38 protein-coding genes (1 of these 38 running past the window's edge) are annotated in these 57,671 nt (G+C 71.8%); 22 read left to right on the forward strand and 16 right to left on the reverse strand.

Annotation, left to right across the window (positions count from 1 at the left end; genetic code table 11):
- Positions 1-245: 245 nt before the first annotated feature.
- Positions 246-1,298 carry an LLM class flavin-dependent oxidoreductase gene (locus AB0637_RS18395; protein ID WP_366174082.1) on the reverse strand — a complete coding sequence of 351 codons (1,053 nt, stop codon included), beginning with the start codon at positions 1,296-1,298 and terminating at the stop codon, positions 246-248.
- Between the two features lie 169 nt (positions 1,299-1,467).
- On the opposite strand from AB0637_RS18395, the gene AB0637_RS18400 reads away from it, so the two are divergent.
- The 3 genes from AB0637_RS18400 to AB0637_RS18410 all read left to right on the forward strand — a co-directional run bounded on the left by AB0637_RS18400 (position 1,468) and on the right by AB0637_RS18410 (position 4,365).
- Entirely contained in the window at positions 1,468-1,749 is a 282-nt protein-coding gene (locus AB0637_RS18400; protein WP_366174084.1) for a hypothetical protein, read from the forward strand.
- 77 nt (positions 1,750-1,826) lie between these two features.
- On the forward strand, positions 1,827-2,852 hold the full coding sequence (locus tag AB0637_RS18405; RefSeq protein ID WP_366174086.1) for an ADP-ribosylglycohydrolase family protein: 1,026 nt from the start codon (positions 1,827-1,829) through the stop codon (positions 2,850-2,852).
- Positions 2,853-2,922: 70 nt separating this feature from the next.
- Entirely contained in the window at positions 2,923-4,365 is a 1,443-nt protein-coding gene (locus AB0637_RS18410; protein ID WP_366174088.1) for a M81 family metallopeptidase, read from the forward strand.
- 118 nt (positions 4,366-4,483) lie between these two features.
- Here AB0637_RS18410 and AB0637_RS18415 read toward each other — a convergent pair whose 3' ends face one another.
- Genes AB0637_RS18415 through AB0637_RS18425 form a run of 3 tightly spaced genes read right to left on the reverse strand, consistent with a single transcriptional unit; the run spans position 4,484 to position 7,352 of the window.
- Entirely contained in the window at positions 4,484-5,509 is a 1,026-nt protein-coding gene (locus AB0637_RS18415; RefSeq protein ID WP_366174140.1) for an NAD(P)-dependent alcohol dehydrogenase, read from the reverse strand.
- A 5-nt stretch (positions 5,510-5,514) separates the two neighbouring features.
- Entirely contained in the window at positions 5,515-6,327 is an 813-nt protein-coding gene (locus tag AB0637_RS18420; protein ID WP_366174089.1) for an iron-sulfur cluster assembly protein, read from the reverse strand.
- A complete protein-coding gene (locus AB0637_RS18425) occupies positions 6,327-7,352 on the reverse strand; it encodes an amidohydrolase family protein (RefSeq protein WP_366174090.1) in 1,026 nt (341 codons plus the stop codon). The genes AB0637_RS18420 and AB0637_RS18425 overlap by 1 nt, the downstream gene beginning before the upstream one ends.
- 149 nt (positions 7,353-7,501) lie before the next feature.
- Here AB0637_RS18425 and AB0637_RS18430 point away from each other — a divergent pair, with 149 nt between their 5' ends.
- The 6 genes from AB0637_RS18430 to AB0637_RS18455 all read left to right on the forward strand — a co-directional run bounded on the left by AB0637_RS18430 (position 7,502) and on the right by AB0637_RS18455 (position 14,568).
- Positions 7,502-8,998 carry a helix-turn-helix domain-containing protein gene (locus AB0637_RS18430; RefSeq protein WP_366174091.1) on the forward strand — a complete coding sequence of 499 codons (1,497 nt, stop codon included), beginning with the start codon at positions 7,502-7,504 and terminating at the stop codon, positions 8,996-8,998.
- 72 nt (positions 8,999-9,070) lie between these two features.
- A complete protein-coding gene (locus AB0637_RS18435) occupies positions 9,071-10,003 on the forward strand; it encodes a DUF808 domain-containing protein (protein WP_366174093.1) in 933 nt (310 codons plus the stop codon).
- Positions 10,004-10,026: 23 nt separating this feature from the next.
- Entirely contained in the window at positions 10,027-11,169 is a 1,143-nt protein-coding gene (locus AB0637_RS18440; RefSeq protein WP_366174094.1) for a helix-turn-helix domain-containing protein, read from the forward strand.
- A 117-nt stretch (positions 11,170-11,286) separates the two neighbouring features.
- The gene (locus AB0637_RS18445) at positions 11,287-12,603 is read left to right on the forward strand and encodes an MFS transporter (RefSeq protein WP_366174095.1); all 1,317 of its coding nucleotides are present in this window, start codon (positions 11,287-11,289) and stop codon (positions 12,601-12,603) included.
- Between the two features lie 14 nt (positions 12,604-12,617).
- Complete coding sequence (gene solA / locus AB0637_RS18450) at positions 12,618-13,778, forward strand: N-methyl-L-tryptophan oxidase (protein ID WP_366174097.1); 1,161 nt, start codon at positions 12,618-12,620, stop codon at positions 13,776-13,778.
- Between the two features lie 106 nt (positions 13,779-13,884).
- Positions 13,885-14,568, forward strand: a complete 684-nt coding sequence (locus AB0637_RS18455) for an exonuclease domain-containing protein (RefSeq protein WP_366174099.1) — start codon at positions 13,885-13,887, stop codon at positions 14,566-14,568.
- Here the strand turns inward: AB0637_RS18455 and AB0637_RS18460 are convergent.
- From AB0637_RS18460 to AB0637_RS18475, 4 genes are all read right to left on the reverse strand, one after another.
- Positions 14,504-15,316 carry a nuclease-related domain-containing protein gene (locus AB0637_RS18460; RefSeq protein WP_366174101.1) on the reverse strand — a complete coding sequence of 271 codons (813 nt, stop codon included), beginning with the start codon at positions 15,314-15,316 and terminating at the stop codon, positions 14,504-14,506. The two genes, AB0637_RS18455 and AB0637_RS18460, sit on opposite strands and share 65 nt — an antisense overlap.
- Before the next feature lie 81 nt (positions 15,317-15,397).
- A complete protein-coding gene (locus tag AB0637_RS18465) occupies positions 15,398-16,864 on the reverse strand; it encodes a plasmid pRiA4b ORF-3 family protein (RefSeq protein WP_366174103.1) in 1,467 nt (488 codons plus the stop codon).
- Between the two features lie 18 nt (positions 16,865-16,882).
- On the reverse strand, positions 16,883-17,938 hold the full coding sequence (locus AB0637_RS18470; protein ID WP_366174105.1) for an HNH endonuclease: 1,056 nt from the start codon (positions 17,936-17,938) through the stop codon (positions 16,883-16,885).
- The gene (locus AB0637_RS18475; RefSeq protein ID WP_366174107.1) at positions 17,939-19,327 is read right to left on the reverse strand and encodes an ADP-ribosylglycohydrolase family protein; all 1,389 of its coding nucleotides are present in this window, start codon (positions 19,325-19,327) and stop codon (positions 17,939-17,941) included. It abuts the gene before it with no gap.
- 254 nt (positions 19,328-19,581) lie between these two features.
- Between AB0637_RS18475 and vsr the strand changes: the two genes are divergently transcribed.
- Positions 19,582-19,992 (forward strand): DNA mismatch endonuclease Vsr, encoded by a 411-nt coding sequence (gene vsr, locus AB0637_RS18480; RefSeq protein WP_366174142.1) that lies wholly within the window; start codon positions 19,582-19,584, stop codon positions 19,990-19,992.
- Positions 19,993-20,360: 368 nt separating this feature from the next.
- Complete coding sequence (locus AB0637_RS18485; protein ID WP_366174109.1) at positions 20,361-20,534, forward strand: hypothetical protein; 174 nt, start codon at positions 20,361-20,363, stop codon at positions 20,532-20,534.
- Positions 20,535-20,658: 124 nt separating this feature from the next.
- Here the strand turns inward: AB0637_RS18485 and AB0637_RS18490 are convergent, their stop codons facing one another.
- From AB0637_RS18490 to AB0637_RS18500, 3 genes are all read right to left on the reverse strand, one after another.
- Positions 20,659-20,865, reverse strand: a complete 207-nt coding sequence (locus tag AB0637_RS18490) for a hypothetical protein (RefSeq protein WP_366174111.1) — start codon at positions 20,863-20,865, stop codon at positions 20,659-20,661.
- Between the two features lie 403 nt (positions 20,866-21,268).
- Positions 21,269-21,709 carry a macro domain-containing protein gene (locus AB0637_RS18495; protein ID WP_366174112.1) on the reverse strand — a complete coding sequence of 147 codons (441 nt, stop codon included), beginning with the start codon at positions 21,707-21,709 and terminating at the stop codon, positions 21,269-21,271.
- The gene (locus AB0637_RS18500) at positions 21,684-22,574 is read right to left on the reverse strand and encodes a hypothetical protein (protein WP_366174113.1); all 891 of its coding nucleotides are present in this window, start codon (positions 22,572-22,574) and stop codon (positions 21,684-21,686) included. The genes AB0637_RS18495 and AB0637_RS18500 overlap by 26 nt, the downstream gene beginning before the upstream one ends.
- 124 nt (positions 22,575-22,698) lie before the next feature.
- On the opposite strand from AB0637_RS18500, the gene AB0637_RS18505 reads away from it, so the two are divergent.
- Both AB0637_RS18505 and AB0637_RS18510 read left to right on the forward strand, forming a co-directional pair.
- Positions 22,699-23,163 carry a hypothetical protein gene (locus tag AB0637_RS18505; protein WP_366174114.1) on the forward strand — a complete coding sequence of 155 codons (465 nt, stop codon included), beginning with the start codon at positions 22,699-22,701 and terminating at the stop codon, positions 23,161-23,163.
- 50 nt (positions 23,164-23,213) lie between these two features.
- The gene (locus AB0637_RS18510) at positions 23,214-25,307 is read left to right on the forward strand and encodes a 3'-5' exonuclease (protein WP_366174116.1); all 2,094 of its coding nucleotides are present in this window, start codon (positions 23,214-23,216) and stop codon (positions 25,305-25,307) included.
- Between the two features lie 98 nt (positions 25,308-25,405).
- On the opposite strand, the gene AB0637_RS18515 is transcribed toward AB0637_RS18510, so the two are convergent.
- On the reverse strand, positions 25,406-28,492 hold the full coding sequence (locus tag AB0637_RS18515; protein WP_366174144.1) for a DUF3427 domain-containing protein: 3,087 nt from the start codon (positions 28,490-28,492) through the stop codon (positions 25,406-25,408).
- A gap of 264 nt (positions 28,493-28,756) precedes the next feature.
- Here AB0637_RS18515 and AB0637_RS18520 point away from each other — a divergent pair, with 264 nt between their 5' ends.
- From AB0637_RS18520 to AB0637_RS18535, 4 genes are all read left to right on the forward strand, one after another.
- The gene (locus AB0637_RS18520) at positions 28,757-31,018 is read left to right on the forward strand and encodes an ATP-binding domain-containing protein (protein ID WP_366174118.1); all 2,262 of its coding nucleotides are present in this window, start codon (positions 28,757-28,759) and stop codon (positions 31,016-31,018) included.
- Positions 31,015-36,426 carry a DUF3320 domain-containing protein gene (locus AB0637_RS18525; protein WP_366174119.1) on the forward strand — a complete coding sequence of 1,804 codons (5,412 nt, stop codon included), beginning with the start codon at positions 31,015-31,017 and terminating at the stop codon, positions 36,424-36,426. The genes AB0637_RS18520 and AB0637_RS18525 overlap by 4 nt, the downstream gene beginning before the upstream one ends.
- 89 nt (positions 36,427-36,515) lie before the next feature.
- Complete coding sequence (locus AB0637_RS18530) at positions 36,516-36,902, forward strand: exonuclease domain-containing protein (protein ID WP_366174120.1); 387 nt, start codon at positions 36,516-36,518, stop codon at positions 36,900-36,902.
- Positions 36,903-36,944: 42 nt separating this feature from the next.
- The gene (locus tag AB0637_RS18535) at positions 36,945-38,243 is read left to right on the forward strand and encodes a TerD family protein (protein WP_366174122.1); all 1,299 of its coding nucleotides are present in this window, start codon (positions 36,945-36,947) and stop codon (positions 38,241-38,243) included.
- Positions 38,244-38,301: 58 nt separating this feature from the next.
- Here AB0637_RS18535 and AB0637_RS18540 read toward each other — a convergent pair whose 3' ends face one another.
- Positions 38,302-39,009: a DUF6011 domain-containing protein gene (locus AB0637_RS18540; protein ID WP_366174123.1), complete on the reverse strand. Its 708-nt coding sequence runs from the start codon at positions 39,007-39,009 to the stop codon at positions 38,302-38,304.
- A gap of 169 nt (positions 39,010-39,178) precedes the next feature.
- Between AB0637_RS18540 and drmD the strand changes: the two genes are divergently transcribed.
- The gene (drmD, locus tag AB0637_RS18545) at positions 39,179-42,298 is read left to right on the forward strand and encodes a DISARM system SNF2-like helicase DrmD (RefSeq protein WP_366174124.1); all 3,120 of its coding nucleotides are present in this window, start codon (positions 39,179-39,181) and stop codon (positions 42,296-42,298) included.
- Positions 42,298-46,386 carry a DNA methyltransferase gene (locus AB0637_RS18550; RefSeq protein WP_366174125.1) on the forward strand — a complete coding sequence of 1,363 codons (4,089 nt, stop codon included), beginning with the start codon at positions 42,298-42,300 and terminating at the stop codon, positions 46,384-46,386. Before drmD ends, AB0637_RS18550 begins: the two co-directional genes overlap by 1 nt.
- A 39-nt stretch (positions 46,387-46,425) precedes the next feature.
- On the opposite strand, the gene AB0637_RS18555 is transcribed toward AB0637_RS18550, so the two are convergent.
- From AB0637_RS18555 to AB0637_RS18565, 3 genes are all read right to left on the reverse strand, one after another.
- The gene (locus tag AB0637_RS18555; RefSeq protein ID WP_366174127.1) at positions 46,426-47,532 is read right to left on the reverse strand and encodes a hypothetical protein; all 1,107 of its coding nucleotides are present in this window, start codon (positions 47,530-47,532) and stop codon (positions 46,426-46,428) included.
- 47 nt (positions 47,533-47,579) lie between these two features.
- Positions 47,580-49,544, reverse strand: coding sequence for an AAA family ATPase (locus tag AB0637_RS18560; RefSeq protein WP_366174128.1), 1,965 nt, complete (start codon positions 49,542-49,544; stop codon positions 47,580-47,582).
- A gap of 140 nt (positions 49,545-49,684) precedes the next feature.
- A complete protein-coding gene (locus tag AB0637_RS18565; protein ID WP_366174130.1) occupies positions 49,685-51,751 on the reverse strand; it encodes a DUF262 domain-containing protein in 2,067 nt (688 codons plus the stop codon).
- 110 nt (positions 51,752-51,861) lie between these two features.
- On the opposite strand from AB0637_RS18565, the gene drmA reads away from it, so the two are divergent.
- The 3 genes in view from drmA to drmC are tightly spaced (each overlapping or abutting the next) and all read left to right on the forward strand, a layout consistent with a single transcriptional unit that may run on beyond the window.
- Positions 51,862-55,467, forward strand: coding sequence for a DISARM system helicase DrmA (gene drmA, locus AB0637_RS18570; RefSeq protein ID WP_366174131.1), 3,606 nt, complete (start codon positions 51,862-51,864; stop codon positions 55,465-55,467).
- A complete protein-coding gene (locus tag AB0637_RS18575) occupies positions 55,464-57,329 on the forward strand; it encodes a DUF1998 domain-containing protein (protein WP_366174132.1) in 1,866 nt (621 codons plus the stop codon). Before drmA ends, AB0637_RS18575 begins: the two co-directional genes overlap by 4 nt.
- A protein-coding gene (drmC, locus tag AB0637_RS18580; protein ID WP_366174134.1) for a DISARM system phospholipase D-like protein DrmC crosses the window boundary here: on the forward strand, positions 57,319-57,671 show its start. The gene runs 391 nt beyond the window's last position; 353 of the gene's 744 nt are visible here — the first part of the coding sequence; it begins with the start codon at positions 57,319-57,321; its stop codon lies beyond the right edge, outside the window. Before AB0637_RS18575 ends, drmC begins: the two co-directional genes overlap by 11 nt.

Here is a 57,671-nt window from a genome sequence, read left to right on the forward strand (position 1 = left end):
ACCCGGAAGCTAAGCCCACCAGCGCCGATGGTACTGCTCGGGAGACTGGGTGGGAGAGTAGGTCACCGCCGGCCACTCACTCTTTTGCAGTGAGATTGTGGTTGAGGGGAGTGGCACCGCTACGGCGGTGCTGCTCCCCTCTTCTGCGTTTACGACCGGCTTCTCCGGTGGCGGGAACGGCCACGGGACCGGTCGTCGACGACGATCGACCAGTCCCGTGAGCGACCGTCCACCCAGCGGTGGGTTCAGACGGCGGGGGTCCAGCCCAGGTGCGGCGCCACGTGCTCGGCGACGGCGGACAGGACGCGACGGTGAGCGTCGAGGGATCCCTCCGCGGGGAGGACGACGACGAGGCCGTCCGTCTCCTCGACCACCTCGTCCGCGAGCAGGCGCTCGACGATGCCGTCGGGGTTCCCGCTCAGGGCGGCGCTGTACCGCACGGGGAAGGGCGAGTCGCCCTTCGGGCGGCCGTCCGACGTCATGCCGGAGGCGTACCCCTCCAGGAAGGGCCGGTGGTCCTCGGCGTCCTGCGCCGTCAGGAACGGCAGCAGGATCCGCCCGGCGGAGACGCGCGCTTCCCGGCGCCCGGCGTGACCGGCGTCGGCGAAGGCCTTGCGGTAGCTGCGGATCTGGCGGGCTTGGACGACGTCGAACGCCTCGCCCGTCTCCTCGGTGTTGAGGGTGGAAACCTGCAGGTCGAAACCCTGCTGCCCGGTGCGGATCGCCGTCGCCTCGCTGCCGGCGCCGTACCAAAGCCGGTCGACCAGGCCGGGGGAGTGCGGGGTGACGGTCAGGTCGCCTCCCGCGGGCACGCCCATGTACTGCGCTGCGGCCTGGGTGACGGGTTCCCCGGCGATGGCTCGCCGGAGGACCTCGATGCGGTGCTGCGCCTCACCGGCGAACCCGCGGGGCGACGCGCCGTGCAGGGGGTCCAAGGCGGCGGCGAGGGGGGCGATCCCGTTGCTGAGACCGAGCTCGAGACGGCCACCGGACAGGAGGTCCACGGTGGCCGCGTCCTCGGCGAGACGCAGCGGGTCCTCGTAGCGCATGGGGATGACCCCGGTCCCGAGGGCGATGCGCTGCGTCACCTGGGAGGCGGCCGCGAAGAACGTCATGGGGGACGACAGGTAGGGCTCGTGATGACGGACCCGGACCCAGGCGGAGTCGAACCCCAGCTCCTCCGCGTGCCGCACCAGCGCCAGACCGTCGCGCAGAGCCTGACCGGCCCCGCCCGAGCCTTCGTCCGCGACGAACGTGAGGAACCCCAGCTCGAGTCGCCGTCCGTGTGCCCGCGCCATGCCGTCCCCAAGTGTTCCTAGCTTCAAGTACCGACTCTTGAAGGTACTACCACTTGTCATCGACTGGCAACGCCGAGTTCGTAGGAGTCGGGCCCTGTGGACGAGCTCACCTCGCCCCTGGCTGACGACCCCTACCGTCGGTGCCGGCGCCGAGGGGGAGGGACACGACGTGCGGTACGGAGTCGAGACGGAGGGACTGAGCGCCGTGGCGTCGGCGGTGCGGGCCCAGGCCGACCAGGCCGCTGCCTTCGCACCGCAGCTGAGCGCGTCCGCCGAGGGAGCCGCCGGCTGGGCCGTCGGCCGGGCGAGGACTGCGGTCCAGGCGCTCTTCGACACCCTGGACCAGGCGGCGTCGGAAGCCGAAGCCGGTCTGCGCCGGGTGGCCGACCAGGTGGCCGCCGCGGGCGGTGCCTACGACGCGGCGGAGCAGCAGCTGCTGCGACCCCGCTGACGGCGGGCCGGGTCCATCCGGGTGGTTCCGTGCCCCCGCTCCTCCTCCGTCGCCTGTCGAGAGCCGACCACAGGAGGGTGAGCACCGGAGTCCCGAGCCCTGCGCGCAGCCCGCTGCGTGCTCGTCGTGTCCGGGGCCTCCTCCACGGCCTGGCCGTCGGTGAGGTCCTCGAGAGCACCTGCGGCAGTGCGGGCGTCGTCCAGCACGGGGTCGCCACCCAGCTGGCCTGCTTCACGGCGGCCGCCGGCATCCGGACCTCCCTGCGGGTCGGCCGGGGAACGTCCGCGGACCCGCGGGCGGACCTGCTGGACGCCTACCGCCGTTGGGCGCAGGTCCGCCACGGCGCGCGGGTGCCGTCGCCCCGGACCGCCTGGCTCGACGACGTACCCCTGCTGACGCGAGCCGCCGGCGATCCGCGCGACACGGTCCGCGCGCTCGTCGCCGGCGGTGCCGGGACGCGCAGGGACCCGGTCTCCACGGCCGACGGTTGGCACGCCCTCGCCCGGGCGCTGCCGCTCGCCGCCCACGTCGTGCGTGACCCGCAGGCCGCGGTCACGGCGGCCGTCGACTCGGTGGCGCTCACCCACGGCCCCCGGGCGTTCGCCCCGACGGCCGTCGCCGTCCTGCTCGCCGCCGCCGCCTTCCGGACGGGGGACCCCGTCGAGGCCGTCGCGGTCGGCCTGCGGGACGCAGTCCTGCTCGGGGTGGACTTCGCAGCCGTGGCCGTCGTCGACGACGCCGTCCGCGCTGCACGGGAGGCACCGGCCTCGACCGTCGTCCTGCGCGGCGGTGCAGCCGACGGCAGTGCCGCAGCCGCGCTGTGGGGGGCCACGTACTGCGTCCTGAGCCACCCCACGACGGTGGACGCCGGGCTGGCGCTGGCCCGCACGGCACCGCACCCCGACGCCGTCGGAGCCGTCACGGGGGCGCTGCTCGGGGCCGCCCACGGGGCCGACGCCCTGCCGCAGTCGGTCCTCACGCGCATCGACCTCGCGTACGTCATCGACCGGCTCGCGCGCGACCTCGCGGTCGTCGACGGGCTGGGCGTGGACGGGGCGGACGGCGCCGACGCCGGCTGGCGCGAGCGGTACGGCCTGGCCTGACCCGTCCCTCCCCGACGTCCGCGGGCGTGCTGGACTGTCCCGGACGGCGGTCTCGAGGTCAGGAGGGGACGTGGCGGAGCGCCTGCGCATCGCGATCGGCGGCATCGCCCTGGAGGCGAGCACCTTCTGCCCGCACCGGACGACCCTGGAGGAGTTCCGCGTCGTCCGCGGTGAGGAGCTGCTCGCCCGCTACGACTGGTTGCAGCGCGACTGGGCGGCCGCCGTCGAGTGGGTCCCGGTGGTCCACGCGTACGCGACGCCCGGCGGTCCGGCTCTCCCCGAGGCGTACGACGTGCTGGAGCAGGAACTGCTGGCCGGGCTCTCCGGTGACCTCGACGGGGTGTTCCTCGACCTGCACGGTGCCCTCTCCGTCCTCGGACGGCGCGACGCCGAGGGCGCACTGGCCCGCCGGGTGCGGGGACGCGTCGGCGCCGGGACGCTCGTGTCCGCGTCGATGGACCTGCACGGCAACGTCTCCCGCGAGCTCGCCGACGCTGTGGACCTCATCACCTGCTACCGGACGGCCCCACACGAGGACGAGTGGGAGTCGCGCGAGCGGGCGGCGCGCCACCTCGTCGCCCGCCTGCACGACGGCGGCCGGCCGCTCAAGGCGTGGGTGCAGGTGCCGGTGCTCCTGCCGGGGGAGCGCACGAGTACCCGCGACGAACCCGCCCGCGGCATCTACGCGCAGGTGCCCCAGGTCGAAGCGCTCGACGGAGTCCTCGACGCCGCGGTGTGGGTCGGCTACGTGTGGGCCGACGAACCCCGCTGCCGCGCAGCGGTCGTCGTCACGGGGGACGACCCGGTCGTGCTGAGGCGGGAGGCGGAGCGCCTGGCGCGCAGCTACTGGGACGCCCGCCACGCGTTCGCGCTCGTGGCGCCGTCGGGTTCGTTCGCCGAGGTCCTCGACGAGGCCGTGGCCAGCGGTTCCCGACCGTTCGTCCTCAGCGACTCCGGTGACAACCCCACCGCGGGGGGAGCCGGCGACTCGACGGTCACCCTGCACGCGCTGCTCGCGGACGACCGTCTCGCCGCGAGTGGCCTGGACGTCGTGCTGTCCAACGTCACCGACCCCGCCGCCGCCCGTGCGTGCGCCGCGGCCGGGGTGGGCGCGCAGGTGTCGCTCGACCTCGGCGGTCACGTCGACACCACCGCACCGCCCGTCCCGCTGACCGGCGTCGTCACTGCGCTCGACACCTCGGCCGGTGTCCGGGCCGTCGTGCGGACGGGGCCGGTGTCCGTCGTCGTCACCGAACGCCGGGCCCCGCTGCACCGCGTGTCGGAGTTCCAGGCCCTCGGGCTCGACCTGCGGTCCGCCGACGTCGTGGTGGTGAAGATCGGCTACCTCGAACCCGACCTCTTCGCGGTCGCCGCCGACTGGCGGCTCGCCCTCACCCCGGGCGGGGTCGACCAGGACCTGATGCGCCTGGGCCACCGGAACCTCGGCGGCCCGGTCTTCCCGTTCGACCCCGACCCGCCGACCCCCGACCTCACTCCCGTCCTCATCCCCTGAGGAACCACTCGAAATCACCGCGCGTGGCCCGGGGGGTGGGGTCGTTGTGACGACGCGCCGGACCTACCGGCGCGATGCGTCAACGACCCCCACCCCGGCCGGCGGCGACCACGCAGCGTCAGGGGACGAGGATCGCCCGCCCGCGCACGCGGCCGCCGTCGAGGTCGTCGACCGCCGTCTGGAAGTCGTCGAGCGCGTACTTCACGGTGTGCAGCTTCACGAGGCCGCGCGCGGCGAGCGCCATGAGTTCCGTGAGGTCGTTGTAGGAGCCGACGAGGTTCCCGATGATGTTGATCTCCGCGGAGATGACGTCGATCGTCGGGACGTCGATGTTCTCGCCGTACCCGACGACGTGGTAGTCGCCGGCTTCGCGCAGCATCTTCAGCCCCTGGGCCGTCGACCCGCCTTCACCGACGAAGTCGATGACGACCTCGGCGCCGTGGCCGCCCGTCAGGTCAAGGACCTGCTCGACGTGCGAACCGTCCGCGACCACCCCGTGGTGGGCGCCGATCGACCGGGCGAGCTCCACGGCGTCGGGGTTGCGGTCGACGACGACGATCTCGGCCGCCGTCATGGCTGCGAGCACCTGGATGCCGATGTGACCGAGACCGCCCGCGCCGATGACGACGACGCGGTCGACGGGCCGCAGGCGCCGGGCCGCCTTCGCCGCCGCGTGGTAGGCGGTGAGGCCGGCGTCGGCCAGGGCGGCGACGTCGGACGGTTCGAGGGAGTCGTCGATCTTCACGACGCTGCGCGCGGAGGTCTTGAGGAACTCGGCGTACCCGCCGTCGCTGTCGATGCCGGGGAACACCTTGTTCGCGCAGTGCACGTCGTCGCCGGAACGGCACGCGCGGCACAGACCGCACGTGATGTTCGGGTGCAGGATCACCTTGTCGCCTTCGGCGACGTTCGTGACGGCGGACCCGACGGCCGCCACCCAACCCGCGTTCTCGTGCCCGATCGTGTACGGCAACGCCACACCGGACTTCTCGGCCCACTGCCCTTCGAGGATGTGCAGGTCGGTCCGGCAGACGCCTGCGCCGCCGACCTTGACGATGACGTCCAGCGGCCCGGTCACCTCCGGGGCGGCGGCGTCGTGCATCTCGAGCTTCTGGTGGTACCCGGTGACGCGGACGGCTCGCATGGTGCTCACGCGGTCTCCCTGGAACTGGTGCTGGTGACGGTCAGGGGCAGGAGGGGGTGCCTGTCCCGCAGGTCGGCGGGTTCGGAACCCTCCGGTCGGAAGGCCTGGTCGGCCTCGGACCCGGGGTAGCGGGTGGCGAGCAGACCGCGGCAGAAGTGCGCGTTCCCGTCGATCGAGATGCGCGTCGAGCGGGCACGGCGCAACCGCAGCGGGACCTCCGCGCGCGGGTACGGGGTTCCGTGGTCGTCGACGAGGACCACGGACGCCGGGTCGAGGCTCAGCCCGAGCGCCGCCCGCCGGCGCAGCAGGGCGTCGGTGGTCCGCTCGTCGCGCAGGTCGGCGAGCGTCACCTCCCCGAGGTCCTCCTCGCGCAGGTCCGCGTCCGCGCGCAGCAACGTCGTGAGCGCGCGCTCCACCGCGGCCGTGTGCGCCTTGCGGCGGAACGTCAGGCGCAGTTCGTCGAGGTTCTGCTCGGCCTCGTGCTTGAACGTCCCGCGGTACCCCGCGTCGGCCGCGAGACCGGCGTTGATGAGGTCGGAGTCGTGGTGGTCGTCGAGTTCGACGACCACCCGTCCCGTCCACGGCAGGTCGGTCAGCACGTCCTTGGTGTCCGAGGCCATGAGGTAGGCGAAGTTCGGTGAGCAGAAGGAGGTCGGCAGCCGCAGGTGTGCGACGACCTCGTCGCCCTGGACCGCGAGCGACCGGACGAACCCGAGGTCGGTGATCGGTTCGTCGAGCTCGGGGTCCAGGACGACCGACAACGCCTTGAACGCCTGCTCCCGCAGGTCGCCCTGGGTCTCGGGGAGGACGGCGGTCATCACGCCACCGCCACGGCCTGCGGTTCGGCGAACTGCGGCGGGTTCGCGACCTGCAGTTCCGCCGGGACGGGGATGTCGTAGAGCGCGGCGGCGTTGAGGCCGAGGATCTTCTTCTTCTGGTCCGTCGTCAGCGGCGCGTACTCGCTCATGTCCTCGGGGATCTGTAAGTCCACGAACGTCTCGACGAGCCACTTCGGGGTCCACAGCGCGTAGTCGCTGGAGAAGAAGATCCGGTTCTCGTCGAGCCAGTAGAGGAGTTCGCCGATGATCTGCGCGAAGTAGCGCGGGCGGGTGTGGATGAACGGCAGCGCCACGGCGAGGCCGGCGTAGACGTTCGGCTCCTGCGTCGCGATCCAGCAGAAGTCCTCCAGGCGCGGCAGCCCGCAGTGCTCGACGACGAAGTTGAGGTCGGTGAAGTCGGTCGCGACGTGGTCCACGTCGGCGACGTCGAACGCGTCGCGGTCCAGCGGGCGGATCGTGGGGCCCTTGTGGACGTGGATGTTCTTGATCCCCAGTTCGCGGCACACCTCGAGGTACTTGTACGTCCAGGGGTCGCTGAGCTTGTAACCGCGGGAGTCCCCGTGCCAGTCCGCCGTGTAGAGCTTGACGCCCTTGAGGTGCATCTCCTGGGCGTCCTGGCGGAGCTGGTCGAGGCCGCGTTCACCGTCGCGCGGGTCGAAGTAGTGGTTGTACGTGAGCTTGTCCGGGTTCGCCGAGGCGAGCTCGAAGGCCTCGCGGGTCTGCCCGAACCCGGTCTTGTAGAACTCCCCGAGCCGGGCCGGCTGGAAGATCGCGTGGTCGACGTACCCGTCGGTGAAGAGGTCCTTCATGAGGCGCTCACCGCCCTGGTACAGGTACTCCTCGTAGGGCCACAGCTCCGAGGCCGGGCTGAGGTTGCGGTGGTAGTCGTAGAAGCAGTCGATGAACTGCTTGCCGTGGATGTTGCGCTGGTTCTCGGGCCGGGCGTCCCAGAGCGCGACGTGCGCGTCGAGGATGAAGTACTTCTCGCCGTCCTTGGTGTACATGCTGCTGCTCTCCATCTGCGGTGACGGGGCGGTGCGTTGGGACCACCGTAGGCACGCGGGCAACCCCGCGGGTGTCCCACGTGTCTCACTTTGAGACGCGAGGGACTGCCGCGGCGCAGGGCGCGGACGTACGCTCCTCGCACCCGACGATGGGAGAGGCCGTGAGCGAGGGAGCTCCGGGGCGCAGCGCCGATCCGCACCCCCTGCGGGCCGGCGTGCCCGTGGCCGGCGGGGTGCCCGACCGCGTCGCCGCGTCCTGGCGGCGCAGCAGCGAGTACGGCGTGCAGACGGAGTCCGTCGAGCCCGTCTTCTCCGGCACCTGGGAGCAGGAGTCGCTGTTCTTCGAGTGCGGCCGGGAGGTGCTCACCGACCTGCACCGCACGCTCGTCGACGAACCGCTGAGCCTCATGCTCACCGACGCCGAGGGCCTCGTGCTCAACCGGTTGTCCGGCGACACGTCCCTGCTGCGCAGCCTCGACGCCGTCCACCTCGCCCCCGGGTTCGCGTTCTCCGAGCGGGAGGCCGGCACGAGCGGGCTGGGGCTGGCGCTCGCCGACCGGCTGCCGACCGTCGTCCGGGCCCAGGAGCACTACTCCACGAGCCTGGCCGGGTACACGTGCGCCGCCGTGCCGGTGCTCGACCCCGTGAGCGGGCGCCTGGAGGGCAGCGTCAACATCACGACGTGGGCCGAACAGCCCGGCAAGCTGCTGCTCGCGCTGGCCCAGTCCGCGGCGGGGGCGACGTCGGCCCTCATGCTGGCCCGCTCACGCGGACGCTCCCCCCGACCCGCACCGCGCGGGGAGGTGTTCCACGTGCAGGCGGGCACCCTCGAACCGGGCAGCGGCACGGTGCAGACCCTGTCCGCTGCGTGGCGCGACGCGGTGCAGCGGGCCGAGGACGCCGTCCGGGCCGGTCGCGTCGTCGTCGCCGTGGGGGAACGCGGCACGGGCCGGGCGACCCTGCTCGCGCAGGCCGTGCGGCGCGCGCGTCCCCGCGACCGCATCCTGTCGGCGAGTCCGCCGGCCCCCCAGGACCTCGACGCGTGGCTCGCCCTGTGGGCGCCGGAGCTGAGCAAGGCCGACACGTCGGTCGTCGTCTGCGAGGTCGACTCCCTGCCCGCCCGCGCCGCGGAGGAGCTGCGTGCGCTCGTCGTCGCGGCGCGCGCCGCGCGACCCGGTCTCCCGGTCGTGCTGACGGCCGAGGACCTCGCCGAGGTGCCCACCCCGCTGGCCGGTCTCGTCGACGCGGTCGTCCCCGTCCCGGCCCTGCGCGACCGGCCGGGCGACGTCCTGCCGCTGGCCCACCACGTCGTGCGGCAGACGCGGGGCCGCGACCTCGACATCACCGCGGCCGCCGCCCGGGCCCTGGAGACGTGCCCCTGGCCGGGCAACGTCGACCAGTTGCACCGGGTCGTGCGCCGCGCCGCGCTGCAGGCGGACACCATCGACGCCCGGCACCTGCCCTCGGAGGTCTTCAGCGGTTCCGGTCACCGCCTCTCGCGCATCGAGGCCGTCGAACGCGACGAGATCGTCCGGGTCCTGACGACGCCCGGGACCACCGTGAAGCAGGCGGCCGCCGAACTCGGGATGAGCCGCGCGACGGTGTACCGCAAGGTCGCGCAGTACGACCTGCGCATCCCCCGGTAGCGGCCGGCAGGCGCGGACCGGGCCTCGTGCCACCCTGGGAGGGCACCCGACGCACCCTGGGAGGAACTCGCCGTGGCCGGTGGACTCGTGGCCCTGCTCGACGACGTCGCGCTCATCGCGCGGGCGGCGGCCGCCTCGGTCGACGACATCGGGGCCGCGGCGGCCCGTGCCAGCGCCAAGGCCGCCGGGGTCGTCGTCGACGACGCGGCCGTCACGCCGCAGTACGTGCGCGGTCTGACCCCCGACCGGGAACTGCCGATCATCCGCCGCATCGCCCTCGGATCGCTGCGGAACAAGCTCCTGATCATCCTGCCGGTGATCCTGGTGCTCAGTCAGTTCGCCGACTTCCTCCTCACGCCGATCCTCATGCTCGGCGGGGCCTACCTCGCGTTCGAGGGGGCGGAGAAGGTGTGGGCCAAGGTCTCCGGGCACGCCCACGGCCACGACGACGGCCCCAAGGACGAGCGGACGATCGTCTCCGGCGCGATCCGCACCGACCTCATCCTGTCCGCCGAGATCATGGTCATCTCCCTCAACGAGGTGACCGACCAGCCGTTCTGGTCCCGGCTCGTGATCCTCGTGGTGGTCGGCGTGGCGATCACCGTCCTCGTCTACGGGGCCGTCGGGCTCATCGTGAAGATGGACGACGTCGGGTTGACGCTCGCCGAACGCCCCTCGGCCGGCGTCGCGCGGTTCGGCCGCGGGCTGGTGAACGCCATGCCGAAGCTGCTGACCGTCCTCACCGTCGTCGGCACGGCCGCGATGCTCTGGGTCGGCGGGCACATCCTGCTCGTCGGCACCGACGAGCTCGGGTTCCACGGCCTCTACGGGGTCGTGCACCACCTCGAGGAGGCCGTCCACGGTGTCGCCGGGATCGGCGGGGTGCTCGGCTGGTTCGTCAACACGCTGTGCAGCGCGGTCGTCGGGCTCGTGGTCGGCGCCGTCGTCGTCCTCGTCGTGACGTTCGTCCGGAACCGCCGCACCACGACGCGTTCCGGGCACTGACGCCGCGCGGCACCATGTCCCGCGTGAGGAGAGCGCTGCTCGACGACGTCCACCGCATCGTCGACGACCTGGCCGAGACGCTCGGCCGCTCCGTCATGCTCGACGACCCCGACCTCGCCCTCCTCGCGGGCAGCCGCCACTTCGGCGACGAGGACCCCTACCGCGTGAGCGTCGTCCTGGCCCGGGGCGCGAGCCCAGAGGCCGTCGCCTGGTTCCGCCGGTTCGACCTCGCCACCGCCGGGGGACCGGTCCGCGTGCCGGGCAACGAGGCGCTCGGGCTGCGGCCCCGCCTGTGCTACCCGGTGCGGGCCCACGGGACGCACCTCGGGGCGCTGTGGCTCATGGACGACGGCCGGCCCGTCGACGAGGACCGCGTCCGCGACGCCTGCCTGCGCCTGGGACGGATCCTCGCCGACCGCGGGCACACCGGGACCCTCGACGGACCCCTCGTCGACGCTCTCCTCGTCCAGCTCGTCCGGGGCGTGGACCCAGGGCACGTGCTCGACCTCCTGCGCGCCGAACGGTTCGTCGACGCCGGCCGTCGTCACGTCGTGGCCGTCGCGCACCCCGGAGGCGGTGCCCGGACGTCGTTGGAGGAGCTCGCGCACCGCGCGGCCCGGGCCGACCAGGTCGTGGACCACCGGATCGTCGCGGTCGAGGAGTTCGCCGTCCTCGTCGCCGCCGTCCGCCGCTCGAGTCCCACGCCCGAGCTGGCCGACGTCCCCGGAGCGGTGGGGGTCAGCGACGTCGGCGAGGTCGAGGACCTGCGCGAGCTGTTCGTCCAGGCGGCGCTCGCGGCCTTCGCGGGGCACCACCTGCACTCCGGGGGCGTGACGCGCTGGGGTGACCTCGGCCCGCTCACCGCCTTCCTTCGGGCGGCCACCGAACCCGTGCGGACCCCCTCGCTCGCCCGCTTCGAGGAACTCCTCGACGCCGACCGCGCGGGCACGGCGGGGGCGACCGTCGCCGCGTACCTGCGCCACGCCGGGGACACGACCGCCACGGCGGCCGAGCTCGTCGTGCACCGGACGACCCTGCGGTACCGCCTCGAACAGGTCGAGGCGCGCACCGGCCTGGACCTCGCCGACGGCCGCGTCCGCGCCGCCGTCCAGCTCGTGTTGCTCGCGCGTGACGTCCGCGTGTCCGGGCTCGTCCCGTTCCTCTGAGGTGAGGAACGTCGGTGGGCAACGTCCTCGTGCGGGCGGATGAACCGGTTCCGCCGCCTGCCGAGACTGGTGGGCACCACCCGGCAGGCGGGTGGCCGCCGACCCCGCGAGGTGCCCGTGACAGCGCAGCCCGAACCCGCCGCGACGACGACTCGTGCCACGCGCCCGACCCTCGACGACGCTCCCTTCAACCGCCTCCACCTCCTCGCCACCGTGTGCGTGCTGGGAGGCGCGGCCCTCGACGGGTACGTCCTGGGGGTCATCGGGCACGCCGTCGAACCCGCCTCGGCCCAGCTCGGGCTGAGCGCCCTCGGGTCGGGGTTGCTGGCCGCCAGCGCACTCATCGGCGTCTTCGTCGGCGGGTTGTTCTTCGGCGGCGTCGCCGACCGGTTCGGTCGCCGTCGGGTGTTCCTGTGGAACCTGCTCGCGTTCGTCGTCCTGTCGCTGGCCCAGCTCGTCGTGGACGGCGCCTGGCAGCTCGTGGCCGTGCGGATCCTGCTCGGCCTCGCCATCGGGGTCGAGTACGCCGTGGGCGCCGCGCTGCTCGCGGAGTTCGTCCCCCGCCGACCGCGCGGGGCGCTGCTCGGATCGATCCAGGCGATGTGGATCGTCGGGTTCGTCGCCGCGTTCCTCATCGGATCCGCGGTGAGCCCGGACGCGTGGCGCTGGTTGCTCGCCTCCAGCGCCGTCCCCGCGGCCGTCGTCCTCGCGCTGCGCACCGGTCTGCCGGAGTCTCCCCGCTGGTTGCACGCCCAGGGCCGCACGGCCGAGGCCGAGACGATCGTGCGCGAGCGCATCGGCGACTTCGCGATCCCCGACGTCGCACCCGCCGCCGCCCGGGCCGGCCTCGCGGAGCTGTTCACCGCCGACCGCTGGCGCCAGTCGCTGTACGCGGGCCTGTTCTGGTTCTGCCAGGTCGCGCCGTTCTTCGCCATCTTCACGTTCGTCGGCCCGATCCTCGCCCTGCTCGACGTGCAGGAGGGTTTCACGGGCGACCTCCTCATGAACCTGCTGCAGCTCGTCGGCGCCGGCCTCGGTGTCTGGGTGCTGCACCTGCTGTCGCGCAGGGCCTTCGTCGTCTCCAGCTTCGCGGTGATGGTCGTCGGTCTGCTCGTCATCGGCCTGTTCCCCGACGCGCCCGGTGTGCTCGTCATCGCGGCGTTCGGCCTCTTCACCCTCGTCATCTCCGGTGCCTCGAACATCCAGTTCGTCTACCCCAGCGAGATGTTCGAGACGCGGCTGCGCACCACCGGCGTCGGTTTCGCGGCCGCGTTCAGCCGGATCGGCGCGGCGCTCGCGACGTACCTCCTGCCGGTGTCCCTGGACTCCCTCGGCGCCCACGGCACGTTGCTCGTGGCCGCCGTCTTCCCGCTCGTCGGTCTCCTCGCCTCGCTCGCCTGGGCGCCCGAGACCCGCCGTTCCGCCCTCTCCTGATCCCGAGGACCCCTGTGACGAACCCCGCTCCCCTCCAGACCGACGTCGTCGTCGTGGGCCTCGGCGCCTTCGGGTCCGCCGCCCTCTGGCGGCTCGCCGCCCGTGGTGTCCGCGTCACCGGTGTCGAGCGGTTCGGCGTCGGTCACGCCCTCGGCTCCTCCCACGGCGCCACCCGGTTGTTCCGCGTCGCCTGCTACGAGCACCCCGCGCTCGCCCCCCTCGCGCTGAAGTCCCTGGCCTTGTGGACCGAACTGGGCGAGAGCACCGGCGACGTCCTCGTGCGCCAGACCGGCTGCCTCAACACCGGGTCGCCGACGAGCGCGCCCGTCGCCGGAACCCTCGCCGCGGCCGAGGCGGCCGGTGTCCCGGTGAAGACGCTCAACGCCGAGGAGGTCCGGCAGACGTACCCCGGGTACGCCTGGCTCGACGACGACGACCTCGGTGTCCTCGACCCGTGGGCCGGCATCTGCTACCCGGAGCAGAACGTCCGGGCGCACGTGGCGCAGGCCCGCCGACTCGGGGCGGAGGTGTTCGAGCACACGACGGTCACCGCGGTGGAGACGACGGAAGACGGGGTGCTCGTCCGGACGCCGACGGCGACGATCGCGGCGCGGCAGGTCGTCGTCGCGACGGGGGCGTGGCTCGGGACGCTCGTGCCGCAGCTGCCGCTCGACCCGCGGCGGATGCCGATGTTCTTCTTCCGCGCCCGTCCCGGCCACGAGCAGGACTACACGCTCGACGCGTTCCCGGCCTTCACCCGGGCGCTCCCGGACGGCACCGAGGTCTGGGGCCACGGGTCGGCCGACGACTACGGCATCAAGCTCGGGTTGCTGCCGAACGGGGAGAACTTCGCACCCACGCAGGCCGAGACCCTCGACCGGTTCGTGCACGCGAGCGACAGCGCCGAGCTCAGCGCGGCCGTGGCCCGCGCCTTCCCCGGGGTGGACCCCACGCCGGCCAAGGCCGCGCCGTGCATGGTGAACAACACACCCGACGAGCAGTTCGTCATCGGCCGCCCGCACGGCACCGACCGGGTCGTCGTCGCCGGTGGTGACTCCGCGCACGGGTTCAAGCACGCGGCCGGCGTGGGCGAGCTCGTCGCCCAGCTCGTCGTGGGGGAGGAGCCCTTCCTCGACGCCGGGTTCGTCGACCCGCGGAGGTTCCGCGCGGCCTGACGCAGGTCTCCGAACCTGTTCGGAGAGTTCGAACGTGGACGGGTCCGGCGCTTCGTGTCGGACCCGTCTGCCATGGTCTCCTCGTTCCACCAGCGAGGAGAGACCCATGACTGCGCTCGACCCCGTGCCACCGCTCCCGCGGGCGGTCGCGTGGCGCTACCGGCACCGGTACGCCGTGCTGGACGTCGAGACCACGGGCTTGCGCCCCGAGGCGGGCGACCGGATCGTCCAGGTCGCCGTGTCGCTCGTCGACCCGCGGGGCGTGGTCGAGCGGTCCTGGTCCACCCTCGTCGACCCCCAGCGCGACCCCGGCCCCGTCGACGTCCACGGGATCACCCGCGAACGGCTCGTCGGCGCCCCCCGGTTCGCCGAGGTCGCCCCCACCGTCGCCGAACTGCTCGCCGGCCGCGTGTTCGTCGCCCACAACGCGGGGTTCGACTGGCGGTTCCTGAGTTCGGAGATGTCCGCCGCCGGAGTTCCGCTGCCGAGCCGTCAGCGGCTCTGCACCTGGCGCCTCGCCCAGCGCCTCGACCTGCCCGTCGAGAACCTCAAGCTGTCGACGCTCGCCGCCCACTGGGGGATCGACCAGGTGCGCGCCCACGATGCCGTCGACGACACCCGGGTGCTCGTCGAGGTGCTGCGCGAGGAACTCACCGCCGCCCAGCGCGGGCGCGTGCGGTTGCCCGTGTGGCGGGTGGGTGGGCGGGATCCGCTCGCCCGGGTCCTCAGCCGCTTGCGCCGAGTCGTGCGGCGAGGTCGGCGAGCAGGTGCAGGAGGACCGCGGCGCTGACACCCAGCACGGTGAGGGCCAGGACGAGGGACAGCACCACCTGTCGAGCGGTCCGGGCCGCGGGGCGGCGCGAGGAACGGGCCTGCGGAACCCGACGCGGAGGTGCAGGTGGAGCCGTGCGGGTTCTCGTGCTGCGCCGACGGGGTGTCGGGTCGCCGTCCAGCCGGCCCCGCAGGAACGCCGTGAGATCGGCGACCTGCTGGTCGTCCAGGACGGCGTCCAGGGCGTGGAGGTGGGCGACGAGGTGTGGTCGGCCGACCACCGTGACACCGGACGCCGTTCCCGTCGGGGAGAAGGGCTGGTCCACGAGGCAGAGCACACCGCGCGTGGGCGTCGTGGCCCGAGGGTTCACCAGCGCTGCGACCGCTGCCGCGGCGGCGGCGACGCCGTCCAGTTCGCCGTCCCGCCGGTACCCGTTCTGACGGAGGACTCCGCGGTCCGACGTCACGCGACCGGACCACTTCTTCGCGTCCACCACGACGATCCCGCCCGGGCCGATCGCCAGGTGGTCGATGTTCGCGAACGGCCGGCCGGGCCAGCGGACGTCGTGGAGCACCTGCCAGGAAGGGTGCAGGTTCGCCAGGGTCTGCGCCACGAGGCGCTCGCCCTCGGCTCCCGTCGCCCAGGCGTGCCGCACCCGTTCGGCGGCGGCGAACCGTTCGTGCGAACCCGTGGTGTTCCGCAGCAGGGCAGCCCGTTCCGCGGCCCGTCGAGCCTTCTCATCGGCCCGGCCGCCGGCAACTCCCACGGCGATCCCTCGGAGCGGTGTGGCCGCCGGTTGAGGGGTGCTCACCCGGACGGCGCACCGTGGTCCGTCGGGGCGCGGGGGTCACCGGGACGTGAGGGCCGTCCTCGCGAACGCGACCTGGGCGGAACTCGGCGGCGGTCCCTCCGCCGCGAGGATGCGCGGGAGCGGCAACCCCAGCCGCCGGAGCAGGGTCATCGACGGACCCGCCAGCCTCCACGCGTCGTGGCGGGTCAGAGGGCGATCCGGCCAGCGCCACCCCAGGTCGTCGAGCGCGGTCGCCGCGAGGACCCACACCGCGTTGTCGTCGGGGTGGCGGCCCGACGCGACGGCCAGCAGGGCGAACAACTGCGCCACCCGGTCCGGCTCGTCCTCGCCGCTCGGGATCGACGCGGCCAGGTGCGCGAGCAGGCGTGCCTGGTCGCCGCGCACCTGCTTCCCGAGCTTCGTCAGCAGGAGGCGCCCGCGGTACTTGCGGACGAGGCCGAGCGTGCGCAGCAGTTCCCGGAACCCCAGGACGGGCAGGGTCTGGGACTCGCGGTTCCCCCTGCCGGGCCACTCCTCGCTCAGGTCGAGCGCCTCGTAGGCGGCGCGGACGTCGACGGGCGCGAGGTAGCCGGAACCGGTCAGTTGCAGTCCCTCGTCGCCGACGCGGTCCAGCATCCACACCACGTCGTGCAGCAGCGCCGCCTGGTCGGCGGGCGAGGGGGCGGCGACGAGGTTCCCGTGCGGCAGCGCGGCGCGCACGAGGTCGTGCACCGTGTGGGCCGTCCCTGAGGGCAGGCGCCGCACCAGGTCTGCCAGTTCAGGGGGGAGACCCGCGGTGTCCAGCCCGTGACCGCCGACGCCGGGTTCCGGCAGCGGGGGACCGGCCGCGATCGCCGCGTTCGCCTCCTCGACGGAGAAGTGCTCGGGTTCGAGGTGGGGGTAGGCGTCCAGGAGGTACTGCAGGTCCACCGGGACGGGCCGACCCTCCCGCTGGTCGCGGGCGAGGTCGAGGACCTGCTGGTACCCCCACGGCCCACCGCAGTCCTCCGGCGGGCACGCGCGCGCCCCGTCGGTGCAGACGACCGGGGGTGCGCCCGGGTCGCGCGGGAGTTCCGCGTCGAGCAGGACGGTGTGGTCCCAGCCGTCGCCGAAGTCGTAGGCGTACTCGAGCCGGTCGCCAGGTGCGAACAGCACCTGGTCGAGGCGGACGGTGTCCTCGCCGATCCCGTCCTCACCCTCGGCGATCTCGAAGCCCGTGAGGAACGGGGTGTCGAACTCACCCTTCACCGCGTCGAAGCGGCGGAACGCGTGCAGGTGCGAGTTCGTCCAGCCCATCGCCCGTTGCAGGGCGTCGTGGACGTCGTCGAGCGTCAGGTCCGACGCCACGTCCAGGCGCCGCCAGACGGGCGGTTCGACGTCGTCGAGCGACACGCGCAGGTGGAACGTGACCGTCTCCTCGCGCGGTCCGGCGACCACCGGGTCCGGTCGTACCTGGTCGAAGAACGCGTGCAGGACCACGGGGTCGACGGGGCCGGGCTCGGGGACGTCCGGGCGACGGGGCATGGCGGAAGGGTACGCACGTCACCAGACCAGCCGGCCGTCGAAGAGGTCGTACACGCCCGGCCCCCGCCACAACGGGGCGCCGGCGGCGGCCGCCCGGTACAACCCGGTCGCCGCCGACCGCACCCGGGCCGTGTCGACGGGCCAGCGCAGCGGAGCGGCGAGTGCCTGCAGGTCCGCCTCGGGGCGGGCGAGCAGGTCGCGGACGTGCTCGACGGCCGGCAGGGTCGCGAGCTTGTCACCGTTGCAGCGCGGGTCGACCGCCACGAGGTTGCGGACCCCGTCGAGGGGGACGCGCGACCACGGGAGGACGTGGTCGACGTGGACGCTCGCCCCGGAGGGCTTGGCGCAGTAGAAGCAGCGACCGTCCTGGAACTCCCGCAGCCCCGGTGCGAGACGGGCGACGGCGGCGCGGTCGGCTCCGAAGAGGAACCCGTGCAGGTCGGGGGCTTCGAGCGCGGCGGCGTTGAGGCGCTGGACGTCGTCGACCCACCACTGCTGCAGGACGGGTTGCAGGAGCGGGGAGACGCGGGCCAGGGCGGTCGGGACGCCGGGGAACAGGTCGATGGACCAGTCGTGGGCGTCGAGGTCGACGACGCTGACCTTCTTGTGCAACCAGGAGTCGTCGTAGAGGAAAGCCGTTCCCGGCGATCGCCCTCCGGTCTTCTGCAACGCGAAGAGGGGTTGCTGGGCGAGGGTGTGGGCCACCGAGCGCCGGGTGCGGGCCCAGGTCCCGGGGTCGTTGGTACGCCACTGGGCGACGCTGGCGTTCCGGGTCCCTTCTGCGGCGCGGCGCGCCTGCGCGATCCTCTCGAGGAGCGTCGTGGTCCCAGGCCGTGATTGTTCGTTCTGCCGCAGCACCCCGAGGTCGGCGTAGACCCGGACCTGCGGCCAGTACGCCTCGACGACCCGTTCCGCGAGTTCGGGGATCGACACCCGCAGACCGTCGTCCTCGCCGACCGGGTGCTCCAGGCAGTGCTGCAGCAGCGCGTCGAGCGTGGCCAGCTTGTAGGTCGACACCCGTCGCCCCGTCGCGAGCAGCTGCGCGAGCCGGGCGCCGAGGTCGAGCGCGTCCACCTAGTGCCGCCGCGCGAGGTCGTCCAGGGCGACGGTGAACGAGGGGTTCTGCTCGCTGAGGTGCGGCCAGACGGACCGGACGCGGTCGGTGGCCTCGCGGGCCGACAACCCCTCCTGCCGGACGAGCCACGCGCGCAGGACGAGTCCCGTGCGCGAGGCGCCGCCCTGGCAGTGGACGAGGACGCGCTTGCCGTCCGCGCGCAGTGCCGCGATGTCCTCCAGGACGTCGTCGAGGACCGTGACGATCTCGGTGTTCTGGTCGTCGTCGGTGAGCTGCACCATGCGCTGGACCTCGTGGCCGAAGCGGCCACCCGTGCGGCACAGCGAGACGACGGCGAAGTCGCTGTCGCTGCGGCGGGCGCCGTCGAGGTCGGAGGCCCACACGCCGTCGGAGACCTCGGTGGGTTCGAGCCCGGCGCTCGGCGGCGGTTCGTAGAGGTCCTCGACCCGGCCGTCGAGCTGCAGGGCGAGGCGCTGCAGGTCCCGCAGCTGCCAGACCCGGTCGCCGAAACCGGGGATGCGGCCGTGCACGACCGACGTCCACCGGACCGGGATGCCCGTGATGCCCGCCCGTGCGCCCGCGAGGGCCCCGGTGACGCACGCGACCGTGTCGGTGTCGCCGCCGAGGTCGACGACCAGCCGCAGCGCCTCCTCGAAGGTGTGGGAGTGCCGCAGCGCCCACAGCGCCGAGCCCAGCGTCGGCCAGACCGCGCCGTTCGCCTCCGTCGCGTCCCGCGGCGACCACGTCGGGTCGCAGGTCCGGACCCACTTCTCCCGGTGCGGTTCGGTGACGAGCGGCAGCGCGTCCGCGACCGCCGCGTCGACGTCCCGGTCCTCCAGCAGGGCGCGGAGGGCCTCGTGGAAGAGTGCGCAGCCCTCGCCGGCCGCGGGGTCGCCGTGGGTGAGGGCGCTCTGCCGCCGCGCGGCGTCCATGGTCACGTCTCGGCCGGCGCCCGCGAAGAACAGGGCGGCCGGCGTCGCGCGCATGAGCGAGCCGTTCCCTGCCGCCCGGTGTCCCGCGCGGACGTGCTCGCTCGCCGCCGCGTCCCACGGCAGGCCCGAGAGGAGGACCGCGGACGTCTGGACGCCGATGTCCGGCGGCCCCGCCTGCGCCCACGTGCGGAAGCGGTCGAAGACGTCCGCCTCGTCCAGCCCGCGGTGCGCGACGAGCGACTCCGCCAGCAGCAGCGCCATCTGCGTGTCGTCGGTGAACTCGCCCGGTTCCCAGCCCAGCGAGCCGCCGCCGCACATCTCCGTGTGCGCGCCGCGCGCCGACGTGGGGAAGCGGGCGCTGTAGGCGTCGGGCGGGCCGAACTCGAACGGTGCGCCGAGCGCGTCGCCGACGGTCGAGCCGACGAGGGCGCCCATCACCCGGTGCTGGCGGTCCACGGTGGCCTCCTCGGTGGTCGGGGTTCGACCCTAGCCAGCCGGTGGTGCGAGGCGCGGGACGGGCGTCGCCAGATGGGAGCGTGGGGAGCCGTCAGAGGGAGCACCGGGCCTGTCCGGCGCCGTGTGCCGGCCGGTGACGCCGCCTGTGGACGGCGGTCGATCGCCTCTCCGACTCCCCGTACGGTGCGGCCGTGAGCGCGTGGCAGGAACCCGGCCCAGCCCCACCGGCCTCCGCCACCGCCGTCGCCGGGATCATGCGCCGCACCGGCCGCCGGGACACCCGGCCCGAACTCGCGCTGCGCCGGGAACTGCACCGCCGCGGTCTGCGCTACCTCGTGGACGCCACCCCGCCCGGCACGAACCGGCGCCGCCGCGCCGACCTCGTGTTCCGCGGCGCCCGGGTGGCGGTCTTCGTCGACGGCTGCTTCTGGCACTCCTGCCCCGTGCACGTCCACCACCCGAAGGCGAACGCGGACTGGTGGCGGGTGAAGCTCGCCAGCATCACCGCCCGCGACCGCGATACCGACGCGGCGCTCGCGGCCGCGGGGTGGCACGTGGTGCGGGTGTGGGAGCACGAGGACCCCCGCGCGGCGGCCGACCGCGTCCACGGGGTCGTGCACGTCCGCCGCAAACCCCCGCGCCGGCCGCGGCCGGTCCTGACCTGACGACCCCGTCGCCGACGACGGCCGCACCGGACGGCCCGTCACCGTCGACAACGTGTTCACCGACCCCGCGACGGCGCTCGCCGGCCTCGGTCCCGTCCTCAAGCGCATCGCCGCCGCGCAGGGCGAACCCGTCACCGACCCCTCCGGTCTTGCTCCGGAGCAGGTGAATGGGCGACGTGGCAGTCCGGGCCCGATGGGCTCGCGTTCTCCTCCCAGGACGTCCAGCTCAGCGGGCACGGGGTGCGGCGTTACGTCGTGCCGTGGGCGAGGGTGGAGCCGCTGCTGACAGCGGAGGCGCATAACCTGCTGGCGCCGCGCTGACCGGTGTCGGACCCCCGGGGCAGCATGCGCGCCGGAGGTGGTCGGGCGTGCCGACGTGGGTGTGGATGGTCGTGCAGAACCGGGACCGGGCAGCGGCCTCGCTGCAGCAGGCCGTCGCCCGGGGTGGGGCGGAGGCGGCCGAGTTCGGCCGGATCTGGCTGGCCGAGCGGCAGGCAGTGGTCGACCGGGTCGGGACGTCGTACGGCGTGGACCTGCCGTAGCGCCGCTGCCCCGATCCGGGCGTCCTGGTCCAGCGCGCCCGGTGCGACTGCCGATCCTCTCCACGACGACCCGTCGAGAGGAGCCGCGGTGCAGGTCCAGTACGTCGTCGACTTCGACGTCCGCTCACGCACCGATCCCACCTCGGCCGGGGCGCACGCCGCGCTGCTGCGGCACGTGCAGGAGTGGCTGGAGTTCGCCCACGACGGCGTCCCCGATCTCTCTGCCGTGCCCGCCGACGAGGCTCGCGACGTCGCGCCGGGAGGCGGTGGTCCTCGACTGGGCGGACGCCCCGACCTCACGCCCGACGACGCCGGTCCTCTGCTGGACCACCTCGAACACCGCACCGACGGGCGCCCGCGGTTCACCCAGGTCGTCGACCGCACCTGGCGCAAGTCCGGGTACCTGTACCCCGCGCTGTTGCGGGCCACCCCTCATCACCCGGGGGCGGGCCTCCGTCGAGTTCGCCGCCTCTCAGGGGCGGATCACCACCCGGCTCATCGACTGGTCCCGCGAGGGTTTCGGCCTCGACGTCGCGACCACCGACCTCGCGCTGACGAACTCCGGGCGAGCCGTCTTCGAGTTCGAGGGGCGCCGCCTCAACGGCGTCCCGCACGTCAAGCTCGGGGACGTCAAGCGGCCCGACGAGTGCGGGCGGATCTACTTCGCCCACCAGAGCGACCCGGCGCGGTTCGTGGTGCACCACGTGGGGTTGCACGTCCTGCGACCGCGGGCCTCACGCGCGGGTGACGACGACGAGGTCGACGGGGGAGTCCGCCGCAGCGCTGATCAGGGTGTCGAGGACGTCGGCCCACACCAGCCCACCGATGCCCGCACCCAGCCGCGGAACCCCGAGCGCGTCGATCTCCCGTGTCCCGGCGTCGAGCAGCGTTGAACGGACGCTGCGGTCCACTGCGTCGAGGCAGGCGTCCGCGCCGGAGTCCTGCTGGATGGCGAGGTTGTAGACCACCACGTCGTCGGCCACCCACGGGAACACGTCACCGGGCTGCAGGTCCCCGGCCGCGCACAGGTCCTGGTACGCCGCGTGCATCCGGGGCCAGCGACGACGGAACTCGACGGCGATGCCACCGCGCATCGAGCCGACGCAGTTCACGCCGTGGCCGAGGGCGGGCAGGTCGAGGGTGAACAGGTCACCGACGACGGGTCTCAGCGCCACCGCTCAGGCCGTCACCGAGGTGGCGCCGAGGTGCCGGTGCCCGCCGCGCCCCGGTGCCGGGGTGGACGTGGGCGTAGGCGGCCTGGACGGGAGCAACGAGCCGGTCGATGAACTCCTCGACCTCACCGACCTTCGCCGTGCTCGCCCGCGCCAGGTTGACGAGGTACGGGTGACGCACCCCGCTGTTGCGGAACTTCGCGTCGTCCCCGCTGAGGTGGGTGAGCCCGTAGTCCAGTCCCAGTTCGACGACGATGGGCGCCTCGATCCGACCGTCCCGGAACTGCTGGCGGTCGGCGCGCGCGAGCTGGGTCGGGGCCAGCACGACCAGGTCGAACAGACCTCGACCGCCGCCCTTGTGCGGCTGCGGATGCGTCTCGGGCCACTCCTTGTGGACGAGTTGCGTCGTCAGCCCGTCGCGCAGGGTCTGTCGCGCCGCGAGCAGCTCGTGCTCTTTGAGCAGCGAGAACAGTTCCGCGTGCAGGGAGTGCTCGACGCGGTGCAGGTAGGGGTCCGCGAGGAACCCGTCCACCAACGCGGTGATCGCGCGCTCCACCAGCGGGACGGCGACGGCGATCCACTCCTCGTCCTCCGGCGCGATGCGCACCAGGGGAGGCACTGCGGTCCGGCTCGCGGCCGGGTCGTCCAGCAGCGTTCCGCCCCGCTCGACGAGCCACTCCCGGAGCGCGTCGACCTCGGAGAACTCGGCTAGCCGGTCGACGCTCACCTCGGCCGCGACGGGCAGGCTGTACCCGACCTCGACGCCGGCGCCCGGGTCGACGTGGTGGATGCGGACCGTCTGCGTCTTCTGGCCGACGGCGTGCACGACGGTGCGGCCCGCGACGACCGTCTTCTCCCGATGAGCCACCCGTGGACGGTAGGTCGGTGGAACGCCCGCGGTCCGGGTGCGGCGTGTCGCGGGTGCACCCCTCCGGGTGGCTGTTCCCTCCCCGGTCTTCACCGGGGACCGATCCGATCCGACGAGGAGGAGCGTGACCATCGAGGACGACCTGCGGACCCTCGGCGCCGTCCCCGGGATCACCGGAGCCGTCTTGCGCGCCACGGAGGCCCGCGCGGTCAGCCCCGTGCCGCTCGGCGACCGGATCCGCCTGCACCCCGCGACCGTCGGCGCCACCGCCGCCTTCGTCCGGGCCCGCAGCATCGACATCGCCACCGAACCGCACCTCGCCGCCGCCGCGGCTGCGCGCCTGCCCGGTGCGCAGCTCCACCCCACGTCGCCGGCGACCACGATGGTCCGCGTCGACTCCGCGCTGATCGCCGCCCACCCCGACGAGGTTCACGACCAGCTGCTGCGCGCGCTGGACTGGCGCGCCCACGGGCCGCGGTGGACCCTCCACTCGCAGTCCGGGGCGTCCGCGTCCGCGGCGCTGGCTGTTCCGGCGTGCTGCCCGCTGGGGCACCAGCTCAGCGCCAACGGCACCTGCTTCTGCGACTGACCGTGGACGCTCGGTCGCCGCGTCGGGAGGATGGTGCGGGGGTGGTGAGGATGACGGCGGGAGCGTCGCAGGACGTCGAGGCGCGACGGGCGCGCGCCCTCGCCGAGCAGTACCTCGCCCTGGCCCGGCAGCAGCAGCGCATCGTCCGCCGCCACGAGGCCGGTAGCGCCGGCGAGCGCCGCATCGCCGCGCTGCTGCAGCCGATGTCCGCGTACGGCTGGACGTTGCTCGCGGACCGGCGCTGGCCGGGGACGCGGTCCGCCAACGTCGACCTCCTGCACGTCGGCCCTGGCGGGGTCCTCGTCCTCGACGTGAAGAACTGGCGGGAGGTGCACGTCGAGGACGGTCGGCTGTGGCGCGGGCAGGAGGACGCGCACGACGACGTCGACAAGGTCGCCCGCATCGCCGAGCTCGCCGAGCAGTCCGTCGCCGACGTCGGGCTCGCTCCGCTGGAGGTGGTGCCCGTCCTCGTCTTCGCCGGCGAGTCGTTCGGTCCCCTCACCCTGGGGCGCGTCACGGCGATGGGGGAGGAGCAGCTCGTGCCGTGGATCAACCGCCGGGGCGAACGGCTGAACGCCGAGAAGCTGCCGGAGGTCCTGGCCGTCCTCGAGCGCGACTTCCCGCCCCACGAGGACGCCGGTCCCGTCGAGCTCAGCCCCGTCGTCGTCCCGCCCGTCCTCCCGCTGCTCCAGCCCGCGGAGGTCCCCGAGCAGCAGGCGCTGTTCAGCGCCGCCGAGCTGGAGGACTCCCTCCTGCAGGGCGCGCTCGCCGCACCCATCGAGGACTGGATGACGTTCCTGCACCCCGGCCAGGCCAAGCTGGTCCGTCAGGTGCGCAACGGGCCGGCGCGCGTGCGCGGGCCCGCGGGAACGGGCAAGACCGTCATCGGCCTGCACCGCGCCGCCTACCTGGCCACCACACGCCCGGGGAAGCTGCTCTACGTCTCCTTCGTCCGCACCCTGCCCACCGTCCTCGGCGCGACCTTCGCCCGGCTCGCACCCCAGCACGTCGACCGGGTCGAGTTCTGCGGGGTGCACGCGTGGGCGCGCCGCTTCCTCGACGCGCGTCGAGTGCGTCACCAGGTGGACTTCAAGGCCGCGGACACGTGTTTCTGGCGGTCGTGGGCGAGCGTGGGCCGGTTCTCGGCGCTCGCCGAGGTGCCCGTCCCCGTGACGTACTGGCAGGAGGAGATCGCCTCCGTCATCAAGGGCCGCGGGCTCACCGACTTCTCCGAGTACGCCGACCTCACCCGCGTCGGTCGGTCCACCCCGCTGAACCGCGCGCAGCGCGAGGCGGTCTGGCAGCTCTACACGGCGTACGACGTGCTGCTGCGTTCGCGCGGCCTGCACGACGCCGCCGACCTCCTCGTCCTCGCCCTGGCCGAGGTCCGGTGGCGGCCGCTGGAGGAGCCCTACGCCGCCGTCCTCGTCGACGAGGTGCAGGACCTCAGCCGCGTCGGCGTGCAGCTGCTGCACGCCCTCGGCGGGGACGGCCCTGACGGCCTGCTGCTCATCGGCGACGGCCAGCAGGCCGTCTACCCCGGCGGCTTCACCCTCTCCGAGGCCGGCATCAGCGTCCGCGGGCGCTCCACGGTGCTGGAGACCAACTACCGCAACGCCTCCCGCATCATCGAGACCGCCGTCGCCGTCGTCGCCTCCGACGCCTTCGCCGACCTCGACGACTCCCTCGAGGAGGGCGCCCGCCGGATGGAGGTCGCCCGCGACGGGGGTGTGACGGTGCGCGTCGACGCCCCTGACGCGCGCAGCCTCGACGCGGCGCTCGTCGCCGCCGTCGGCGACCTCGCCGCGGCGGGTACGAGCCTGGGCGACTGCGCCCTGCTCACCGCGACCACGACGGACGCCTCCCGCTACGCCGGCGTCCTGCACCGCGCCGGCCTCCCGCTGGTGCCGCTGGAGGAGTACGCGGGGCGGACGTGCGGACGGGTCAAGGTCGGGACCATCAAGCGCGCCAAGGGCCTGGAGTTCAAGCACGTCTTCCTGCCGGGCCTGCGGGAGGGCGGGACGGCCGCGAAGGCGGGGGAGTCGGAGAGCGCGTGGCGGGAGCGGCTCGAGGTGGAGCGGCGGGAGCTGTACGTGGGGATGACGCGGGCGCGGGACGGCTTGTGGCTGGGGTTCGTGTCCTGATCCTGCTCACCGTGCGGCGCCAGGCTGACTGACGGACCGCAGTCGCGCGAGTGACCTCGAAACGCCACGCCCATCGCGGTCTGCCGGCGTGGTGACCATCAGCTCGCTCGCACGAGCGACGCCTGGGTGAAGAAATCCGTCGGCATGGAGTAGTGCAAGCGCCACGTGATGCCGATGGGTCGCTCACCCTGGTGCGAGACGTAGTCCGCCGGTCCCAGGAACAGGTACGGCTCGGCGCCGAGGTCTCCCTGCTTGCGCTGCCGTGCGAACAGCAGCACGTGGGTGCCCATCGCTCGGTGGTTCAGGTACCGCTGACCGGTGACGGAGGCCACGGTCGTCCGCGACTGCGATTCCCAGTGGAACAGCTGCGGCGTCAACGGGTAGTCCCGGTACATCGTCGACGGCGAGTAATCGGCTTCGGACTTCGCCAAGGTGATGAGCAGCGCGTCGGTCCGGTGCTCGGGCGCCCAAACGACCCCTTCGCGGAAGGACATCGATGGTCGTGAGGCGGTGGCGACACCGAGGGCGCTGACGATCTCGTCGCGGGAGTACCGGGCGTGGACGCTGAGCGGCAGGCCAGCGAGCTCCCCGTCGAGCGCCGTAGTGGGGTGGCGGGCGTCGTCGAAGGCGATGTCGACGAGCTGCGCCAGCTCGTCCCGGGCCGCAGGTTCGTGCCGCAGTACGTCGACGACCGCGGTCAGGTCGCCGGGTGCACCTGACGGCCACAGCGACGCGGTGAGCATCTCCGCGAGGTGCTGTTCGACGGGGGAAAGCGCCTCGGCGGTGACGTCGTCGGCGAGCAGTCGGGAGTACGCGTCGCGGCGCAGCCGGTCGTCGACGTGGGTGACGGCGCGCATCCGCTTCAGCAGCGCGGTTTCCACGGGGCCGGCTGGCCTCGTCTCCGTCCCGGCGCGGCGACGCAAGTCGGTCCACGAGCGGTTGCTCCCGAGCAGTTCCCGCACGCTGAGCCCGCTGGCGGTGAGGAACCCCGCGATGCTGCCGCTCGGGTGCGCCCGCACCTCGTTGACGAGGGCTGGAGTGCGCGGGCTCAACTGGCGTTTGATGCTCGTGACGACGCGGTCCTGCACCACCTCGTCGAGGACGATGGAGCACCCCGCGGGCAGGAAGGGGAACCCCTGCTCGGCCTGGTGCTGCAACGCGCCGCGGCTGACCCCGGTGAGCGCGCGGAACCGGGTGTCGAAGCGGAAGTCGGCGTTCTGGTGGCCCACGAAGTCCAGCGCGGTCAGCACCGCCTTGCCGGGAGAGGTGCGCAGCCCGCGACCGAGCTGCTGGAGGAAGACGGTCGCCGATTCCGTCGGCCGCAGGAACAGGACGGTGTCGACCTGCGGGACGTCCACGCCCTCGTTGTAGAGATCGACGGCGAACAGGACCCGCACGTCACCCTCCTTCAACCGGCGTAGGGCGGCCGTGCGTTCCTCGGGGGTGCTGCCGCCGCTGACGGCGAGCGCGTCGATCCCCGCGTCGCGGAAGACCCGCGCCATGTAGTGCGCGTGCTCGACGCTGACGCAGAACCCGATCGCCCGCATCGCGCCCACGTCGGCCACCCGGCGGCGCAACTCCCGCAGCACCAGGCGTGCTCGGGTGTCGTCCCCGGTGTAGAGGCTCGTCAAGCCCTCGACGTCGTAGCCGCCGCGTCGCCAGGTCAGGTCCCGCAGGTCCGTACCATCGTCCACGGCGAAGTAGTGGAACGGCACGAGCAGGTCGTCGGCCAGCGCGTCCCACAACCGCAACTCCGCGGCGGTGCGCCCCCCGAAGAGCGCCAGGACGTCCCCGCCGTCGCTGCGTTCCGGGGTCGCCGTCAGGCCCAGCAGCTCGATGGGTTCCAGCCGGTCCAGGACGCGCTGGTAGCTGTCGGCCTTGGCGTGGTGGCACTCGTCGAGGACCACGACGTCGTACTGCCGAGGGGCGAGGCCGTCCAGGACGTTCGCGTTCAGCGACTGCACGCTCGCGAAGACGTGCCGCCCCTTGCGCGGACGCTCACCGCCCACGAGCAGCTCCCCGAACGCCCCGTCGCCCAGCACTTCCCGGTAGGTGCGCCGCGCCTGGTCCAGCAGTTCCCGTCGGTGCGCGATGAACAGCAGCGTCAGATCGCGGCCGTGCTGCTCACGCAGCTGCCGGTAGTCGAACGCGGCCAGGACTGTCTTGCCGGTGCCGGTGGCCGCGACGACGAGGTTGCGGTGCCGGTCGTGGAGCTGCCGCTCCCCGCCGAGCTGCTCCAGCATCTCCTGCTGGTGCGGTCGCGGCGTCACCTCCAGCCCGGACAGGTCGACCGGCGTGCCCGGCCCACGCTGCCCGCCGGCTTCGGCGAGCGCGTCGTCCAGCCGGTCACCGTCCCGCGCCGGGACGTACGTCTCGAAGGTGCTGCTCTCCCAGTAGCTCGCGAACGTCGCGTCGAACTTCGTCAGCAGCGCCGGGTTCGCCACCGCGGACAGGCGGACGTTCCACTCCAAGCCGTCCAGCAGCGCCGAGCGGGACAGGTTCGACGATCCGACGTACGCGGTGCTGAACCCGGTGGCGCGGTGCACGACCCACGCCTTCGCGTGCAGCCGGGTGCGGGTCGTCTCGTAGATGACCTTCACCTCGGCGCCGAACTCCTCCACCAGCCGGTCCACGGCCCGGCGTTCCGTCGCGCCCATGTACGTCGTCGTGATGACCCGGAAGGGCACGCCGCGGTCCTTGAGGTCCCGCAGCGCGCTCTCCAGCAGCCGCAGCCCCGACCACTTGACGAACGCGCACAGCAGGTCGACGCGGTCCGCGCTCGCCAGTTCCGCCCGCAGCTCCGCCGCCAGGCTCGGGTCGGTGGTGCTGTTCGTCAGCAGGGCCGCCTCGGACAGCGGCGTCGCCGGTCGGACCGTCGACGGCTGCGCCAGGGCGCGCCGCCGGTGCGCGGCGAGGAGCTGTCGAGGTGCGCCCTTCTCGTCGGGGACGGGCACGGCTCCGTGATCGCCGAGGACACCGAGCAGGTCGCCCACCAAGGCGAGGCGCTCGCTGGGGTCGTTCGTCGCCTCCAGGGCGCGGTGGACCAGGTCGCTGACGTGACGGGCGAGGACGTGGGGAGCATCGACGCTGTCGACGCTGCGCACCACGGTCGTCCAGTCCCCAGCTCGGGTCAGGGACGCGTCCAGGGTGGTGGCGACCAGTGTCTCGTGCAGGCCTTCCTGCAGATCGTGCTCGGCCTCGACGGATCCCGTGCTCACTCAGCCACTGTCGCAGACGCTTTGAAGACCAGTCCTGGCCAGCGCAGAAGTGAGGCACGTGCCCCGGGCGGTGGAGCGGTTCGCGCCGGGCACCCGTACGGGTGCCAACGACTCATGCGGTCACCCGAGACGGCCGACAGGTGGTGGACGGCCGACGGATCGGAGGACTCCTGCATCTCTGTCTCACCGGGCTGACACGATGGTTCGCGGGGACAACGACGGGGGGTCGTCATGACAGCAGTGCATCCGGACCAGCAGGCGGAGCAGGCGTACCTGGACACCGCCTACCGCTGCTTGGACCAGGGCCACGCCCTGGCCGAGCGCACCATCGCCCAGCACCAGGCGGGTGACCTGGCCGCGCACCGGGCGATGCGCCGCGCGCTGGCCATCCTGAAGGACGCGAAGGGCCAGGGGCAGCTCATCCACGGTCGTCTCGACCGCTCGGGTGAAGAACCGTTGTACGTGGGGCGCCGCGTCGTCTTCAACGAGGACCGTGACGTCCTCGTCGTGGGGTGGCACGCGCCTGCGGCTCACGCCTTCTACGAGGCGACGCCCACCGAGCCGGGGTCGGTGCAGCTCAAGCGCACCTTCGTCGAGGAGGAGCGCCGCCTGGTCCAGCTCGTGGACGAGATCGTCCGGGGCAGTGCGAGCGCGGTCACCTCCCTCCCGCCGGGTGACGACCTGGTCAGCGATGCGCTGCTCGCCGAGCTGAACCGCTCCCGCGACGGCGCGATGCGCGACGTCGTGGCCACAATCCAGGCCGAGCAGTACCGGATCATCCGCGCCGCACGTGAGGGTGTCCTCGTCGTCCAGGGTGGGCCGGGGACGGGCAAGACGGTCATCGGTCTGCACCGGGCGGCGTGGCTGGCGCTGAACGACGAGGAGTTGCGCCGTCAGGGGCTGCTGATCGTCTCCCCGAACGCCGCGCTGCTCTCCTACACGAGTGGTGTGCTGCCCACGTTGGGCGTGGGGGACCTTTACCAGACCGACGTGGCCGGCCTGTACCTCGGCGAGGCAGCGGTCCAGGGCGCCGACGACGCCCTCGCCGCCCGCGTCAAGGGGTCCGAGCGGATGGCCGAGGTCCTACGACGCGCTCTCGCCGCCCGTATCGGCTGGACCGGGGAGGACCTGACGCTGACGATCGGTCCGATGCGGGTGGTGGTCGCCCGCGCGGACGTCGAGGCGTTGCTGGCCGACGTGAGGTCCCGCCCCCTGAGCCACGCCGACGGCCGTGTCATGGTCCGCGAACGCCTGTCCCGACTGGCTTTCGCGGCCTACCGGGAGTCGTCGGTGGCCGCCAGCCGTCTCGTCGCCGCCAACGAGGTGGCGATCCGGCGGCTCGCGGCGTTCACCAACGCGGTGGACCGCATGTGGCCGACCTTCACCCCCGAGGAGTTCCTGCGCACGCTCTACGGCACGCAGAGCCTGCTGGTCGCGGCTGCCGACGGCGTGCTGACCGTCGAGGAACGGGCGTCGCTGTTCCGGCCGCAGGCCGGAGCGATCGGCGAGGAGCCCTGGACGGCAGCTGACCTGCTGTGCCTGGACGAGCTCGCGGGCATGTTCAACGGCGACGACACGCGCTACGCCCACGTCGTCGTCGACGAGGCTCAAGACTTGACTCCCATGCAGGCCCGGGCGCTCGCGCGACGTTGCCCCTCCGGGTCGTTCACCATCCTCGGTGACCTGGCGCAGGCCACCGGGCCCTTCATCCGTGACCGCTGGGAGGAGCTGACCCAGCACCTCGGCGGCCCCGACTCCGCACCGACCTCGGTGGAAAACCTGCGCTTCTGCTACCGCGTCCCCGGGTCGGCGTTGGAGCTGGCGGCCGGTCAGCTGCCGCTCATCTCCCCGGACCTCCAGGCGCCCACCGCGGTGCGCCCGGGGCGGGTGGCACCCGTGGCGACGTGGGCTGCGGAGGGGGAGCTGCTCGAGCAGGCCCTGCTGGCTGCTCGCACCGCCGTGGAGGCTGGTGCGACCACCGGCTTGATCGTCACCGACGGCTTGTACGACGAGCTGGTGCAGGTCGCCGAGAGCAGCGGGGGTGGTGTGGGGGACGGGCGCTCCGGCGACTTCTCCGCCGCCCTGTCCGTCGTGCCGGCGACCCTGTCGAAGGGGCTGGAGTTCGACGCGGTGGTTGTTGCGGCGCCGGACCGGATCGTCGCCGACCACGAGCACGGTCGGCGTCTGCTGTACATCGCCTTGACCCGGTGCACCCAGGAGCTGCGGCTCGTGCACAGCGGCGACCTGCCCGAAGGGCTGCAGCACCTCGACCTGCGCGCCGGCGACGTCCCGCAGGACGTCTACCCCGCCTCCCTCGCCGAGCTGGAGGAGTGGAACGCCGAGCCGGCGCCCGGCTCCGTCGACGACCTGACCGCGCTCGTGCAGCGGTTGAGCGAGGAGGACCGTCAGCTGGTGCACGACCTGGTCACCCGGCTGCTCCGCGCCGCACCTGCGGTGGAGGGGTCCCGTCCGGCCAGCAACGAGGAGGCGTGAGCGTGGACACCCGCGTGCAGGAGGCGATGCAGCGTCAGCTGGAGCAGTGGCGCGAACGTCTGCTGGACCTGACGCGCCGCCAACGGCTCCTGTACTTCGCCCACGTGCGCACCGGGTCGCTGGAGATCGGCTCCCCTGCGGCGTCGCAGGTCTTGGCCGTCGTCGACGCGGACCGCGCCACGTTGGTCACCGACGGCGTGGGCCTCACGGTGTCGAACAAGACTGAGGAGGAGATCCCGGGCGCCGGGCGGCGCATCGCGCAGAAGGCTCAGCAGGACTTCGCCGACCGCGGCGTGTGGACGCTCCACCTCGGTCTGGGCATGCTGCACTGGGTCGACCCCTTCGACGGCAAGCCCGTGGACAGCCCGCTCGTCCTCGTTCCCGTTCAGCTCACCCGCTCCGGGTCGAACGCTCCCCACCGGGTGCGTCGCGCCGAGGACGCCGTCGTGGTGAACCCCGCGCTGGCGCTCAAGCTGGAGCGCGACTTCGGCATCGATCTGCCCCCCGTGGACGAGTTCTCCCCGGACGTCTCCAAGTACCTCGCTCAGGTCGAGGCGCTCGTAGCTCGGCACGCCGGCTGGAGCACCTCCGAGCGGACCGTGCTGACGAACTTCACGTTCCAGAAGGAGGCGATCTACCGCGACCTGGAGGAGAACGCCGCCCGGATCGCCGAGCACCCGCTCGTGCAGCTCGTCGCCCTCGGCCCGAACGCGCCTGCAGCGCGTGAACTGCCCTTCGAGCCGATCCGCGACGACGCCGACATCGACGCCGTCGTCGCACCGGAGTCGATGCACACCATCCTCGACGCCGACTCCAGCCAGCGCCGCTGCATCATCGCCGCACGCGAGGGCAAGAGCTTCGTCATGGACGGCCCTCCGGGCACCGGGAAGAGCCAGACCATCGCCAACATCATCGCTGAGCTCATGGCGATGGGACGCAGCGTCCTGTTCGTCAGCGAGAAGGCGGCAGCCCTCGACGTCGTGAACTCTCGCCTCCAAGATCGTGGCCTGGCGAACTTCCTGCTGGAGCTGCACAGCCACACCGCTGGTCGGCGTGAGGTGGCCCAGGCTTTCGCCGCGGAGCTGACTTCGCGGCCCAGGGCACGTTCGGCGTTCGGCGCCACCGACCGCAACGCTCTGGTGCGGGCCCGGCAACGGCTCAGCAGCTACGCCGCGGCGATGAACGAGACCCGCCCGGGCCTGGAGCTGTCCCTGCACACCGTCCTCGGGCAGATCGCCCTGCTCGACGCGTCAGGTCGGTTCGGTTCCGCGGACACCGCGGCTGGGCGCGACCTCACTGCGGCCCGCCGGGCAGAAGCGGTCGCTTCAGCGGCTGCGCTGGCGCGCTCGTGGCGACCGGTGAGCGAGGGCGAGGGGTTCCTGTGGCGGGGTCTGCGGGCGGACGTCGCCGACAGCCGGCTGACGGAGCGGTTGCGGACCACCGCGCAGGCGGCGCAGAGCGCCGCGGAACTGTTGCGTGAGCGCGTGCGCGCCGTCGACGAGGATCTGCCGTTGGGTCTGCCGGTCGACACCGCCGGAGCGCAGCGGCGCGCCGACCTGCTGCACGCCCTCGGAGACGCGCCGTCCGTGCCGACCGCGTGGTTGACCAGCGGGAGCCTCGCCCCCGTCGAAGATCGTGTGCTCCAGCTGCAGTCGCTGACCGACGCCTTCCAGGAAGCCGCGGAGCGCGCTGTCGAACTCACCGGCGAACGGTGGGCTGAGGTTGACGCGGACCAGGCGCCGGTGCTGGACACGGCCATGGCTCCCGGTGCGTGGAGTCCCGTTCCGACGGCGACGGCCGCCGACCTGCACCACCTGCACGAAGTCGCTGCGGCCTGCCCGCAGCGAGCGCTCGACCTGCGTGACGACGCCCGTCGCCTGGCCGCTCTGCTGGGGGTGCCCGCCGAGGGGCTGTCGCTGCACCGCGCCGCGCGCCTCGCGGACCTGGGACGACTTGCCGAGCAGACGGCGTTGCCGGAGTCCGCGTGGCTCAACCCGACCGTGCAGAACGCGCTGCAGGAGAGCCGCCGCGTCCTGGAGCAGCTCGTCGGCGTGGTGCGTCAGCGTCAGGAAGCCGTCGCCGCCGTCTTCACGCCCGCCGTGCTGGAGCTCGACCTCGTCGGGTTGCGCACCCGCTTCCACGAGACCCACACAGGGCTGCGCAAGCTCTCCGGTGCTGCCCGCGCCGACAAGGCGGCGCTGAAGGCCGTCACGGTGGCCCAACGGGTCACCAAGGAGACCATCGCCCAGCTCGACGAGGCCGTGGAATGGCAGAAGGCCGAACGCGCCCTCACGCTCGGTGCCGACGAGCACGCCGACCGGCTCGGCGGCTACTGGCACGGCACCGACACCGACTTCGGGCGCCTGACCAAGGCCGTGGAGACCGCGCTGACCGCCGTGCAGCTCGCCGGCGACGAGGTCGACCCGCGAGCGTTGGCCGGCCAGCTCAGCCGGGGCGCCACCCCCGACCCCCACCTGACCACGGTGGCGCGACGCGTGGCGACCGCCGTCGGCGCGTGGCGCGTGGAGCTCACCGCGGTCGCTCCCGACGTGGTGGACTTCCTCTCGGAGCTGCCGCTGGAGGACCTGGCCGGGGCGGGTTCATCCCTCGCCGAGCGCGTCCGTCCGGCCGTGGACGTCGTCGAGGCGGTCGACGCCGTCGCGGGCCGACCGCTCACCCTGGCCGACTGCCGCCGGGCCTTGGACGCCGTGGGCGCCGCCGCCACCGCGCAGGCGCAGGTGCTGGACACCTACGACCGCGACGCGACGCTCCTCGGCGACCTCTACACCGGCACCGACACGCAGTGGTCCGCTGTCCGGTCGGCGCTCGACTGGTGCACCCGGGTCCGGGAGCTCGTGGGCGGGCCCGTGCCTCCCTCGGTCGCGGAGCACCTGCACCGCCCGGCGCTCGCTGCGCGCGACGTCGAAGATCCGCTGCGCCGGTGGAACGCCGCCGTCGACGCCCTGGTGACCGAGTTCTCCGACGAGCGAGCCCGAGAACTGCACGGTGAGTTGTCGGCTTCCCTGGACGACGCGCACGGGTTGCTCACGGAGATGGCTGCGAGCGTCGATCGGGACGCACCGGAGTGGTGCGACTGGTCGACCCGACGCCACGAGGTGTCGGCCCACGGCGTCAGTGCGGTCGTCGACGCTCTCGTCGTCGCGCACGCGCCGGCGGCCGCCGTGCCGACCGAGGTGGAGCGGGCCCTGCTCGTCGCCTGGGTCGACGGCGTGACCCTCGGCGACGACCGGTTGCGTGACTACCGTGCCGACGACCGGGATGCGCTCGTCGACACCTTTCGCCGCCTCGACGGTGAACTGGTGACCAACGCCCACACCGCCGTCGTGCAGGCGTGCGTGGAACGCAGGCCCCGCACCGTGATCGGTGACGCTGCGGTCATCGTCCGCGAGGCGGAGAAGAAGACCCGCCACATCCCGGTCAGGGATCTGCTGACCCGAGCGGGTGCCGTGGCGCAGCAGTTGAAGCCGTGCTTCATGATGAGCCCGCTCGCGGTCTCGCAGTACCTGCCGTCGACGTTGCACTTCGACGTCGTCATCTTCGACGAGGCGTCGCAGGTGGCTCCGTGGGACGCGGTGAACTGCATCTACCGCGGCGATCAGCTCATCGTGGCCGGTGACGAGAAGCAGCTGCCGCCGACGGCGTTCTTCTCCGCCAGCCAGGAGGACCAGGAGGACGACGACGCCGACGAGATGCTCGAGGACTTCGAGAGCGTCCTCAAGCAGTGCAAGGGGTCCGGGGCCATGACGGCCTTGCCGTTGACGTGGCACTACCGCAGCCGCCACGAGGACCTCATCACCTTCTCGAACGTGCAGTTCTACGACAGCGAGCTGAACACCTTCCCCGGTGCCCGCTTCGACTCGCCGGACCTGGGCGTCGCGTCCTACCTCGTGCCCGGCGTCTACGACCGCGGCGGCCGGCGGGACAACGTCGTCGAGGCGCAGAAGGTCGTCGACCGCGTCGTGCACCACCACCGCGAGCACCCGAACCTCACCGTCGGGGTCGTGGCGTTGTCGACCCCGCAGGCCGAAGCCATCGAGCGGGAGCTCGAACGTCGCGCTGACGATGACCCGAGCCTGGAGCCGCTGCTGGATCGCAGCAACCGCCTGGGCGGGTTCTTCGTGAAGAACCTCGAGAACGTCCAGGGCGACGAGCGCGACATCATCATCTTCAGCGTCGGCTACGGCCCCGACGCCGCCGACAAGGTGACGATGAACTTCGGTCCGCTGACGAAGAAGGGCGGCTGGCGCCGGCTGAACGTGGCCGTCACCCGCGCGCGCCGTCGCGTCGAGGTCGTCACCTCCCTCACCCACGGCCGCATCGATCCGGGCGCCAACGAGAGCCACCGGGCGCTGCAGAAGTACCTGCACTTCGCCGAGAAGGGCCCGCAGGCGCTGCAGATCGATCTCAGCGGCAGCTTCGGCGACGCGGAGAGCCCGTTCGAGGAGGACGTGCTCGCGGCCATCCGGTCCCTCGGGTACGAGGGGGTGCCGCAGGTCGGTACCGCCGGTTACCGCATCGACATCGCGATCAAGCACCCGGAGAAGGCCGGCGAGCACCTGCTCGGCGTCGAGTGCGACGGTGCGGCCTACCACTCCGCCAAGGCGGCTCGCGACCGTGACCGCCTGCGGCAGAACGTCCTCGAAGGCCTGGGGTGGCGGATCCACCGCATCTGGGGCTTGAGCTGGTACCACGACCGCGCCGGTCAGGTGGAAGGTCTGCGGCGGGGGATTGAGGACGCCTTGCGCGGCGCGCCGATTCCGGTCCCGGCTCCGGTCCCGGTGGCGGCCGAGGTCGTCGTCGAAGAGGTGGAACTGGCCGAGCGTCCCGCGTGGGCGGTGCCGTACGAGCGGTTCGTCGGCGGCCGCCGCACCGCGCGGTGGGACCTGGCCTCTCCTGAGGCGCGCCCGCACTTCCGGCGCTACTTCGAGGAACTGCTGCTGGTGGAGGCCCCGATCCACGAGGACCTCCTGCTGCAGCGGTTCCGAGACGACTGGGGCGTCGCGCGGTTGGGGCCGCGGATCAAGGCGAACGCCCTCGACGCCCTCGAGGGAACCGTCGTCGCCGGGAACCGGGTCATGCGGAACCCGCGCGGCTTCTACAGCCACCGCCCGGTCGAGATGGTCCGCGTCCCCGCAGGTCCGGGGACCGGTACCGATCGTCCGCTCGAGCACGTATCGAGCCGGGAGGTCCGTCTTGCGGTGCAGCTCACCGTGGCCGACGCCGGGTCGATCGGTGAGAGGGAACTCGTCGACGCGGTGCGCAAGCTCTTCGGGTGGGGTCGGTCGAGCGGCGACGTGGCGGCGGCCGTGTCCAGCACCGTTCACGACCTGGTCGAGCGCGGTGACCTGCAACGTCTCGACGGTGACCGCTTGGCGGCTCGACGGTGACGGCGGAGGAGTTCATGGAACCTGCGGTGGGAGATCGGCTCCCGCGGTCCGTGGGGCAGCGGTATCCCCACTCCTACGCGGTCCTCGACGTGGAGACCACCGACCTGATCCCGGACGTCGACCGGGTGCTCCAGGTCGCCGTCACGCTCGTCGATGCCCACGGGGTCGTGGAGGGCTCGTGGTCCACGCTGGTCGACCCGCAACGCCACCCGGGGTCGGTGCACGTGCACGGCATCACCGCCGAGCGCCTCGTGGGGGCACCACTGTTCGTGGACGTTGCCGAGAAACTGCGCCGCCTCACGGCCGGCCGGGTGGTCGTCGCGCACAACGCCCAGTTCGACTGGGCATTTCTTGCCGAGGAGATGCGCCGCACTCCGCACGTCCTCGACGTGGAGCACCGCCTCTGCACCCGCAACCTCGCCCGTCGCCTTGGCCCGCCGGTCCTCGACCTCAAGCTCGCCACCCTCGCCGCCTAATGGCAGGTGGAGCAGCGACGCGCCCATGACGCGGAGGACGACGTGCGCGTGCTCGTGGAGGTGCTGCGACGTTCGCTCGTCGCCGCCGACGAACTCGGCATCAGCCTCCCGTTGACCCCTTGCACGACCAGCGCGCGGGTCCTGACGTCGGTGCCCACCGCTGCGCCTCGCCGGGCCAGGCCGCCGCGGTCCCCGCGGGTGGAGTGCCCGTGGGAGCTGCCCGCGCCGTGGAGCGCAGGGCAGCCGCTCGTGCAGGGCGCCCGCGTCGTCATCACGGGCGACACGACATCCCCGCGTGAGGACCTCATGGCGCGCGCCCTGCGGGCTGGGCTCGACGTGAAGAACGGCGTCAGCCGCGCCACGACGCTGCTCGTCACGAACGACCGCGCCGCCAGCACCAGGAAGCTGCGCGACGCGGAGGCGTACGGCACCCCCGTCGTCGACGAGGTGGAGTTCGAGCGGCTCCTCGCTACGGTGGCCCCCGGGCGTGCCAAGGCGATGACTCATCCCACGCCTGTCGTGACGCCCGCGGTGCGTCCCGGACCCGCACGGGCACTTGGGCCGTTCTCCCGGCGCCGGGTCCTGGTACTGGGTGGCCCGCACGAACGGGCCGCCGCAGTCCGGGCCGAGGTCGTCGCCCGCGGCGGCGCAGCAGCGGTCAACCTCACCGTCACGACCACCGACGTGATCGCTCTCGACGGCGCTGAACGCGACCGCCGGTGGGCGCGCGTGCAGGAACGAGCGGTTCCGCTGCTCGACCCGGTGACGTGGGAGCGTCTCGGTGACCCGACCGTCGCGCAGGAGGAGGGAACGGCGCCCGCCCCCGTCGTGCTGCCGCGCGGCGGAGCGATCGACCTGCCTGCGCAGCAGCGGTACTGGACGGTGGACATCCAGTGGGGCGACGCGGCTCAGGAGGTCGATGTCGTCGCGTTGTTGCTGGACGAGGACGAGCAGGTGCACGGCGACGAGGACCTCGTCTTCTTCGGAGCGCTCGCGACCCCTGACGGTTCGGTCCGTCTGCGGCAGGACACTCCTGGTGAGGCGGAGGTGGTCGTTGGGATCGACGCGTTGCCCGGCGACGTGGATCGAGTGGTCGTCGCGGCTGCCTCCCCGGAGGGGTTGACGTTCGGAGACGTGGGTGCGGTCGAGCTGACGTTGCGGGGTGAGGACGGTGGCATCGCCGCCTCAGCGGTCCTGGACGCAGCCACCGTCGAGCGCACCCTCGTGCTCGGGGAGGTCTACCGCCGCGGCGGGACGTGGCGGTTCCTTGCCCGGGGCCAAGGGCACGAGTTCGGGCTGGTCGATCTCCTGACCGGCTACGGCGTGGACGTCGAGGACTGACGGGCGCAGGGCGCGTCGTCAGCGCACGGTGCGCCCAGCGCCCCGCCGCTGAAGCGACTCAGGCGAAGAACGGCAGTTGGAGGAACGTGGCCAGCCTGACGACCAATTCCGAGAAGACGTAGGACAGCAGGACACCCACGTCGACGACGATGGTGCGGTTCGCCACCGATCGGGCTCGTCGTCTGACGACGTTCCTGGGGGTCGCCAGTTGCCGGTGCCACACCCTCACCTGCTCTGCGTGAGTGGCGCGTGCTGCGGCGTACACCCGGTCGTGCTCCCGTTGAGCGGCTTGCTGTTCCTGGAGAGCCGTGTGCATGCGGCGCTGCCACTCGAAGTAGGCAGGGTTGTCCTGGTACTGCGGCCTCGATCCGTACCTCGCTTGGCAGTCGGGTCCGACACCCGCCAGCTGACTGCTGTAGTTGGTCAGCTTGCGGCCGCACATGACACAACGACCGACGGGAAGCGGGATCCTCTGGGGCGGTTGCTTCCCAGGGGACCGCAGCTTCGCCGTCTTGCGGCGGGGCTCCTTCGGTTTGGGCGGCATCCGGTTCGTGACCCTCACGGCGCCGGCTGAGACGAGGACCGTCGACGTGGATGCCACCGCCACGACCCGGAAGAGCTCGATGTAGTCCCAGAAGTCAGGCAAGACGGCGGCGGTGACGAGGGTGACGGTGACGAACGTCCCGATGACCCGCACGGGATGGCGGGAGATGGCCTGCAGGGGCGGGAGCAGTACCCGAAGACTGACTTCGCTGGAGATCGGCATGGAGTGACTGAGCGTAGCGGTGCTCAGGAGTGACGACGGATCGATCGGGTGTCGTCGCCCAAGACACAGGCAGGGACCGCTGACGTGGCTCACCGTCTCCGCTACTGCGGGTAGACCACTTATGCTCAGAAAGAGAAGTCTGCGATCGACGGGGGACCAGGACATGACGGTGACGACGCCTGGTGTGCCGGAGGTCGGCAACCTGGTGCGGGTACGTGGCCAGCAGTGGATCGTCACGGCCCGTCGCGACAGCGGCCTGCCGGTCGACCAGCTCGCCCCCCACCGAAGCCCCGGCCGCACCTTGGTCGAGCTGACCAACGTCAGTGAGGACGTCGGTGAGTCGCTGACCCTCGCCTGGGACATCGAGCCGGGGCGCCGAGTCCTGGAGCAGAGTCGGCTGCCGGAGGTCACCGAGGACGGCTGGGACGACCCGCAGACCTTCGGTGCCTTCCTCGACGCGGTGCGGTGGGGCACGGTGACCAGCGCGGACGAGTCCACCCTGCAGGCGCCCTTCCGGGCGGGCATCGCCATCGAGGAGTACCAGCTCGAACCCGTGGCGAAGGCGCTGTCCATGCCACGGGTCAACCTGCTGATCGCCGACGACGTCGGTCTCGGGAAGACCGTCGAGGCCGGTCTCGTGCTCCAGGAGATGCTGCTGCGCCATCGTGCACGGCGCATCATCATCGTCTGCCCCGCGCCGTTGACGCAGAAGTGGCACGACGAGATGGACGTGCGGTTCGGCCTGGACTTCCGCATCCTCAACGCTCAGGCCCTCAAGGACGTGCGGCGGTCGCACGGGCAGCAGGCCAACCCGTTCACCGTCTACCCTCGCACCATCATCAGCCTGTCGTGGTTGCGCACCCCCGCGGTGCAGCGCCTGCTGGACGACGTCCTCGCCGACAGTCGCCGGTCGGGCTTCTTCGACGTGCTCGTGGTCGACGAAGCCCACCACGTCGCCCCGTCGGCGCCGGCGACGGGGCAGCGCTACGCGACGGAATCGCGGCAGACCGAGGCGGTGCGCCGGTTGGCGGAGAACGCCGGCAACCGCCTGTTCCTCTCGGCCACCCCGCACAACGGGTACAGCGAGTGCTGGCAGGCCTTGCTGGAAATGCTCGACCCGCAACGCTTCGCGCGGGGGGTCGAGCCGGAACCTCAGCTGCTGCAGGAAGTTCTCGTCCGTCGGTTGAAGGACGAGCTGCTCGAACCGGACGGTTCCAAGCGCTTCCCCGAGCGGCATCCCCGGTCGATCACCGTCCAGTACCCGGAGGTCGAGCGGGAGGCGCACGACCTGCTGGAGCGCTACCTGCAGGCGCGACGGCGAGACCGCGGGACGGGCGTGCGGGCGGGTGACTTGGTGTCGCTCCTGCTCAAGAAGCGGCTGTTCTCCTCCCCGGCGGCGTTCGCGCGGACCATCGAAGCGCACGCCGCCTCCGTCCGCGGAGAGCGTCGCGCCGGTGACGACGAGGACCTGCCGGAATGGCTGCTCGACGAGGTCGACGAGCTCGACGTCGACGACACCGCCCAGGTCGAGGTCGACGCGCTCGCCCTCGTCGAGGGACACCTGGCGCCCGCCGGCGAGGACGCCGCGCCGTTGCTGGAAGCGCTGCGCGAGTGGGCAGCGGAGCACGGGGAGCGGTCCGACGCCAAGGCCGAGGCCCTCTTCCGCGAGCTGGACGCTCTCGGGCCGGACGACCGGGTCATCGTCTTCACCGAGTACCGCGACACCCAGGTGTGGCTGCAGAACCTCCTCGCCGCGCGCGGCAGGGGTGAGCCGGTGCTCGGGTTGCTGTACGGGGGGATGGACACCGCCAAGCGGGAGCACCTCAAGGACGCCTTCCAAGCCCCGCCGAGCGAGGACCCGGTCCGCATCCTGCTGGCGACCGACGCGGCCAGCGAGGGCATCGACCTGCAGGAGTTCTGCCACCGCGTCATCCACTACGACATCCCCTTCAACCCGAACCGCTTGGAACAGCGGATCGGGCGGGTCGACCGGTACGGGCAGCGCCACGACGTCGACGTGGCTCACTTCGTGGGCGCCGGGTGGGAGGAGGCCGACGCCGGCTCCTTCGAGGGGGACTTGGAGTTCTTGAGCCGGGTGGCGCGCAAGGTGGCCAACGAACGTCGTGACCTCGGCAGCGTCAACCCCGTCCTCGCCCACGCGGTGGAGTCGCGCATGCTGGGGCGGCCGACCCTGGTGGACCCGATGAGCGTTTCGCCGAAGCCGGCGGTGTCGGTGCTCCGTGCCGAGCGCGACCTGCGGCGGCAGGCGGAGGGGCTGCAGGCGCAGGCTCAGCGGCTCAAGGCCCAGCTGGACGCGTCGATCGCGGCGTTGCACGTCGCCCCGGCGAACGTACGCCGGGTCGTCGACCGCGCGCTGGCGTCGGCGGGTCAGCCGCCGCTGGCGGACGTCCGCCCGGGGGTGGTGGACCACCCGGTGTTGCGGCACGGGTGGGAGCGCTACCTCGCCACCTCGATCGACCGCCTCACCAAGGCTCCGCTGCCCCTCACCTTCGACGCGTCCCTGGCGCAGCGCGACGTCGTCCACGCCCACCTCGGGCACCCCCTGGTCGCCAACAGCATCCGTCTGTTGCGCAGCGAGGTGTGGGGCATCGGGCGGCACCTGAACCGGGTGGTCGCGGTGTCGTTCGAGGCGCCGGCCGAGGTGGAGGTGCGGGGACCGATCGTGGTGCTCTTCGCGCGGTTGGTGGTCGTCGGCTCGGACGGCAGTCGCCTCCACGAGGAGATCGTCATCGCCGCCCGCGAGCTGCCCGAGGCCTCGGCCCGGTCGCGACGCATCGACCTGGAGCAGCGCAGCTACGGGCAGCTGCGGACCGCCGTCGAGCGGGCCCTGGACCCCGATCGGTCGGTCCCGGCGCCGGAAGCGGTCAGGGCCCGGCTGGTGGAGGAGTGGGCCGGGCTCGAACCGCGCCTGGTCGAGGACCTGGACCGTCGGGCGACGCAGCAGACCGAGGCGTTGGAACGTGACCTGCAGCGCCGACAGGACACCGAGGTGAAGCGCGTCGGTGAGCTCTTCGACCGCCTGCGCGTCACGTTGGAGTCCGCCCTGCAGGCGCCCCAGGACCTGCAGCTCACCTTCGATGACCTCGAGATCCCCGAGCAGCGTCAACTCGACCGCGACCGCCGCGCCTGGCAGGACCGCCTCGACTCGCTGGAGAACGACCGCGAGGCCGAACTGCTGCGCGTGCGTCAGCGGTACGAGGGCGCCCGCACGTTGAAGTTCCCGTTCGGGGTCGCCGTCTGCGTCCCCACCGCCGAGAGGAACCGCTGATGGCCCGCCGCCGTCGTCGCAGTTACGGCGCGGGAGAGGCCGCCCGCAAGCGGCACGCGTGGCTGGAATCGGTGCGCGTCAGCGGGCTCTTCCTCAGCGTCCCCGTCCTGGAGCGGGTCTTCCCGGACGGGTACCCCGCGGTCCCGTCGGACGCGCGTGCCGCGACGCGCCGGGCGGTCAACGACTACCTGGACGTTTCGAGCGGGCAGGGCGGGGGCAAGGACTCCGTCCTCCGTCACCGGCTCGTCGAGACGGTGCTGCGCGAGGCGCTGGACTGGGGGCCGTACCTCGTCCAGGGCAACGACCTGCCCAGCGTGCTGGCCGAGCCCGTCGCCGACCACGGCATCGTCCTCCGCCCGGATTTCGCTTTCCGCGCCGCGCCGGAGGAAGCATCGGCCGTCGATGACGCGATCGACGAGGTGGAGGAGGACGACGATGAAGCCGAGGACGCTGCGCCGGAGACGGAGGCCTCCGAGTGGCGGCTCCTCGGCATGGTCACCACCTCCGGCACCTACCCGCTCGACCGCACCGACGACGGCGGCTGGGTCGCCTCCCCCGTGGAGCGGCTGGCGGTCCTCCTGCGCGCGCGGTCCGTCCCCGTCGGTGTCGTCACCGACGGTCGCTGGTGGGCCCTCGTGTGGGCGCCGGTGGGCGGAGCGGTGGGGGCGGCGGTGTTCGACGCGGAGTCGTGGAGTCCGGACCCCGACACGTTCCGTGCCTTCGTGGCGCTGCTGGAGCGGCGTCGCTTCCTCGCCGTCGCCGCCGAAGACCTGTTGCCCGCACTCTTCGCGGAAAGCGCTGAGGCCCAGGAGGGCGTCACCGAGGCCCTTGGGGCGCAGGTTCGTGACGCCGTCGAGCTGTTCCTCGCCACGATCGACGAGCTCGACGCCGAGTCCGGCGGCGCCGTCCTCGACGGGGTGGACGACGACGCCCTCTACGAGGCCGCCGTCACGGTGATGATGCGCATCGTCTTTCTGCTCTTCGCCGAGGACCGTCGACTCCTGCCCAGCGACGACGACCTGTACGTCTCCGCCTACAGCGTCGCCCGCCTCGCCGATCAGCTCCAGGGCCAGGCGGACGTGCTGGGGGAGCAGTCGCTGGAGAACCGCACCAGCGCCTGGCACCGCCTCCTCGCCACCTCACGTGCCCTCCACGGCGGAGTGCACCACGAGGACCTCCGGCTGCCCGCCTACGGAGGCAGCCTCTTCGACCCCGACCGCTATCCCTGGTTGGAGGGCCGCCGCACGGCAGAGGACGCGGATTCGGCCGAGCCGCTCAGCATCGACGACCGCACCGTGCTGCGGATGCTGCGTGCTGTGCAGTTCGTCGAAGTCGACGGTGAACGCCGTCGGCTCAGCTTCCGCGCTCTCGACGTCGAGCAGATCGGCTACGTCTACGAGGGTCTGCTGGAGCTGGAGGTGCGCACCGCGGAGGAGACGACACTCCTCTTCACGCGTTCCGCGAAGTGGCCACGGGCGCGGGACGAAAAGGCCAGCGAGGTACCGCTGTGGGACGCGATCGGCTGGGCGTCCACGGTGCCTCCGAGCCATCAGGCCCAGCTCAAGACCCGCACCGGCCGCTCGGAGGGCGTCATCGAGAAGCACCTGAGGTCGCTACCCGACGCGGACGACGAGCGCCTCCTGCTGCGGGCGACCGGTGGGGACCGACAGCTGGTCGACCAGGCGCAGTTCTTCGCGCCGCTGCTGCACCACGACGTCGCCGGCCGCATCGGCGTCGTCCTCCCCGGACGTCGCTACGTCGCGCCGAGCATCCGACGGGCCAGCACCGGTACGCACTACACCCCTCGCGAATTGGCCGAAGAGGTTGTGCAGCACTCCCTCGAACCACTGGTCTACCGGCCGGGACCCCTGGAGCAGCGTGACGGCTGGCGCATCCGCCCCAGCTCGGAGATCCTCGCCCTCCGCGTCGCGGATATCGCCATGGGGTCGGGCGCCTTCCTCGTCGCTGCCTGCCGCTACCTGGCCGACCGGCTCGTTGAGGCATGGGTCGCGGAGGGCCGCCGCAACGCGATCCTCGCGCAACGGCCTGAGGTGCGGCGCGTGTCCGGCGACGCGGACGTGGAAGCGGTGGCGCTGGAGGCGCGGCGTCTTGTCGCCGAGCACTGCCTGTACGGGGTGGACATCAACCCCCTCGCGGTGGAGATGGCGAAACTGTCGCTGTGGCTGGTGACGATGGACGACCGCCGGCCCTTCGGGTTCCTGGACGACCGCCTCCTGGCGGGAGACTCCCTGCTGGGGCTGGTGTCGGTAGAGCAGTTGCAGACCTTCCACGCCGATCCTGCCGCGGTCACGAACCAGTCGGCGTTCGTCGTGTCGTGGTGGGACAAGCTGAGCACCGCTGCGGACGACCGCCGACGGATCACGGCGACACCCGCGAACGACAGCCGCGACATCGAGGACAAGCAGCGCCTCCTGGCTCAGATCCGCGAAGACTCTGCAGACGTGGCGGTGGTGGCCGACACGATCACCGGCGTGGGTTTGCGGGTCGCCGCGGTCGGTGCCGCCAAGGCGCGCGACGACGCGTTCAAAGCTCTGCAGTGGAGAGTGCAAATCGCGCTCGACGGCGCAGGCCGCGAAACTCTCGCCAAGCAGGCGGAGCAGGACCTCAACGCCGGACGGCCGGAGCATGTGCCGCCGCGCCAGCCGCTGCACTGGCCGGTGGCGTTCCCCGAGGTGTTCGTCGACGCCCAGGACCGCGGCTTCGATGCGATCGTGGGGAATCCGCCGTTCTCAGGGGGACAGAAGCTGTCCGGCTCGATGGGGGATGACTACCTCGCGTGGCTGCAGCGCTGGGACGGCCGCGGCGTGAAGGGCAGCGCGGACCTCGCCGCACGGTTCGTGCTGCGCGCCGAGCGGTTGCTGTCCGAGCGCGGCCAGCTGGGGTACATCACGACGAACACCCTCGTGCAGGGTGCGACGGTGCGCGTCGGCATGGAACAGGTGGTCGGTTCTTCGCTGCACCTGCGGCGAGCGCGGTCGTCGCACAAGTGGCCGAGCGCGAGCGCGAACCTGGAGATCGTGGACGTGTGGGGCAGCCGGCGCAAACCGGCGTCGGCGGCTGTGCGCTGGCTGGACGGCGAGGAAGTCCCCAGTATCGGTGCCGACCTGGAACCCGTCGGGCGGATCGCTGGACGTCCGTACCGGCTGGTCGAGAACGAGGACGTCGCCTTCCAGGGCTCAAACGTCCTGGGTCTCGGGTTCACGCTGACGGAGGACGAGGCCGCCGAGCTCGTGGCCGCCGACCCGCGCAACGCCGAGGTCGTCCAGTCATACGTCATCGGCAAGGACCTCAACCAACGCCCCGACTGCTCTGCGAGCCGGCAGGTCATCAACTTCCGCGACTGGCCGCTGGAGCGCGCCGAGCGGTACACGGCGCCGATGACGAGGGTCCGGCGGCTGGTGAAACCAGACCGGGACAAGCAGAAGGATCGCCAACGTCGGATGCTTTGGTGGCGGTTCACTCGTCCAGCGCCAGAACTCTATGAGGCCATCGCCGACCTTGACCATGTCCTTGCCCTGTCGCTCGTCAGCAACGCGGTCCTGCCGGTCCGCGTTCCGGCGGGCCAGGTCTTCGCGCACAGATGCTGTGTATTCGCCCTCGACGACTTCGCCAGCCTCGCCTTGCTGTCCTCGTCGGTGCACTCCTCCTGGGTGATTCGATACACCTCCACGCTAGAGACTCGCATCAACTACGCCCCCTCTGACGTCTTCCTCACCCTGCCCCGCCCCGCCTCTACCCCCGAGATGCACCACCTCGGCGAGGAGCTCGACACCGTCCGCCGTGAGCTCATGCTGTCCCGAGGGTGGGGCTTGACGACCACCTACAACCACGTCCACTCCCCGGCCGTGCAGGACCCTGAGGTCCTCCGGCTGCGGCGGATCCACGAGCGGATCGACGCCGCGGTCTTCACCGCCTACGGCTGGGACAACCTCAACCCGCAAGTCGGCCACCACCCCACGAAGATCGGCACTCGCTGGACGATCAGCAAGGACCTTCGCTTCGAAGTGCTGGACCGCCTGCTGGAGGAGAATCACCGCCGCCACGCCCTCGAACAGGGGAGGAGGTGAGCGCTCACCCGCCGTTCGGACGTGACCGGCGGTCGGCGCTCACTGCTCGTCTGTGCCCGTAGGAGCTGCGGTGTCCTGCGGGGCATGAGTTCCGCGCACTGCCGGATCCACGGCCAGCGCCTCGGCCACCCGTCGCAGGTGCGTGCACGCCTGTTCCAGACAGTCGTTGACCACGGCATCGGTCGAGCGCCCCTTCGGCAGGCGCAAGGGAGTGGTTGCGCCGATCCGATCGAGGCGCTCGCGGTTCGCCGCGGAGATCGCCTCGTAACCCCGCGGGGACCTGTGGTTGAAGCGGCCGATCCACAGCGGGCTCGGCGCCTGCCCGGTGAGGTGGTCACCGCCCGGTACGGTCGCGGGATCGGCACCCCAGTACTCGGCGTCGTACCCCACCCAGAGCCAGTGGTCCCCGACGACAACCTCGACGTAGTGCCACTTGACGTCCGACTTCGGCTTGCCGACGTGTGTGACCGGGATCCCCTCCTCCGCCAACCTCTGCGAGAGACCGTCACACACCCGGCGAGCGACGTGGACGACGTGGTGCACCGTGTATCCGACCGCGGCGTCGTCCACGGTGCCGTCGAACGGGGTGAAGTCCACGTCATCCTCCAGGGCGGCGCTCAGGGAGAGCAGTTCCGGGTGTACCCAGCCCGCGCCGCTGGCTCCCAGCAGGCGGTGCCATGACGTGACGACGACGCGTCGCCCGTCCACAACCCCTTGGAACGCACCGCCGTCCCGGGTGAAGGTGCAGTCGAGCTGCTGCTGTGTCTGCACAATGAGATCGTCCAGCAGAACCCGCCGCGTCACCAATAGGAGCGACCCGCCCGGAGGGAGCTGTCCGAGGTATCTGCTCGCCTGGTCCGCGGAGGTGAGCGGCGAGTCGACCTTGGTTTCGATGATGCAGCGCAGTCCTGTGGCGTCGTGCATGCTGAAGTCGCGGGAGGAACGACGCCCCTCGTCATCGACGTGGATGTTCTCGCGCTGCACGACGCACCGCCGAACGTCAACGCCCGTCAGGGCGCTGAGGTGCTCCATGAACGGTGCACGGATGCCCGGTATGGAGTGCAGCAGGTGGAACAGCAGATCGTTCGTCCGCACCTCCACCCCGCTCGACGAGCGCAGGAGGTGCCGCAGGCCCAGGTGAGCCACCTGGGAATCTTCTCGCTCCGCCTCATGCGGGGCGGCCTCACCGGTCGTCACGTAAGAGCTGTCGAATGATCGGCGAGCGTTAAGATCTGGTCGAGGCAGTGTCGCAGGGTCGGTGGAAGGTCTTCGAGGTCGGCGTCTTCCGCGGCGTGCTTGTAGTCGGCCATCCGTTTCTTGCGTAGCTCACCCCCGGCGCGGTGCAGCGCGTCGACGAAGCTGGTCCACGTTTCAAGCTCGGACTCGATGTCGTCCCGCCATAGCGTGAAGTCTTTCGTGCTCACCGTCGTCGCCGCGAAGGCGGCACCGGCGGCGTCAGCACCAGGCAGCCATCCCAGGATGCGCTCGGTCTGGGCCTTGGCGGAGGTGAAGGCATTTGCCTGTTTTTCGGCCGGCTTGCGCTTGTATCCGTCGGCGTCGCCGTCGACGACGACGTGGGTAGTCACGCCGAGAGCAGCGAGGATCGCCGAGGTCACCCGGAAGCTGGTCTTGCCGCCGACCTGCATCACGGAAACACCCGTTGAGTCGAAGGGGCGGTCCATCCGGTCCGCGAGCATCTCAAGCACAGCCCTGTCGGTGTCCCCTTCCACGAGGACGACGCACTCCGAGAAGAACGCCTCGGAGAAGGTGGAGGGGAGGACGCGCTCGACGACCGCGCGGACGTCCTGCTCCTTCGTTCCGGTGTCGTCCGCGATGGACGCACACGTCGTGCGGCGCTGACGAGTGTGTCCGTCTTCGAGGCAGATGCGGCGCAGGGACGCGAACTGCTCCGGTCGTGCGAAGTAAGGGCTGTGGGTCACGATGACGACCTGGACGTTCGGCTTGCCCGCCAGCCGGGACAGCACCCGCGCGAAGCTGCGCGCCCGCACGGGGTGCTGGTAGATCTCGGGTTCCTCGATGCAGATCACCAGCGAGGGAATGCCGTCGACCATCGCCGCCAGTCGTGCCTCCGCCTCCTCCGGCGTTTCGCCGTCCTGCATGCAGTGGTCGTGCCGAGCGACTTCCTCGTCCGGGACGAGCGCTTCCATCATGGCCATCATGACCGCTCGCTGCACCCCGTGCCCCTGACGGCTGACGTCGTTCGTCGAGCCGTCCACCTGGACGTGGGTGCGGATGGTCGGGGTGGGGGCGGGCACGGGGTCGGGCACCTCGGAAGCGAAGGTGACACGTGCCCCGGGGACGAGCGTGGCGAGGCGTCGGTTGATGCGCTGCTCGTGCAGCGTCGTCGCGTACTCCACGTTCTCCCGCACCGAAGACTGCAGCTCGGCCAGGGCGTCAGCGTGCTTCTCGCGCCATTGACCGGTGGCGTTCTTCTCCGCCGTGGCAGTCAGGGCACCGATGAGCTCCCCCAGGGCGGTACGACGGCCAGCGACACCCACCTCACCGGCGATGTCGAGGGCAGCCGGGACGAAGACCATTCGGGTGCAGTCCGACAGCCGGGAGGTGCCGGTGGCGCCGAACAGGTGCGATGCGTCCTCGTCAGCGACGTCCACGAGGTTGCCGGCGTTGGCGGGATTGTCCTCCCACGCGGTCAGAGCGTCGACGCATTCGTTCTTCTTCGGGCTGGCGCCGAGGTCCGGCAGTTTCGGAATCCGATCCCTCAGGGTTGCATACGCAGGACGGACCTCGGCGACCGTCTTGCCCTCCCGTACGGTGATGAACCCAGGACCCTGTCGAGAGTTGCCGACTACCTTGCTCTTCCCGTCCTCTAGCCTCGTCCTCCGGAAGGTCGCCGTGCGCCCGCGACCGTACTTTCCCAAGCGCTGGCGGTCGCAGCTGGTGAGGTCTTCGAAGGTCACGCTGACGGACACGTCGAGGTCGTCGTCGAGGTTCTCACCTGGACGGCGGTGGACGTCCTCGTTGTCGAGGGGCGATCCATCGAAGAACCACTGCAGCGCGTACAGGACGGTCGACTTGCCTGCGCCGTTGGCGCCGACGAGCACCGTGTAGTCGTCGAGTTCGACAGTCATCTCGGCGATGCTGCGGAAGTTGCGGATGGTCGCCGAGGCGATGCGCACGCGATCTCCAGTGAGGTGGTGCTGGGACGGACCTTGTCACTCTCCGTGACCTGATGGAGTCTTGCCGAGCAGGTGCTCTTCTGCAACCACTTTCGCTGGGTCGCCGGGGCGGAGCGCAGTACCAAGGGCCACTCGGCCTGTCAGGACGGGCCGTCAGCCTCGTCGCTGGCGTCTCCGGTCGCAGCGACCAGCGCGGCAAGGTCGTCGAGGTGCACTCGCTGGTCCTGGTCCGCACGGCCCGCGTCGTCGAACCGGACACCTTCGGCCGCCAGGAGCGGTCGCGGGTCGTCCGCTGCGGTGGCGGCTTCCCAGACCGTCCCGTCCGCCTGGAGGACGCGGTGGACGTTGGACACCGGCGCGCTGGTCAGGTAGTGACCGACCGAGGTCGGGTACGTGCCGATCAACGCGGCGAGGTCCCCGTACGTCGTCCAGCGGCCCGCCGGTAGAGCGGCGAGGGCCGTGACCAGCAGGCCCCACGCCGTCGCCGCCGGTGCCTCGGCCGCCTCAAGAGGTCCGGGCCACAAGCCGATGATCCGATCCGCCAGCTCGGCGGCTCGGGCGCGAATCTGCGTCGGTCCCCAGATGTCCTGCTGAGCAATCCGCTGGTTCATGTGGAGGCCGCTCGTGGCGAGCTGCTGACGCTTCGACGCGAAGTCGTGGTTGCTCAGCGAGGAGTTGTAGCCGGTCAGCGTCAGGTTGCCGAGAGTGTGCACGAGGCTGGTGTGGAGCTGCTCGACGGTCTCGCCGTCGTTCAGCTCCTGCTCCAAGATGGCCCGCCAGTCGTCGTTCAGCGTCTGGGGGAGGACGTGCTCGATGGTGAGCTGATCCATACTCACCGGTTCCTTGGATGCGTAGGACTCCTCCAGCCAGCGCAGCACGTTCCCCCGCTGGTTCCAGCGCCCGTTGAGGTAGAACGGAATAGACAACACCGCTGCGCGCACGGCCTGATCGGTGGCGAAGTGCTTGCGCCCCTTTGACAAGTACGTCCGCACGGCCTCGTCGACCGGCAACGTCTTGTCCATGTCGGTCACCACGTCCAGCAGGGTGCGGTTGAGGCCGGCGCTGGGTCGCCCGATGATCTGGCGGCGCACCAGGTAACTCTCCACGTACAGCATCGCGGCGGCGATCTGCGTCGATGTCGCATTCCCTTCAGCCCGACGCTCGAGGAGGTGCAGCAGCAACGGGGTGACCGTCGTGGTGCCCCACGCCTTGAGGTGCTCCAGGCGCGTGCGAACGGTTGGGTCCGCCTCCGTCTCGGGGTGGAGGACGGTGCGGAGCAGGACGCCCAACCGGGCGAAGCGCGCCACCTCGGCCTCGATGGCCGCCTCGTCGGGCAGCTTCTCCAGTCGCTTCTGCTGACCGTCGTAGGTCGACGTCTGCTTCACCCGGGAGTCCCGGTGAACCAGGTCGATCCAGAAGAGGCTTTCCAGCTCGGCGTTCGTCAGCGTCTGCTGCAGGGGCACCCACTGGGAGTGGTAGACCGATTCCCCGCGTGTCGGGAGCTGCATGAAGAGGTAGTTGCGCAGCAGGTCGGCTTGGGAGAGTTTCAGTCCGGTGTTGTTCAGGGACTCGAAAATGCGGTGCACGTTGTCGCTGGGCTGAGCCGTCACGGAGACCACCGCGAGTCCCCCGAGCACGGCGTTCTCGACGTCTTCGACGGTCACCGGCGCGGCTTGGTCGTCGTCGCCGGTGGTGGCCAGCGTGGTGAGCTGCGTCAGGAAGAAGCGGTAGGCGGCGCCGACGCGGTCGGTGCCTCCGGCGGCAGCGGTCGCGTCGAGGCAGGCCCGGTAGGACGCGCGGTCGTCCTGGGTGGGCACGAGCTTCGCCCGCTGCGCATCGGCTTCCCACTTGTTGGTGAGGTACTTCTCGTCGATTCGGTCGCGGTGCATGGGGTGCTCGTGCGCCGCGCGGTGGTCGCGCACCGCGCACAGCAGCAGGGTCAGCGTCGTCAAGCGCTGCTGACCGTCGACGACGAGGTAGGTCTGCACCGCGGCGGGGTTGTTGACGGGGCTGGGCGCCAGCACCAGGGAGCCGATGAAGTGCGTGGTGGAGGCGTCGTCCCGCATGTCCTCGGCGAGCTGGACGACGTCCTGCCACAGCCGCTTGAGCTGACTCTGCTCCCACGAGTACGTCCGCTGGTACAGCGGCACCTGGTATTGCTTCGCGCCCTCGAGCAGCTTTCGCAGCGAGGTCTCCTGTGCGGCCACCATCGGTCTACGCCCCCTCAGACGTCGGTTGAAGGCATCTTGCCGTACCGATCACCGCAATCACACGCGGTGGCGCGTGTGGTGTCCTCCGTGACCGCTACGTTCACCTCATGACGAACGACGTCACCTCCTTCCAGGTGCGGGCCGAGCTGGAGGACCTCCTCGAGCGGGACCTCCTCGGCCCGTGGGACGGCCCCGAGGAGGAGCTGCCTCCCCACGACACCCCGGCAGAGCGGTACCTCCTCGGACGCCTCGTGCCGCGCCGGGCCGTGGGCACCGGGACACGGGTGGAGCTGCCGGAAGGGGAGGACGTCGACTCGGAGGCAACCGCCACTGCGGCGAGAGCGCTCGAGGACGACCCGTCGCTCGCTGACGTGGAGAACATCGGCACCTCCGGCGACTCCGACGTCCACACGGAAGCGCCGGCGCAGCAGCGGGCCCGCAGCATGGCCGCCTCGTCGCTCGGGCTGTCCTTCCGGGTGCCGAGGAGCACAACGAGGCTCACGGTGACCGCCTCCTGGGGGCAGTACGAGAAGGGTGACTCCACCCAGCACGAGAGCGAACAGGGGCGGCCCCGCAAGGTCTGGCACCGCCGCCCGCGCTCAGCGGCCCTGGAGGTCGACCTCACTCGGGAGGGCAAGCACGACCCCCGGCCTGTCCTGCCAGACGTGGAACGCGTCGTGCTCACGGCAACCGTCCAAGGGGACGACGGGTGCCTCGTCGTGGACCTCGCCCTGGTCAACGACCAGGGCGAGGACCACGTGCACGACGACGCCTTCGTCCTGTACCAGACTGCGCTCCAGGTGACGGCGCTCGACAGCACCTCAGCGATCTTCGTCGGCCACAACGACCCGATCATCCCGCGCACCGCCAACGACGACATGGAGCGAGAACACCTCGCGCTCCTGCACCGCCGCACCCGCAAGTACGCCACCGGCCGGCTGTGCGCAGTCGACGCCGATGTGCGTGACGGCGAGGACCGCGCCTGGCGGCTGAGCACGACGTGCTTCCCCGCGGCGGACGTCAAGCTCACCGTGCCGGCGGGGGCGAAGCAGCTCCCCGGCGTCGTCCTCGACATGGCTCGGCTCGGCAGCAGCGACCTGGCCACCGACCAGCTCATCACCGCTCTGCGCCCGCTGGCGACCCAGTACCGGGCCTGGCTCGCCGGCAAGCGCAAAGTCGACCTGCAGGAGCCGGACGTCGCCGCCTACGCGGACGCAGCCCTCCTCGCCCTCGAGCGCGCCGACGAGTTGTGCGGGCGGCTCGACCGGGCGATCGACTTCCTCCGCGACAACCCCGTCGCCCGCGAGGCGTTCCGCTTCGCGAACCAGGCCATGGCCGCTCAGCGCATCCGCAGCGAGCTCGTCCGCATCCGCACGACCAAGCCCGAGCGCAGCGCCGCCCAAGTGCTGCACGACATCGACATCGAGGAGAACCGCAGCTGGCGCCCCTTCCAGCTCGCCTTCGTCCTCCTGTGCCTGCCCGGCCTCACCGACCCCGGACACCCGGACGCGCACCGGGGTCCGGGGGAGGAGGGTGAGGTGGCGCTCCTCTTCTTCCCCACGGGTGGCGGCAAGACCGAGGCGTACCTGGGACTCACCGCCTACACCCTGGCCATCCGCCGGCTGCAGGGCACGGTCGGCTCCGGGCCCGAGACCCGCAGCGGCAGCGACGGCGTCGCCGTCCTGATGCGCTACACGTTGCGACTGCTCACCGCGCAGCAGTTCCAACGAGCAGCCGCCCTCATCTGCGCCTGCGAGCAGCTGCGCCTGGAACGCGCCGCCGCCGGTGACCGCCGTTGGGACGGGTCACCCTTCCGGATCGGGTTGTGGGTCGGTTCCAGCGTGACGCCCAACACCTTCGAGGACGCCAAGCAGCAGGTCGAGGACAAGAAGGACAAGGAGAACCCAGCCGGTGGACCGCTGCAGCTCGTCGTCTGCCCGTGGTGCGGAGAGCGCCTCACCGCCGCCTCCCTGCGCACCGACGGCTTGCGGCGGCGTGTCCTCTTGCACTGCAGCGATCCCGACGGGCGGTGCGAGTTCACGCCCGCCCGCTCCGCGGAAGGTCTGCCGGTTCTCACCGTGGACGAGGAGATCTACCGCCTGACCCCATCGCTCATCATCGGCACCGTCGACAAGTTCGCCCAGCTCCCGTGGAAGGCGGCCACCACCACGCTCTTCGGTCGCGCCACGCAGCGTTGCGAACGGCACGGCTGGATGACGCCCGACAGTCAGGCCTACTGCACTGGCCGGCACACCGCCGCCGGCGGCCTACCGCGGACCGAACCGTCGACGGTGCTGCCCGTCCGGCCTCCGGACCTCATCATCCAGGACGAGCTGCACCTCATCGCCGACGCGCTGGGGTCCATGGTGGGCCTCTACGAGACCGCCATCGACCACCTCGCCACGCGCCAGGTCGAGGGGATGCCCGTGCGGCCTGTCGTGGTGGCGTCGACCGCGACCGTCCGCCGGGCGCACCAGCAGGTCCGGCAGGTCTTCGACCGGTCGTTGGCGATCTTCCCGCCGCAGGTCATCGACGCGGGGGAGACGTTCTTCTCGACGGTCGAACCACCGTCACCCGACACCCCGAGCCGCCGGTACCGCGGTATCTGCGCCTCCGGGGAGCGCCTCAAGGCCGTCGAGATCCGCGTCGCCTCCGCGCTCATGGAGCACGCCCAGGAGTTGTTCGACCGCTGTGGGGACGCTGCTGACCCCTACATGACGCTGGTCGACTACTTCACCTCCACGCGCGAGCTCGCCGGCATGCGCCGTCTCGTCGAGGACGACATCACCGACCGGCTGGCGAGCCGGCGCGTGCGCACCAACCGCCGGCGGCCCACCATCGCCGAGCTGACCAGCCGCATGCCGAGCAGCAAGATCTCCTCGACCCTGGCGGACCTCGAGACCCCCTACGACCGGAAGCACGACACGACCGACGCCTTTCGCCGGCAGATGCTCAACCGCGATGCGGGGCAGGACGCCAAGCGCGAGTCGGGCTTCCCCACCGACGTGCTCCTCGCCACCTCGATGCTGCAGGTGGGAGTCGACGTGCAGCGCCTCGGCCTCATGGTCGTCACCGGGCAGCCGAAGAACACCGCCGAGTACATCCAGGCGTCCTCCCGTGTCGGACGTGACCGCCGGCGCCCCGGACTGGTCGTCACGATCTACCAGTGGACCCGCCCCCGAGACCTGGCGCACTACGAGTCCTTCGCCTACGACCACGCCACCTTCGGCATGAACGTCGAGGGGCTCACCACCACTCCCTTCAGCAACCGCGCCGTCGACCGCGGCCTCAGTGCCGTGCTCACCACGATGCTCCGCCACGACGACCCCAGCGCCCTCCCCAACACCGGCGCGCAGGTAGCCGACGTCTCCTCCTCGACCGCGGAGCGGCTCATCAGGGTCATCGCCCAGCGCGCGGGCCGCGTCTCGGGTGAGCAGAAGACGATCAGCGACGTCGCCGACGGCATCCGCAAGCGCCTCGACGAGTGGTCGACCAAGAGGACGAAGCTGAAGTCAGGTGTCCTCGGCTACAGCGACGAGCCCGACGTCACCGGGTTGCTGCGCAAGCCGGCCGACGAGGAGTGGACGACGTGGACGGCTCCGATGAGCCTGCGCGGGGTGGAGGACGAAGTGCTGCTGCAGATCAAGCGACCCAAGCAGAGCGGTGATGAACCCGACTGGTCCTACGCGGGACCGGACGGGGGACAACAGTGAGCCCCGCCCGCTTCCCGGCCGGGCCGACGACGTCGAAGGGCGAGCCCACCCGCATCGGCTCCGCCCGCCCGAGCCACCTGGTGACGACCACCGGCGTCGGCTCGGTCGTCGACCTCCCCTCGATGAGCGTCATCGTCCGCGGACTCGACGACTGGTCGCTCGAGCGGTCGTCGGTCATCCAAGAACCACGGCTGCTGCAGCGGGTGCAGATGGCCCTCGGCGGCGGTGTGCAGCGCCTGCAGAGCGCTCCGCACGACCCGTCCGCCGACGATGACCCCTGGACGCGGGTCGGCGTACCCGTCGCGCCCTTCCCCGGGTGGCTGCGGTGTCCGCGCTGCCACCGTCTCGGCCCGATGCAACCCGGCCAGTTCGACTTCGTCCACCGCTACGGCCGTCGGCCCGACCTCGCGAAGTGGGTGCACTCCGGGTGCACCAAGCAGGCCGGCCGATCCACGGCCAAGCGCCGGGCCTGCCTGCCCGCCCGTTTCATCGCCACCTGCGAAGCCGGGCACGTCGACGACTTCCCCTACGAGCCTTTCGTCCACCACGGCGTGGGTGCGGCATGCCCCGGCCCCCGCTACACGATGCGCGACACCGCCAGCACCCGGGGGCCGAACGTGGTCGTCCGGTGCGAGTGCGGGCAGCAGCGCAACATGATCGAAGCAGCCGGCACGGTGGGCTCGGCTCGCCTGCCGCGGTGCCGGGGTCGCCACCCTCACCTGGGCACGTTCGAGAAGTGCGGCCGCGAGCTGAAGATGATGGTGCTCGGCGCCTCCAACCTGTGGTTCAGCATCACAGCGAGCGCGTTGCACCTGCCTCAGGAGGGTGCCGCTCGCGACGTGGTCGTCGCCAACTGGGACCTCCTCGGGGAACTGCCCAACGCCGGGGTGCTCGGCCGGCTCATCGCCGGCATGCCCGACCTGCGCGCCCTGCGCGACGTCCCCACCGACGCCGTGTGGTCGCTCGTCGAGAAGGTCCGGGCCGAGGGGGGTCCTGCGCCCGCGACGGTCCAGGAGGATCTCCTGAGCGCTGAGTGGGACCTCCTGTCCCGCCCCACGACCGACCGGCAGGACGCCGACTTCCGGGCCGAACCGACCTCCGCCCCGGCCGGCTACGGTGACGTCATCACCCAGGTGGTGCTCGTCAAGCGGCTCCTCGAGGTGAAGGCGCTCCTGGGCTTCACCCGCATCGACGGGCCCAACAACATGCTCCGACCGCCCAACTACGTCTCACCCGCTCGTGGAGTGCCGCAGTGGCTGCCCGCCGTCGAGCAGCGGGGGGAGGGGATCTTCCTCGAGCTCGAGGAGGCTGCCGTGGCGCGCTGGGTGAAGCACGTCCACGGCAACGAGCGGATCCGGAGCATCGCCGAGGCCGGCCGTCGCTGGAAGAGCAACCGTGGCCAGGAGTACGACGACACCTGGCCCATCGAGCGCTACCTCCTGCTGCACACGCTGAGCCACCTGTTGATGCGGCAGGTCGCCCTGGAGTGCGGGTACTCCTCCTCGAGCATCCGCGAGCGGCTCTACGTGGGCATGCCCCACCAACCAGCCGCCGGCATCCTGCTGTCCACGGCCAGCGCCGACAGCGAGGGGACCCTCGGCGGGCTCGTCGCTCTCGGCGAGCCCAAGTACTTGAAGTACCTGCTGGACCGAGCCGTGGCCGACGGCACGCGCTGCTCTTCGGACCCCCTGTGCGCCGACCACGTCCCAACCGACTTCTCGGAAACCCGGCACGCCGCTGCCTGCCACGCCTGCCTCCTGGCGTCGGAGACGTCGTGCGAGTGCAACAACGCCTGGCTCGACCGTGCGCTCGTGCTCGCCCTGCCCGGCAAGGAACACCTGGCGTTCCTCAATGGCTCCTGACCGAGCTGTCGAGGCCGCGGTCGACGCTGCGCTTGAGCTGCCCGAGAAGTCGGTGCAAGCGCTAGCAGGAGCCGTCGTAAAGGGCTTGGGAGCGGTTCACGTGCTGGCTGGATCCGGGTCGCCTCTGATGAAGGTCGCCGGTACCGCGGTTCTCGCCGCCCTCCACGCCGGAGTCGACGCCCGGAGGATGGCCGGTCTGTTGGAGGGGGCTGCCGCAGCAGCACGGGCTGCGCGCCGTCAGGAAAGGGTCGACGTTGTCTGGACGGGACCCAGCACCGCCACCCAGCTCGATCGGCTCACCGCAGCCAGTCTCCTCGAGGTCATCGACGGGGCTCAGAATGA

The organism is Kineococcus sp. NPDC059986 (assembly GCF_040702905.1).
Lineage (GTDB): Bacteria > Actinomycetota > Actinomycetes > Actinomycetales > Kineococcaceae > Kineococcus.

Coding starts and splice junctions, on each gene's coding strand:
- AB0637_RS18395 (WP_366174082.1), bottom strand. CDS start 1,298: ATGGCGCGGGCACACGGACGGCGACTCGAGCTGGGGTTCCTCACGTTC.
- AB0637_RS18415 (WP_366174140.1), bottom strand. CDS start 5,509: ATGCGAGCCGTCCGCGTCACCGGGTACCACCAGAAGCTCGAGATGCAC.
- AB0637_RS18420 (WP_366174089.1), bottom strand. CDS start 6,327: ATGACCGCCGTCCTCCCCGAGACCCAGGGCGACCTGCGGGAGCAGGCG.
- AB0637_RS18425 (WP_366174090.1), bottom strand. CDS start 7,352: ATGTACACCAAGGACGGCGAGAAGTACTTCATCCTCGACGCGCACGTC.
- AB0637_RS18430 (WP_366174091.1), top strand. CDS start 7,502: ATGGGAGAGGCCGTGAGCGAGGGAGCTCCGGGGCGCAGCGCCGATCCG.
- AB0637_RS18455 (WP_366174099.1), top strand. CDS start 13,885: ATGACTGCGCTCGACCCCGTGCCACCGCTCCCGCGGGCGGTCGCGTGG.
- AB0637_RS18465 (WP_366174103.1), bottom strand. CDS start 16,864: ATGCCCCGTCGCCCGGACGTCCCCGAGCCCGGCCCCGTCGACCCCGTG.
- vsr (WP_366174142.1), top strand. CDS start 19,582: ATGCGCCGCACCGGCCGCCGGGACACCCGGCCCGAACTCGCGCTGCGC.
- AB0637_RS18510 (WP_366174116.1), top strand. CDS start 23,214: ATGACGGCGGGAGCGTCGCAGGACGTCGAGGCGCGACGGGCGCGCGCC.
- AB0637_RS18520 (WP_366174118.1), top strand. CDS start 28,757: ATGACAGCAGTGCATCCGGACCAGCAGGCGGAGCAGGCGTACCTGGAC.
- AB0637_RS18540 (WP_366174123.1), bottom strand. CDS start 39,009: ATGCCGATCTCCAGCGAAGTCAGTCTTCGGGTACTGCTCCCGCCCCTG.
- AB0637_RS18550 (WP_366174125.1), top strand. CDS start 42,298: ATGGCCCGCCGCCGTCGTCGCAGTTACGGCGCGGGAGAGGCCGCCCGC.
- drmA (WP_366174131.1), top strand. CDS start 51,862: ATGACGAACGACGTCACCTCCTTCCAGGTGCGGGCCGAGCTGGAGGAC.